Origin of the sequence: Streptomyces sp. NPDC049541 (assembly GCF_044465725.1) — a bacterium.
GTDB lineage: Bacteria > Actinomycetota > Actinomycetes > Streptomycetales > Streptomycetaceae > Streptomyces.
In genome coordinates this window covers 99439-157109 of record NZ_JBITLY010000015.1, presented here as the reverse complement: position 1 = coordinate 157109, position 57671 = coordinate 99439, and the positions used below count along the sequence as shown (strand labels likewise).

Annotated in this window: 46 protein-coding genes and 1 pseudogene (2 of these 47 only partly in view); 25 read left to right on the top strand and 22 right to left on the bottom strand. The window is 70.5% G+C overall.

Features of this window, described 5'->3' with window-relative positions; translation table 11 throughout:
• The 4 genes from ACIBW9_RS38210 to ACIBW9_RS38195 form a co-directional block, all read right to left on the bottom strand.
• On the bottom strand, positions 1-208 hold the 5' portion of the coding sequence (locus ACIBW9_RS38210; RefSeq protein WP_398962100.1) for a hypothetical protein. The gene continues 998 nt to the left of window position 1, outside the view; the window shows 208 of its 1206 coding nt (coding positions 1-208); its start codon is at positions 206-208; its stop codon lies off the left edge, out of view.
• Between the two features lie 238 nt (positions 209-446).
• Positions 447-1295, bottom strand: coding sequence for a dTDP-4-dehydrorhamnose reductase (gene rfbD, locus ACIBW9_RS38205; RefSeq protein ID WP_398962169.1), 849 nt, complete (start codon positions 1293-1295; stop codon positions 447-449).
• Between the two features lie 32 nt (positions 1296-1327).
• Positions 1328-2314: a dTDP-glucose 4,6-dehydratase gene (rfbB, locus tag ACIBW9_RS38200; RefSeq protein ID WP_398962097.1), complete on the bottom strand. Its 987-nt coding sequence runs from the start codon at positions 2312-2314 to the stop codon at positions 1328-1330.
• Entirely contained in the window at positions 2311-3378 is a 1068-nt protein-coding gene (locus tag ACIBW9_RS38195) for a glucose-1-phosphate thymidylyltransferase (protein ID WP_398962095.1), read from the bottom strand. Before ACIBW9_RS38195 ends, rfbB begins: the two co-directional genes overlap by 4 nt.
• Before the next feature lie 222 nt (positions 3379-3600).
• On the opposite strand from ACIBW9_RS38195, the gene ACIBW9_RS38190 reads away from it, so the two are divergent.
• The 6 genes from ACIBW9_RS38190 (at position 3601) to ACIBW9_RS38165 (ending at position 11005) form a co-directional block, all read left to right on the top strand.
• Positions 3601-5610: a glycosyltransferase family 2 protein gene (locus ACIBW9_RS38190; RefSeq protein ID WP_398962093.1), complete on the top strand. Its 2010-nt coding sequence runs from the start codon at positions 3601-3603 to the stop codon at positions 5608-5610.
• 27 nt (positions 5611-5637) lie between these two features.
• Positions 5638-6243: a dTDP-4-dehydrorhamnose 3,5-epimerase gene (rfbC, locus tag ACIBW9_RS38185; RefSeq protein WP_398962090.1), complete on the top strand. Its 606-nt coding sequence runs from the start codon at positions 5638-5640 to the stop codon at positions 6241-6243.
• A gap of 144 nt (positions 6244-6387) precedes the next feature.
• Positions 6388-7656 carry an alpha/beta hydrolase gene (locus tag ACIBW9_RS38180; protein WP_398962087.1) on the top strand — a complete coding sequence of 423 codons (1269 nt, stop codon included), beginning with the start codon at positions 6388-6390 and terminating at the stop codon, positions 7654-7656.
• Between the two features lie 192 nt (positions 7657-7848).
• Entirely contained in the window at positions 7849-9561 is a 1713-nt protein-coding gene (locus ACIBW9_RS38175; protein WP_398962085.1) for a hypothetical protein, read from the top strand.
• Between the two features lie 157 nt (positions 9562-9718).
• Positions 9719-10564, top strand: coding sequence for an RNA polymerase sigma factor SigF (locus ACIBW9_RS38170; RefSeq protein ID WP_398962167.1), 846 nt, complete (start codon positions 9719-9721; stop codon positions 10562-10564).
• Positions 10565-10834: 270 nt separating this feature from the next.
• Complete coding sequence (locus ACIBW9_RS38165) at positions 10835-11005, top strand: hydrophobic protein (protein ID WP_398962082.1); 171 nt, start codon at positions 10835-10837, stop codon at positions 11003-11005.
• A 112-nt stretch (positions 11006-11117) separates the two neighbouring features.
• On the opposite strand, the gene ACIBW9_RS38160 is transcribed toward ACIBW9_RS38165, so the two are convergent.
• The 4 genes from ACIBW9_RS38160 to ACIBW9_RS38145 form a co-directional block, all read right to left on the bottom strand.
• Complete coding sequence (locus tag ACIBW9_RS38160; RefSeq protein WP_398962079.1) at positions 11118-13520, bottom strand: SpoIIE family protein phosphatase; 2403 nt, start codon at positions 13518-13520, stop codon at positions 11118-11120.
• A 91-nt stretch (positions 13521-13611) separates the two neighbouring features.
• Complete coding sequence (locus ACIBW9_RS38155; protein ID WP_398962076.1) at positions 13612-17898, bottom strand: HAMP domain-containing protein; 4287 nt, start codon at positions 17896-17898, stop codon at positions 13612-13614.
• A 397-nt stretch (positions 17899-18295) separates the two neighbouring features.
• Positions 18296-19231 (bottom strand): anti-sigma factor RsbA family regulatory protein, encoded by a 936-nt coding sequence (locus ACIBW9_RS38150; protein ID WP_398962073.1) that lies wholly within the window; start codon positions 19229-19231, stop codon positions 18296-18298.
• Positions 19228-19587: an STAS domain-containing protein gene (locus tag ACIBW9_RS38145; protein ID WP_398962070.1), complete on the bottom strand. Its 360-nt coding sequence runs from the start codon at positions 19585-19587 to the stop codon at positions 19228-19230. Before ACIBW9_RS38145 ends, ACIBW9_RS38150 begins: the two co-directional genes overlap by 4 nt.
• Positions 19588-19860: 273 nt before the next feature.
• Between ACIBW9_RS38145 and pcaC the strand changes: the two genes are divergently transcribed.
• The 3 genes from pcaC (at position 19861) to ACIBW9_RS38130 (ending at position 22720) form a co-directional block, all read left to right on the top strand.
• Positions 19861-21171 (top strand): 4-carboxymuconolactone decarboxylase, encoded by a 1311-nt coding sequence (gene pcaC / locus ACIBW9_RS38140; RefSeq protein WP_398962066.1) that lies wholly within the window; start codon positions 19861-19863, stop codon positions 21169-21171.
• Between the two features lie 71 nt (positions 21172-21242).
• On the top strand, positions 21243-21878 hold the full coding sequence (locus ACIBW9_RS38135; RefSeq protein ID WP_398962064.1) for an MBL fold metallo-hydrolase: 636 nt from the start codon (positions 21243-21245) through the stop codon (positions 21876-21878).
• 62 nt (positions 21879-21940) lie between these two features.
• Positions 21941-22720, top strand: a complete 780-nt coding sequence (locus tag ACIBW9_RS38130; protein WP_398962061.1) for an exodeoxyribonuclease III — start codon at positions 21941-21943, stop codon at positions 22718-22720.
• A 301-nt stretch (positions 22721-23021) separates the two neighbouring features.
• Here the strand turns inward: ACIBW9_RS38130 and ACIBW9_RS38125 are convergent, their stop codons facing one another.
• Positions 23022-24788 (bottom strand): SGNH/GDSL hydrolase family protein, encoded by a 1767-nt coding sequence (locus tag ACIBW9_RS38125; RefSeq protein WP_398962058.1) that lies wholly within the window; start codon positions 24786-24788, stop codon positions 23022-23024.
• A gap of 166 nt (positions 24789-24954) precedes the next feature.
• Between ACIBW9_RS38125 and ACIBW9_RS38120 the strand changes: the two genes are divergently transcribed.
• The gene (locus tag ACIBW9_RS38120) at positions 24955-25362 is read left to right on the top strand and encodes a DUF6278 family protein (RefSeq protein ID WP_398962055.1); all 408 of its coding nucleotides are present in this window, start codon (positions 24955-24957) and stop codon (positions 25360-25362) included.
• Positions 25363-25492: 130 nt separating this feature from the next.
• Positions 25493-25970: pseudogene (locus ACIBW9_RS38115) on the top strand (hypothetical protein).
• Between the two features lie 36 nt (positions 25971-26006).
• Here ACIBW9_RS38115 and ACIBW9_RS38110 read toward each other — a convergent pair.
• On the bottom strand, positions 26007-27572 hold the full coding sequence (locus tag ACIBW9_RS38110) for an alpha/beta fold hydrolase (protein ID WP_398962052.1): 1566 nt from the start codon (positions 27570-27572) through the stop codon (positions 26007-26009).
• Between the two features lie 116 nt (positions 27573-27688).
• Positions 27689-28447 carry a hypothetical protein gene (locus ACIBW9_RS38105; RefSeq protein WP_398962049.1) on the bottom strand — a complete coding sequence of 253 codons (759 nt, stop codon included), beginning with the start codon at positions 28445-28447 and terminating at the stop codon, positions 27689-27691.
• Positions 28448-28590: 143 nt separating this feature from the next.
• Between ACIBW9_RS38105 and ggt the strand changes: the two genes are divergently transcribed.
• A complete protein-coding gene (ggt, locus tag ACIBW9_RS38100; protein ID WP_398962047.1) occupies positions 28591-30399 on the top strand; it encodes a gamma-glutamyltransferase in 1809 nt (602 codons plus the stop codon).
• Positions 30400-30460: 61 nt separating this feature from the next.
• On the opposite strand, the gene ACIBW9_RS38095 is transcribed toward ggt, so the two are convergent.
• Together ACIBW9_RS38095 and map are read right to left on the bottom strand one after the other, a co-directional pair.
• On the bottom strand, positions 30461-32998 hold the full coding sequence (locus tag ACIBW9_RS38095; protein WP_398962044.1) for an ATP-dependent Clp protease ATP-binding subunit: 2538 nt from the start codon (positions 32996-32998) through the stop codon (positions 30461-30463).
• Between the two features lie 415 nt (positions 32999-33413).
• Positions 33414-34193, bottom strand: a complete 780-nt coding sequence (gene map, locus ACIBW9_RS38090; RefSeq protein WP_398962041.1) for a type I methionyl aminopeptidase — start codon at positions 34191-34193, stop codon at positions 33414-33416.
• Between the two features lie 32 nt (positions 34194-34225).
• On the opposite strand from map, the gene ACIBW9_RS38085 reads away from it, so the two are divergent.
• From ACIBW9_RS38085 to ACIBW9_RS38045, 9 genes are all read left to right on the top strand, one after another.
• Positions 34226-34477: a helix-turn-helix domain-containing protein gene (locus ACIBW9_RS38085; RefSeq protein ID WP_030947047.1), complete on the top strand. Its 252-nt coding sequence runs from the start codon at positions 34226-34228 to the stop codon at positions 34475-34477.
• Positions 34478-34624: 147 nt separating this feature from the next.
• Positions 34625-36409, top strand: coding sequence for a hypothetical protein (locus ACIBW9_RS38080; RefSeq protein ID WP_398962037.1), 1785 nt, complete (start codon positions 34625-34627; stop codon positions 36407-36409).
• A gap of 179 nt (positions 36410-36588) precedes the next feature.
• On the top strand, positions 36589-37431 hold the full coding sequence (locus tag ACIBW9_RS38075; protein ID WP_115910095.1) for a nitrilase-related carbon-nitrogen hydrolase: 843 nt from the start codon (positions 36589-36591) through the stop codon (positions 37429-37431).
• The gene (locus tag ACIBW9_RS38070) at positions 37428-38714 is read left to right on the top strand and encodes an aspartate aminotransferase family protein (protein ID WP_398962034.1); all 1287 of its coding nucleotides are present in this window, start codon (positions 37428-37430) and stop codon (positions 38712-38714) included. Before ACIBW9_RS38075 ends, ACIBW9_RS38070 begins: the two co-directional genes overlap by 4 nt.
• 24 nt (positions 38715-38738) lie before the next feature.
• Complete coding sequence (locus ACIBW9_RS38065; protein ID WP_398962031.1) at positions 38739-40301, top strand: PucR family transcriptional regulator; 1563 nt, start codon at positions 38739-38741, stop codon at positions 40299-40301.
• 155 nt (positions 40302-40456) lie between these two features.
• On the top strand, positions 40457-41299 hold the full coding sequence (locus ACIBW9_RS38060; protein WP_344397978.1) for a nitrilase-related carbon-nitrogen hydrolase: 843 nt from the start codon (positions 40457-40459) through the stop codon (positions 41297-41299).
• Positions 41300-41393: 94 nt separating this feature from the next.
• Positions 41394-42797 (top strand): dihydropyrimidinase, encoded by a 1404-nt coding sequence (gene hydA, locus ACIBW9_RS38055; protein WP_398962028.1) that lies wholly within the window; start codon positions 41394-41396, stop codon positions 42795-42797.
• A gap of 11 nt (positions 42798-42808) precedes the next feature.
• Positions 42809-43828, top strand: a complete 1020-nt coding sequence (locus ACIBW9_RS38050) for a TIGR03842 family LLM class F420-dependent oxidoreductase (RefSeq protein ID WP_398962025.1) — start codon at positions 42809-42811, stop codon at positions 43826-43828.
• A gap of 124 nt (positions 43829-43952) precedes the next feature.
• Positions 43953-45479 carry an NCS1 family nucleobase:cation symporter-1 gene (locus ACIBW9_RS38045; RefSeq protein ID WP_398962023.1) on the top strand — a complete coding sequence of 509 codons (1527 nt, stop codon included), beginning with the start codon at positions 43953-43955 and terminating at the stop codon, positions 45477-45479.
• A gap of 38 nt (positions 45480-45517) precedes the next feature.
• Here ACIBW9_RS38045 and ACIBW9_RS38040 read toward each other — a convergent pair whose 3' ends face one another.
• From ACIBW9_RS38040 to ACIBW9_RS38020, 5 genes are all read right to left on the bottom strand, one after another.
• Positions 45518-46177, bottom strand: a complete 660-nt coding sequence (locus ACIBW9_RS38040; RefSeq protein ID WP_398962021.1) for a hypothetical protein — start codon at positions 46175-46177, stop codon at positions 45518-45520.
• A 115-nt stretch (positions 46178-46292) separates the two neighbouring features.
• Positions 46293-46949, bottom strand: a complete 657-nt coding sequence (locus ACIBW9_RS38035) for an FTR1 family protein (RefSeq protein ID WP_398962018.1) — start codon at positions 46947-46949, stop codon at positions 46293-46295.
• 134 nt (positions 46950-47083) lie between these two features.
• Complete coding sequence (locus ACIBW9_RS38030) at positions 47084-49084, bottom strand: DUF6114 domain-containing protein (protein WP_398962016.1); 2001 nt, start codon at positions 49082-49084, stop codon at positions 47084-47086.
• Entirely contained in the window at positions 49077-49946 is an 870-nt protein-coding gene (locus ACIBW9_RS38025; RefSeq protein ID WP_398962013.1) for a DUF6230 family protein, read from the bottom strand. The genes ACIBW9_RS38030 and ACIBW9_RS38025 overlap by 8 nt, the downstream gene beginning before the upstream one ends.
• A 185-nt stretch (positions 49947-50131) precedes the next feature.
• Positions 50132-50767, bottom strand: coding sequence for a DUF6230 family protein (locus ACIBW9_RS38020; RefSeq protein ID WP_398962010.1), 636 nt, complete (start codon positions 50765-50767; stop codon positions 50132-50134).
• A 237-nt stretch (positions 50768-51004) separates the two neighbouring features.
• On the opposite strand from ACIBW9_RS38020, the gene ACIBW9_RS38015 reads away from it, so the two are divergent.
• The 4 genes from ACIBW9_RS38015 (at position 51005) to ACIBW9_RS38000 (ending at position 55824) form a co-directional block, all read left to right on the top strand.
• On the top strand, positions 51005-52855 hold the full coding sequence (locus ACIBW9_RS38015; RefSeq protein WP_398962007.1) for a gamma-glutamyltransferase family protein: 1851 nt from the start codon (positions 51005-51007) through the stop codon (positions 52853-52855).
• A gap of 104 nt (positions 52856-52959) precedes the next feature.
• Complete coding sequence (locus ACIBW9_RS38010) at positions 52960-53808, top strand: inositol monophosphatase family protein (protein WP_398962004.1); 849 nt, start codon at positions 52960-52962, stop codon at positions 53806-53808.
• A gap of 97 nt (positions 53809-53905) precedes the next feature.
• Positions 53906-55315: a phytoene desaturase family protein gene (locus tag ACIBW9_RS38005; RefSeq protein ID WP_398962001.1), complete on the top strand. Its 1410-nt coding sequence runs from the start codon at positions 53906-53908 to the stop codon at positions 55313-55315.
• A complete protein-coding gene (locus tag ACIBW9_RS38000) occupies positions 55312-55824 on the top strand; it encodes an O-acetyl-ADP-ribose deacetylase (RefSeq protein ID WP_398961999.1) in 513 nt (170 codons plus the stop codon). Before ACIBW9_RS38005 ends, ACIBW9_RS38000 begins: the two co-directional genes overlap by 4 nt.
• A gap of 43 nt (positions 55825-55867) precedes the next feature.
• On the opposite strand, the gene ACIBW9_RS37995 is transcribed toward ACIBW9_RS38000, so the two are convergent.
• From ACIBW9_RS37995 to ACIBW9_RS37980, 4 genes are all read right to left on the bottom strand, one after another.
• A complete protein-coding gene (locus ACIBW9_RS37995; protein WP_398961996.1) occupies positions 55868-56473 on the bottom strand; it encodes a dihydrofolate reductase family protein in 606 nt (201 codons plus the stop codon).
• Between the two features lie 160 nt (positions 56474-56633).
• Complete coding sequence (locus tag ACIBW9_RS37990; RefSeq protein WP_398961994.1) at positions 56634-57176, bottom strand: hypothetical protein; 543 nt, start codon at positions 57174-57176, stop codon at positions 56634-56636.
• A gap of 16 nt (positions 57177-57192) precedes the next feature.
• Positions 57193-57477, bottom strand: a complete 285-nt coding sequence (locus ACIBW9_RS37985; RefSeq protein ID WP_398961991.1) for a hypothetical protein — start codon at positions 57475-57477, stop codon at positions 57193-57195.
• 46 nt (positions 57478-57523) lie between these two features.
• On the bottom strand, positions 57524-57671 hold the 3' end of the coding sequence (locus tag ACIBW9_RS37980) for a hypothetical protein (RefSeq protein WP_398961988.1). It continues 620 nt past the right edge of the window; the window shows 148 of its 768 coding nt (coding positions 621-768); its start codon lies beyond the right edge, outside the window; its stop codon occupies positions 57524-57526.

Genomic DNA, 57671 nt, shown 5'->3' with positions numbered 1-57671 from the left:
CGGCCACGGTCCGCGGGTGTCTGCCGAGGTGGATCGACCACAGGGTCGCCATGATCACCCCGGTCAGCCGCACGGAGACGAACAACGTCAGTGCCGGCAGGGCCTTTCCCAGCTCGATGCGCCACCGCGGCTGCTGAGGCGGTGGATCGAGTCTCGGCGCGAACCGGCGCATGAGCGTGTTGCTCGTCTGAGTGGGGCTGTCGCCCATTTCGACCTCCTTCGCTGCCCTGCATGAGGGAGCGGCGGGACGCCTGGTTCCATCGCCGAGAAATCTCTTACTTCGTGAGAATCGGTGAAATTCACGGTGAGAACGGGCGGTGACCTGGAGGGGGCCCGCGTATCACCTGCGCATGAATTCCAGGTGGGCCCGCATGGACGAGCGGGGTGGCCGGAACCAGTAAGGTTCCGGCCACCCCGCTCGTTTCAAGGGCGAGTTGTGCGTCGGCTTACGGCCGTTCCGCCGCCAGCAGCGCCGGAAACGCCTCGTGCAGGGCCTCGCGCCAGTCGCGGATCGGCTCGATCCCGGCGGCCGCCCAGCGGTCGTGCCCGAGGACGCTGTACGCCGGCCGGGGGGCCGGGCGGACGAAGGCGGCGCTGGTGGTGGGGCGGACCCGCTCCGGGTCCGCGCCGAGCAGCCGGAAGATCTCCCGGGTGAGGCCGAACCAGGTGGTCTCGCCGCCGCTGGTGCCGTGGTAGATCCCCGCCGGGGCGGTACCCGCGAGCGCGGACTGCCCGAGGCGGACCAGCCGGTCGGCGAGGTCGACGGTCCAGGTGGGCTGGCCGCGCTGGTCGTCGACCACGTCGAGGGTGTCCTTGACGCCCTCCAGCTTGATCATCGTGCGGACGAAATTGCCGCCGCCCGCCCCGTACAGCCACGCCGTGCGCACCACGTAGCCCGCGTCCGGGAGCGCGGTCAGCACCGCCTGCTCGCCGGCCAGCTTGGTGCGGCCGTAGGCACTGCGGGGAGCCGTCGGGTCGTCCTCCGCGTACGGAGAGGCGCCGTCGCCCGCGAAGACGTAGTCCGTGGAGACCTGCAGCAGCCTGGCGCCGGTCTTGGCGCAGGCCGCGGCCAGGTTCCGGGGACCGTCGCCGTTGATCCGCAGCGCCTCGGCCTCCTGGGTCTCCGCGTCGTCGACGGCGGTCCAGGCGGCACAGTTGACCACCACGTCCGGCTGGTGTTCCGCGACGGCCCCGTGCACCGCCTCCGGGTCCGTGATGTCCAGGTCCCCCCGGGTCAGGCCGACGCTCGGCACTCCGTCGGCCGCCAGCCGGGCCAGGAAGTCCTTGCCGAGCATCCCGCCGGCACCGGTGATCAGCCAGGTGGAGGTCACAGCGCGGCCCGCTCCTTCAGGGGCTCCCACCAGGCGCGGTTCTCGCGGTACCAGGCGACGGTCTCCGCGAGACCGGTGGCGAAGTCCTTGTGGGGTTCGTAGCCGAGCTCCTCGCGGATCTTCGTGCAGTCCACGGAGTAGCGGCGGTCGTGGCCCTTGCGGTCGGCGACGTACTCGACGCTGGTGTCCCAGTCGGCGCCGCAGGCCTCCAGCAGCAGCCCGGTGAGCTCCTTGTTGGAGAGCTCGGTGCCGCCGCCGATGTTGTAGACCTCGCCCGGGCGGCCCTTGGTGCGCACCAGCTCGATGCCCTGGATGTGGTCGTCGATGTGCAGCCAGTCGCGGACGTTGCCGCCGTCGCCGTACAGCGGGACCTTCTTGCCGTCGAGCAGGTTGGTGATGAAGAGGGGGATGACCTTCTCGGGGAAGTGGTGGTGCCCGTAGTTGTTGGAGCAGCGGGTCACCCGCACGTCGAGGCCGTGGGTGCGGTGGTACGACAGCGCGATCAGGTCGCTGGACGCCTTCGCCGAGGAATACGGGGAGTTGGGCTGCAGCGGGTGCGTCTCGGGCCAGGAGCCCTCGTCGATGGAGCCGTAGACCTCGTCGGTGGAGATGTGCACGAAGGTCTTGATGCCGGCCCGGTGCGCGGCGTCGATCAGGGTGTGCGTGCCGACGACGTTGGTGCGGACGAACTCCGCGCCGCCGTCGATGGAGCGGTCCACGTGCGACTCGGCGGCGAAGTGCACCACCTCGTCGTGCTCGGCCATCAGCTTGCCGACCAGTTCGGGGTCGCAGATGTCGCCCTGCACGAAGGCGAAGCCGGGGTGGGCGCGCACCTCGTCGAGGTTGGCCGGGTTGCCCGCGTAGGTGAGCTTGTCCAGGACGGTTATCGCCACGTCCCCGGGCCCCTCGGGGCCGAGCAGCGTACGGACGTAGTGGGAGCCGATGAAACCGGCACCGCCGGTCACCAGGATTCGCGTGGTCATGAAGAGATCTGCACCTTGCTGTGGTCGCCGAGGACGAGTCGGTGGGCTGCGGGATTGCGGGGCGCGGGGGTGACCTGGACGTCGCGGCCGATGAGCGAGGTCTCGATCCGCCGTACGCCGGTGATGGAGGAGTCGCGCAGGACGATGGAGTACTCGATCTCGCTGTCGTCGATACGGACGCCCTCGGAGATGGAGGTGAAGGGGCCGACGTACGAGTCGCTGATCACCGAACCGGGGCCGATGATCGCGGGGCCGACGATGCGCGAGCCGCGGACCTCGGCACCGGCCTCGACGCGCACGCGACCGATGATCTCGCTGGACTCGTCGACCGTGCCCTGGACGCTCGGCTCGACGGTCTCCAGGACGGAGCGGTTGACCTCCAGCATGTCGGCGACGTTCCCGGTGTCCTTCCAGTAGCCGGAGATCGTCGTCGAGCGGACGTCCTTGTGCTGGTCGATCAGCCACTGGATGGCGTGGGTGATCTCCAGCTCGCCGCGCCAGGAGGGCTCGATGCTGCGGACGGCCTCATGGATCGCGGGGGTGAACAGGTACACGCCGACCAGCGCGAGATCGCTCTTGGGCTGCTTGGGCTTCTCCTCCAGGCCCTTGACCCGGCCGTTCTCGTCGAGCTCGGCGACACCGAACGACGTCGGGTTGGGCACCTGGGTCAGCAGGATCTGGGCGTCGGGGTGCTCCGTACGGAACTCGTCGACGAGGCCCGTGATGCCGCCGACGATGAAGTTGTCGCCGAGGTACATGACGAAGTCGTCGTCGCCCAGGAACTCGCGCGCGATGAGCACCGCGTGCGCGAGGCCGAGCGGCTTGTCCTGGGGGATGTACGTGACGTCGATGCCGAGCTTCGAGCCGTCACCGACGGCCTCCCGGATCTCCTCGGCGGTGTCGCCGACGATGATTCCGACATCCGTGATGCCGGCGTCGGCGATCGCCTCCAGCCCGTAGAACAGGACGGGCTTGTTGGCGACGGGCACCAGCTGCTTGGCCGATGTGTGGGTTATCGGACGCAGGCGAGTGCCCGAGCCACCTGAGAGAACGAGAGCCTTCATGCGGCGCATCCTAACCGGGCTCCGGGGCAAGCACCGCTCCGTGCGTTTCATCACAGTTGGCCAAACCATCGTGTGGACTTTGTGATCTGTTTGTGGCCGCAGCCGCCGCTTGACGTGACCACGGTGTGACCGCCAACGCGTTAGCCTTGTCCGTCAGCCAGCGGCGGTGTACGCCGTGTCATGACGTCATGACTCCCCAGTGACTTAAGCGGAAGAAGAGACATGCCCATCAAGGTGAGCGTGGTGATCCCGGTCTACAACCCGGGCAAGTACATCGAGGACTGCATAGCCTCTCTTCTGCGCCAGAGCCTGCCGGACGACGAGTACGAAGCGATCTTCGTCGACGACGGCTCCACCGACGAGACGCCCGAGCGCCTGGACCGGCTCGCCGCCGAGTACCCCCACATGCACGTCATCCACCAGGAGGGCTCCGGCTGGTCCGGCAAGCCGCGCAACGTCGGCATCGCCGCCGCCAAGGGTGAGTTCATCCAGTTCGTGGACAACGACGACTGGCTGGGCGACGAAGCCCTCGAACGCATGTACAACTACGGCGTGGAGAACGGCGCCGATGTGATCGTCGGCAAGATGGCCGGAAAGGGCCGCCCGGTCCCGCTGGAGCTGTTCCGCAAGAACCGCCCGCACGCGAACGTCGAGAACGCCCCGCTGATCGACAGCCTTACCCCGCACAAGATGTTCCGCAAGGCGTTCCTGGACAAGTACGACCTCCGCTTCATGGAGGGGCGCCGGCGCCTGGAGGACCACGTCTTCGTCGCCGAGGCCTATCTGCGGGCCGAGAACGTCTCCGTGCTCAGCGACTACCTGTGCTACTACCACGTCAAGCGCGAGGACGCGTCCAACGCGGGCTTCCAGCGCTTCGACCCGGTCGGCTACTTCAAGAACCTGCGCGAGGCCCTCGACGTCGTCGAGAAGCTCACCGAGCCCGGCCCGCTGCGTGACCGGCTGTTCCGCCGCTGGCTGCGCAACGAGATGGTCGAGCGCATGCGCGGGCAGCGTCTGCTGAAGCTGCCGGAGGACTACCGCAAGGAGCTGTTCGACGAGATCCACAAGGTGGTCGTCGAGCGCTTCGGGCCCGGCGTCGCGGCCGGTCTGCAGCCCACGCAGCAGATCGTCGCCGGCCTGATCGCGGCGAACCGGCTCGCCGACGTCGAGGAGTTCGCCCAGTGGGAGTCGGGGATCAAGCCCTCCGGCACCCTGGAGAACCTCGGCTGGGAGGACGGCAAGCTGTCGATCGGCTTCACCGCCGAGTACAAGTCGGCCGGCGAGCCCATCACCTTCCGTGCCGACGGCGACAAGGACCTGCTCGTCCCGCCGCTGCCGCAGACCAGCCTGGACGCCATCGCCCTGCTCGGCGCGGACACCTCCGCCCCGCTCGGCAAGTCCAAGGTGGACCTCGTCGTGCGTGAGCGCGCGACGGCCGCGGAGTTCTTCCAGCCCGTGGACTTCACCCGGGAGAAGGTCGCCGTGGCGGGCCGGGACGGGTACTTCCGGCAGGTGCTGCACGCCACCTCGCGCATCGACCCGCTGGCGGCGGCGAACGGCGGCGGACTGGACGCGGGCATCTGGGACGTCCTCATCCGTATCCACTCCTGCGGGTGGACCAAGGAGACCCGCCTCGGTTCCGTACGCAGTGAGGCGGCCGGGCACGGACGGCGCGCTGCCGTGGTGGGCTCCCCGGCGCACGTGGTCCTGCCGTACTGGACCGACCCGCACGGCAACCTCTCGCTCGACGTCGACCGGAAGACCAACCGGATCTCGTACGAGTTCGCCGGTCACACCGCCGCCGACGTCACCGTGACAACGGACCCCGACCGCCTCACCGTTGCGCTGCCCTTCCACGTCCAGGGCGAGAGTGAGGCAGCCGTGAAGCTGACGCACGTCGCGACCAGCCGTTCGGTCGAGCTTCCCGCCACCGTGGCCGCCCGCACGACCGGCGATGCCGAGTTGAGCGCTGGCCTCACGCCTGGTGAACTGGAGGGCGGCCCGTGGCGGCTGGAGATGATCCTGCCGTCGGCCGGCGCCGGCAAGCCGGTGGCCCTGCCGCTGGTCCTCGATGTCTCCGCGAGCGGTGGTGCCGAGGTCAAGCCGCTCGCGGCCGCGGCCGCCGACCTGGTGGCCAAGGCCCCCGGACGGCCCAAGCCGGCCGCTCGCCCGGCAAAGCGGACATTCCTGCGCCGTGCGGCGGGCAGGCTCCGTCGGGCTCTGAAGAAGTAACCGAACCACGCGAACTAGGATCGATACGTGCGACCACTGGGCATTGACGGCGCTTGGGTACTGGAGCCCAAGGTCTTCCCCGACGACCGCGGCAGCTTTCACGAGTGGTTCCGCGGCGCCGAATTCCGCGAGGCGACCGGCCAGGACCTCAACCTGGCCCAGGCCAACTGCTCCGTCTCCAAGCGGGGCACCCTGCGCGGCATCCACTTCGCCGACGTCCCGCCGAGCCAGGCCAAGTACGTCAAGTGCGTGCGCGGCGCGGTCATCGACGTCATCGTCGACATCCGGGTCGGCTCACCGACGTACAAGCAGTGGGAAGCCGTCCGGCTCGACGACCAGACCCATCACGCCGTCTATTTGTCAGAGGGCCTCGGCCACGCCTTCTTCGCCCTGACGGACGACGCGACGGTGATCTACCTCTGCTCCGAGGGTTACGCCCCCGAGCGTGAGCACGGCGTCCATCCGCTCGACCCTGACCTCGCCATCCAGTGGCCGGACGGCATCGAGCCGCTGCTGTCCCCGAAGGACGAGCAGGCGCCGACGCTCGCCGAGGCGGAGGCCCGGGGACTGCTGCCGCGGTATGAGGACTGCGTCACATACCGCCGGTCCCTCCGGACCGTTGACGGCTCCTGACCTCTGGTGACGGCCCTTCCGTGAAATCAAGAAAGAGGTATGGGCTTTGTCCCATTAGCGTTTCTTAGGGAACGCGGAAGGGTCCGCAACCCTCCTCCTGGGTGACGGAAAAACCACGGGCAAGGAAACCGGGGACTGAGTGGCATGGGTTTGACCAGCGAGACGACTGTGTACGTGATGGCGGCCGTGGCCGCCATTTGTGTGGCGCTGTTGGTCTGGCTGTGGCCACGGCTGGCCAAGCAGGGCGTCTGGCAGGTGCTGGGACGGCTGGTGGCGGTCGGAGTGGCCCAGGTGACGATCATCGCCGCCTTCGCGTGCTGGCTGAACTCGTCCTACCAGTTCTTCGGATCGTGGGGTGAGCTCTTCGGCAACGTCGACACCGCTCCCGTCGGTGTCACCCAGGCGGGTGGAAACAACGACGGCGGGGCCATTTCCGGCATCTCCGCGAAGGGCTCCCTCATACAGCCCAACGGTGACGAGCAATTGAACCGGGTCAGCGGACTGCCCACCGGTCCCGCGGCGGTGAACGGGCGGGTCGAGTCCGTGAAGGTCATCGGCCGCCGCACCGGCGTCGTCGACCCGGCCTTCGTGTACCTGCCGCCGCAGTACTTCCAGAAGGCGTACCACCGGCAGCGCTTCCCGGTGATCGTGGCGCTCAGCGGCTACCCCGGCTCCATCTTCAACCTCGCGCAGTACCTGCGGGTGTCACAGACCGCCGGTGAGCTGCAGAAGAGCGGCCAGATGCAGCCGACCATCATGGTGATGATCCGGCCGACGATCGCTCCGCCGCGCGACACCGAGTGCGTGAACGTGCCGGGCGGACCGCAGACCGAGACGTTCCTGGCGAAGGACCTGCCGGACGCTCTGAAGGCCACGTACCGGGTGGGCCACGACGCCACCGCCTGGGGCGTCATGGGTTACTCCTCCGGCGGCACCTGCGCCCTGCAGCTGACGATGCGCAACCCGCACGTGTACACGACGGCCGGTGCCCTGTCGCCCGACTACAAGATCAAGGACGACGCCACGACCGGCAACCTCTTCGGCAGTGGGCTGGGCCGCGTCAACCGGATCAACGGGCACGACCTGATGTGGCGGCTCAAGCACCTTCCCGCACCCCAGGTCTCCGTCCTGGTCGCCGACAGCAAGCACGGTGAGAAGGGTTACCCCGAGACGCTGGCCTTCATCAAGGCGGTCAAGGCACCCATGCGCGTCGTGTCGATCCTGCCCGAGAACGGCAGCCACAACTTCCCGACCTGGGTACGGGAGATGCCGGCCACCCTGAAGTGGATGAACCAGCAGCTGACCTTCCCCCAGGACGTCGTGCCCCGGCACGTCCCGAAGCCGAAGCCGGGCCACACCACGGTGCGTGCCTCGGGCCAGGAGCCCTCGGAGGCCCCCACCAGGCGCAGGTGACGCAAGGTCCTTCCTCTCACCCTACGAACCGTAGGGTGAGAGGTCGGTGAGAAGAAGCCTGCCCCTCCAGCGCTTACCTACATGTTGTAGTAGTCAGACCCGAGTGGCTGAACACGCGTGGGTGCTGCCCCATTGCGGCGAGGCAGAGGGGGTCGGGTGATGGAGCTTCCCGGGAGTGCCGGGACGGACCTGATGACGCCGCCTCCCACCCGGGCCGCAGTGCCCGGGGTCCAGGAGGCCGGCCCCCAGCGGTGGCATCGTGGGATGACGCTGGTGGCCACGATCAGCCTGTTCATCGGGACACGGGACGCCTGGACCGCCGCGATCGCATCCCGCCCGGCCGTCGCCGCGACGATCTCCGCCTGCTACGCCTCGATCCTGATCTGTGCCGTGTGCGCCCTCTGCGTGCGCACCCGGAGGGCGCTCGTCCGGGTGGACGCGGCGGTGCTGTTGACCGCTGTGGCGCTGGTGACCTGCGGCTACCTGCTCGACCACGCGGGCAGCGACGAAGGCGTGCTGACCGCCCAGGCCGCGAACCAGATCCTGCACGGCCGTCCGGTCTACGGCCAGTCCTGGCCGTGGCTCTTCGACAGCGCACGCGTCGGGCTCACCAAGACCATGTCCGGCGGCGCCGACTACACCTACGGCTATCCGCCGCTGACGGCCCTGCTCGCCGCCCCGGTGCACGCCGTCGTCCATTCGGCGGCGACCGCCACGCTGGTGACCACCGGCGCACTCCTGGCCTCCTCGGTCCTGCTGTGGCTCCTGCTGCCGGCACCCTGGCGGTCGGCGGCCACCGCGGTCTGCCTCGGCTTCGGCTTCCTGCCCCAGTACGCCTACGCCGGCTACCCGGCGATCACGGCCCTCGCCCTCCTCGTCCCCGTGGTGGTGCGCTGGCCCGCCACCGGCGCGGGAGGCCAACTGGGAGGCAGGGGAGTGTTGCGGGCGGCCTGTCTGGGCGCGGCCTGCGCCACCCAGCAACTCGCCTGGTTCCTCACGCCGTTCCTCCTGATCGGCCTGTACGCCGTCAGACGCGGCGAACTCGGCCCGCGGCGGGCACTCGCCGTCACCGCCCGGTACGCAGGCACGGCCGCACTCGCCTGGGCCGCCGTCAACGCCTACTTCGCCGTCCAGCAGTTCTCCGCCTGGCTGCACGGTCTGCTGCTGCCGCTGGACCAGAAGGCGATCCTGCACGGCCAGGGCCTGATGGGCATCTCCTACTACTTCACCGCGGGCAGCAGCCGCCTCGACTACTACTCCTACGGCAGCCTGCTGCTCCTGCTCGGCCTGCTGGCCGCCACACTGCTGTTCGTCCGGCGCCTCGGCCCCGCCATCACAGTGCTGCCCTGGTGCGCGTTCTATCTGGCCACGCGCTCCCAGGACGGCTACTTCCTGATGATGACCCCGCTGTGGCTCGCGGCCGTCGCCACCGTCCCGGCCACCGCGTTCGCCACCGCCTGGCAGCCGCGTCTGCCGGGTGCCTTCGGCCACCGCGAGAAGGGCGCCGTGGTCGCGGGCCTGCTGCTGCCCGCCCTCGCCTGTGTGACGGTCGCCGCCGCAAGCCCACCGCCCCTGCGCATGAGCCTCGCCCCCCGCTACGCCACCCACCACTCGGCCGCGGGCGTCACCGCCGTCGACGTACGGGCCGTCAACACCACGGGCACGGCCCTCGCCCCGCACTTCGCCAGCCGCACCGGGCAGGGCGCCTCCAACTGGTGGACCATCACCTCAGGCCCGGCCACCCTGGCGCCGCATGCCTCCGCCGCATACGTCGTCGAACCTCCGGGAGGCTTCCGCGCCCTCCCGAACGGCACGCATGCACGCACCTACCTCATCGCCGTCACCGGCACCCCGATGACGATCACCACGGCTTCCATCCCGCCCGCACCGCCGTCGAAGCGGTGACCGGAAGACGCCGCGGCCCTCATCCTCGATGCGCCACCGCCCCGAGCCTGAGCGGAACTTGAAGACGTTGGAAGAATGCCGGTGGTCAACCGGGGTACGTGCGTGCTTGCCGGACAACGGACCGGCACTGGCACAGCAGACCGACCGGGAGGGGCGCATGATGGCGACGACGACCGTGCAGACCGCGGAGCGTACGGTTGATCTTCCGGAGGTGGCGGACCCGTCCAAGGTCGCGCCGAAGGACGCACGGGAACTGTCGAAGCTGTTCTTCGACCAACTGGCGGTGCTGGAGGAGGGGACGCCCGAGTTCCAGTACGCGCGCAACACGCTGATCGAGATGAACATGTCCCTGGTCCGCTACGCAGCCGCACGGTTCCGCAGTCGGGGTCCGGAGGAGATGGAGGACATCGTCCAGGTCGGCATGATCGGACTGATCAAGGCCATCGACCGGTTCGAGCTCTCCCGCGAGGTGGAGTTCACCTCCTTCGCCGTCCCTTACATCGTCGGCGAGATCAAGCGGTTCTTCCGCGACACCTCCTGGGCTGTCCACGTCCCCCGGCGGTTGCAGGAGGCCCGCGTCCAACTGGCCCGCGCCAACGAGGAACTGCGCAGCCGACTGGGACGGACGCCGACCACCAAAGAACTGTCCGAGCTGATGAGCCTGTCCGAGGAGGAGGTCGTCGAGGCCCAACTGGCCTCCAACGGCTACAACTCGGCCTCTCTCGACGCGGCGATCAGCGGCAGTGAGGACGGCGAGGCCGCGCTGGCCGACTTCATCGGCGACGAGGACGCCGCCCTCGAACTGGTCGAGGACTTCCACGCCCTCGTCCCGATGATCGCCGAACTCGACGAACGCGACCGCAAGATCATCCACTGGCGCTTCGTCGAGGAACTCACCCAGGCCCAGATCGGCGAACGCCTCGGCATCTCCCAGATGCACGTCTCGCGCCTGATCACGCGTCTCCTGGGGCGCCTGCGCGAAGGCATGCTGAGCACCGCCTGAGGGGGAGACGTCTGGCGCTGGGGTGCCTGCGGGTGGCGCCGATTCGCGGAGCGCTGCGCAGCAGAAAAGGGCCTTTCCGGGTGACGCCCGGAAAGGCCCTTCCGTATTCACAGTGCACCCAGCGAATTCAACGCGTCCCTCGGCGGTCAAGCGGTCGTTGCCGCTGTCGCGACAATCGGCTCGTGCCCCGGTTTTACCCTCATAAACAAGGCAGCGTTGGGGCATGACGGCCACATTGCAGGGAATTCGGGTGCCAGGAGGTTGATAAACATGGTTCCCTTGCTGCTCGTTCTTCTTCTCGCGCTGATCCTTTTCGGCGCCGGCTTCGCCATCAAGGTCCTCTGGTGGGTCGCCGTCGCCGTCCTGGTGCTGTGGCTTCTCGGCTTCGTCATGCGCTCCACCACTTCCGGGGGTGGTCGCGGCCGTTGGTACCGATGGTGATCTGACCCTTGGATGCGCCTGTTCGCAGGGCCCGGCCGATATGACGGCCGGGCCCTGCCCGCATGCTGAAAAGGGGGCGGGGGCGACTGGTCGCCCGTGACCCGAGTCGCGGCTATGTCACGCAGATGCCGACGATGCAGGTGTCGTCGTCCGTGTCCGACCTGCTGTAGGTCAGCAGCCGGTCGAGCTGTTGGTCCAGGGTCTTCGGCGCGGTACGGGCCGTCGTCAGCAGATGGGTCAGGGACTCCTCCACGGACCGGTCCCGACGCTCGATGAGCCCGTCGGTGTACATCAGCAGCACGTCCTCCGGCGCGAACTGCAGCTCGGCCTCGTCGTAGACGGCTTCGGGCAGTGCGCCCAGCAGCAGGCCTTTGACCAACGGCAGCGGGGTCGCTTCCCGCCCGCGGACCAGCACGGGCGGGAGATGGCCCGCCCGTGCCCAGCGCAGGCTGCGCTGTTCGGGGTCGTACAGGGCGCACACCGCGGTGGCGGTGACCCCTCCGGTCAAGTGGTGCGCCACGATGTTCAGCCAGGACAGCAGCTGCCCCGGCCCGGCCCCCGTCACGGCGAGGCCACGCAACGCGTTGCGCAGAACGACCATGCTGGTGGCGGCCTCGATACCGTGGCCCGCGACATCGCCCACGCACAGCAGCACCAGCCCGGACGGCAGCACCACGGCGTCGTACCAGTCGCCGCCCACCAGATGCTCGGTCTCCGCCGGCCGGTAGCGCACCGCGACCTCCAGGCCCGGCACCGTCAGGGGGGCCTGCGCGGGCGGCATGATGGCGTGCTGCAACTGCAGGGTCAGACGGTTGCGTTCGGTCGCCTGCCGCTCGGTGTGGACGAGCTGGTCCCGGGTGGCGGCGAGCGCCACCTCCGTCCAGTGCTGGGCGGAGATGTCCTGGTACGCGCCCCGCACGACGAAGAGCCGGCCGTCGGCGTCGAGGGCCGGTTCGGCGACCACCCGGATGTGCCGGGTCACACCGTCGGGGCGTTGCAGCCGAAAGGCCGCGGAGGCCGGCCGGCGGTGGTGCAGCAGCGTCCGCAGGAATCGGCCGAGGGCCACCGCGTCGTCCGGGTGCGCGTGCGCGGGCAGCTCCTCCAGGGGTACGGGCGTGCTCGTCGGGGACCGGCCGTAGAGGTGGAACAGCTGGTCGTTCCAGGTGATCTCACCGGTGAGCAGATTCTCCTCGAAGCCGCCGACACGGCCCAGACGTTGGGCGTGCTGGAGCAGGCTCGCCAGCCGCGCCGTCTCGTCCTCGATGCGCCAGATCAGCAGCACGCTGCTGCCGTGCCGGCTGATGCTGATGTCCGCGACTGCCGACAGCGGCACCTGGTCGACGAGCGGTGTAAGCCGCATCCGGCGGCTGCGGAACGGCTCGCCGGTGGCGTAGACCCGCTCGACCCGCTGGTACAGCTCGCTCTCGCCGGCGGCCATGGGGTACGCCTCGAGCAACAGCGCTCCGCTGACCACCGCGCGCGGCCGGCCGGCCGGGTCCAGGAAGCGGCTGTTGACGTGCTGGATGCGGAAGTCCACCAGCTGGCCGGAGTCGTCGAGGTGCGGCACCAGCACCAGGGCGGGGTCGTGCAGTCCATCGGCCAGGTCCATCAGCTCGGCGGCGTCCGGGAGGATCCGCGGGTGCTGGCCGGGGTACTGGCTGAGCGTGGACGTCTCCAGGGTGTGCGCGCACAGCTCGGCCAGGGCTTGGACCTGTCGGACGATCTGCGGCGGCTGCGGCTCCAGCGGCCCGGGCCAGGCGATCTCCAGGACGCCGTGGATGCGGCCCCCCGTGCCGGCGGGCACCGCGACCCGGCCGCCGGCCGGATGCAGGTGCCGGCCGATGGTGGGCAGCCCGGTGTCGGCGAGCGACTCGAACCACTGATCGGTGCGCTCGGTCAGTCCTCGGCGCGCCACGGTCGCCACGTCCGGGGGGACGTAACGCCACCGGACGGCCTCGGCGGGGGAGAAGCCGGCGCTTCCGCTGAGGGTGAGCGAGCCGTCCCCGCCCGCGCTCCACACGGCCACGGCGACAGCGCCGAGCGGGCGCAGGGCATGCTCCAGCAGGGCGTCGGCGACCTCCTGGGTGTCGTTCGCGGCCAGCGCGCCGCTCTCCGCTGCCCGCAGTCGCAGGGCGGTGTCCTGGCGCGCGGGCGTCTCGACGGCGGTGCTCAGGAAGGCGTCCGCGATCTCCGACACCCCGTCGCGGGCGGCCTGGTTGATGACGTCCACCGCGAACTCCAGTGGCGTCACGTTCGCCTGCGCGGTCAGCTCCGCGAGCTGCCGGGCGGCTTGCGCCGGACCGCAGCCCAGCCGCTCGACCAGGATGCCCTTGGCCAGCTCGATCAGCGCCCGGCCCTCCGCCTCCGCATGCGCGGTACGGACCTCGCGGCGCAGCCGTTCCACCGTGGCGGCCAGCCTGCCGACGGGGGAGGTGGGGGAGACGCCCGCGAGATCCAGGGGGGCGGTGCCCGGCTCCGCGCCGTCCCGTTCACGTGGCTGCTCGGGCGTCTTCACGATCTGCACGCTCCTCGGCTGGACGACGCGGGGACGCGGGTCGCGCCGCGCCGGGCTGCACCCGCCCCGTCGGCGGGCGGCACCGGCGCGCTCACGCGGACAGCCAGCGTCGGACGCAGGCGATGAGGTCGCCGGTGTCGACAGGCTTGGTGACGTAGTCACTGGCGCCGGAGGACAGGGACTTCTCCCGGTCGCCGGGCATCGCCTTGGCGGTGACGGCGATGATCGGCAGCTCGGCGTACTGCGGCAGCTTGCGGATCTCGGCGGTGGCTGTGTAGCCGTCCATCTCCGGCATCATCACGTCCATCAGCACCAGTGCGATGTCGGGGTTGGCGAGCAGTGTGTCGATGCCCTTGCGTCCGTTCTCCGCCTGCAGCACTCGGAAGCCGTACAACTCCAGGATCCCGCTGAGCGCGAACAGGTTGCGTGCGTCGTCGTCGACGACCAGGACCGTACGGCCCCGGAAGCTGTCGTCCACCGACGGTGCGAGGTCCTGCGGGTCCTCGACCAGGACAAGGGAGAGCACGTCCCCGGGTGCCTCGGCGGCCAGGTGCAGGGCGATGCGCTCGCGCAGTTCGTCCAGGCTGGACAGGAACTCCAGGGACCCGTCGTCGCGGTGGGAGCGCAGCGCTTCGGCCCGTGCCACCTCCGGCCGGTGACTGCTGTGAATGAGCACCGGGACGCTCGCCAGCCCCGAGTCGCCCTCGAGCGCCCGCAGAAACCGGGCCGCCTCCCCGTCGGGCATGTCCAGGTCCAGTACGACGCAGTGGCAGGCCTCGGTGGCCAGCGCGCCCGCTGCCTCCTGCGCTCCGACGGCGGTGATGACGTCCACCGCCGGCAGCGGGGAACCGTCGTCCGGGCTGTGCCGGGCCACGTCCGCGACCACGCTCTCGGCGACCAGGGTCAGCAGCCCGCGCGGCCGTTCCTCCACCACCAGGAGCCGGCGCGGCCGCTGTTCGGGAACGGTCGGCTGCGGCGAAGCGGTGATCCGGCCCGCGGCGGCGGCCGATGCGAGCTCGGCCGGTTCCTTCGGGCTGATCCGGGTGGGCCGACCGGCGTCGAGCAGCTCTTCGAAGTCCTTCCGGGCCACCGGCAGGTACAGCGTGAAGGTGCTGCCCCGACCGGGCGTGCTGTCCACCGCCACGGCGCCGCCGAGCAGATGCGCGATCTCCCGGCTGATGGACAGTCCGAGGCCGGTTCCGCCGTACTTCCGGCTCGTCGTGCCGTCCGCCTGCTGGAACGCCCCGAAGATCGACTCCAGGTGCTGCTTCGGAATGCCGATTCCGGTGTCCCGCACCCGGAACGCCACGACGGCACCGCCACGCACGACCTCCTGCGGCACCTCTTCGTCCGTGGCGGGCTCGATGGCCAGCTCGACGCCGCCCTGCTCGGTGAACTTCACCGCGTTGGACAGCAGATTGCGCAACACCTGCCGCAGCCGGGAGTCATCGGTGAGCAGGTCGGCGGGCGCGCCTGCCGTGGTGGTGACCGCGAACTCCAGCCCCTTGTGGGTCGTCATGGGCCGGAAGGTGGCCTCGACGTACTCGATGAGCCGGCGCAGCGGCACCCGCTCCGGGGTGACGTCCATCTTGCCCGCCTCGACCTTCGACAGGTCGAGGATGTCGTTGATCAGCTGGAGCAGGTCGCTGCCCGCGGAGTGGATGATCCCCGCGTACTCGACCTGCTTCGGGGTGAGGTTGCGCGAGGGGTTCTGGGCGAGCAGCTGGGCGAGGATGAGCAGGCTGTTGAGCGGGGTGCGCAGCTCGTGGCTCATGTTGGCCAGGAACTCCGACTTGTACTTCGAGGCCAGCGACAACTGCTGGGCGCGGGTCTCGAGTTCCTGCCGGGTCTGCTCGATCTGCAGGTTCTTCGCCTCGATGTCGTGGTTCTGCGTGGCGAGCAGTGAGGCCTTCTCCTCCAGTTCGGCGTTGGAGCGCTGCAGCTCGTCCTGCTGGGCCTGCAACTCCGCCGAACGGGCCTGCAGTTCGACGGTGAGCCGCTGCGACTCCTCCAGCAGCTCGTCGGTGCGGGCGTTGGCCACGATCGTGTTGACGTTGACGCCGAGCGTCTCGCGCAGCTGTTCCAGGAAGTCCCGGTGGACGGGCGTGAAGGCGGTGACCGAGGCCAGCTCGATGACGCCGAGGACCTGGTCCTCGAAGAGGATCGGCAGCAGGATCAGCGCGGTCGGCACCGCCTGGCCGAGCCCGGACGAGATGGTGACGTAGCCCGACGGCAGCTCGTCGACGGTGATGGTACGACGGCTGCGCGCGGCCTGGCCGACCAGCGAGCGGCCGAAGGGGAAACGCGTGGGGAGCTCGTCGTCGTCGGGCCTGCCGTAGGAGCCGACAAGCCGCAGCTCCGGGCCGCGCTCACCGTCCTCGGCGAGGTAGAAGGCGCCGTACTGGGCCGACACCAGCGGCGTCAGCTCCTCCATGATCAGCTCGGCCACCACCGGCAGGTCCCGGTGGCCCTGCATCAGGCCGGCGATGCGTGCCAGGTTGGTCTTGAGCCAGTCCTGCTGCTGGTTGGCCCGGGTGGTCTCGCGCAGCGACTCCACCATCGAGTTGATGTTGTCCTTGAGTTCGGCGACCTCGCCGGAGGCCTCCACCGTGATCGAGCGGGTCAGGTCGCCCTCGGCCACGGCGCTGGCCACGGCTCCGATGGCCCGTACCTGACGGGTCAGGTTGCCGGCCAGCTCGTTGACGTTCTCCGTGAGCCGCTTCCAGGTGCCCGAGACGCCCTCCACCTCGGCCTGGCCGCCCAGGCGTCCTTCGGTGCCGACCTCGCGGGCGACGCGGGTGACCTCGTCGGCGAAGGCGGAGAGCTGGTCCACCATCGTGTTGATGGTCGTCTTCAGCTCGAGGATCTCGCCGCGTGCGTCCACGTCGATCTTCTTCGACAGGTCGCCCCTGGCCACGGCGGTCGTCACCAGAGCGATGTTGCGCACCTGACCGGTCAGGTTGTTCGCCATGGAGTTGACGTTGTCGGTGAGGTCCTTCCAGGTGCCGGCCACGTTCGGCACGTGGGCCTGGCCGCCGAGGCGTCCCTCGGTGCCGACGTCACGGGCGACCCGGGTGACTTCGTCGGCGAACGCGGACAGGGTGTCGACCATCGTGTTGATCACATCGGCCAGTGCGGCGACCTCGCCCTCGGCCTGGACCGTGATCTTGCGGGACAGGTCGCCCCGTGCGACGGCGGTGGCGACCTGGGCGATGGAGCGCACCTGGTCGGTCAGGTTCGACGCCATCACGTTCACGTTGTCGGTGAGGGCCTTCCAGGTGCCCGAGACGCCCTTGACGTCGGCCTGGCCGCCGAGGCGTCCTTCGGTGCCGACTTCGCGGGCGACGCGGGTGACTTCGTCGGCGAAGGCGGAGAGCTGGTCGACCATCGTGTTGATGGTGTTCTTGAGTTCGAGGATCTCGCCGCGGGCGTCGACGGTGATCTTCTGGGACAGGTCGCCCTTGGCCACCGCCGTCGCCACCTGGGCCACGTTGCGGACCTGGGCGGTGAGGTTGCCCGCCATGAAGTTGACCGAGTCGGTCAGGTCCCGCCAGGTGCCCTTGACGCCCTTGACGTCGGCCTGGCCGCCGAGGCGTCCTTCGGTGCCGACTTCGCGGGCGACGCGGGTGACTTCGTCGGCGAAGGCGGAGAGCTGGTCGACCATCGTGTTGATGGTGTTCTTGAGTTCGAGGATCTCGCCGCGGGCGTCGACGGTGATCTTCTGGGACAGGTCGCCCTTGGCCACCGCGGTGGTCACCTGGGCGACGTTGCGGACCTGGGCGGTGAGGTTGCCCGCCATGAAGTTGACCGAGTCGGTGAGGTCCCGCCACACCCCCGCGACACCGGGCACCTTGGCCTGGCCGCCGAGGCGTCCTTCGGTGCCGACCTCGCGGGCGACGCGGGTGACCTCGTCGGCGAAGGCGGAGAGCTGGTCCACCATCGTGTTGACGGTTTCCTTCAGCTGCAGGATCTCGCCGCGCGCGGGCACGTCGATCTTCTGCGACAGGTCGCCCTTGGCCACGGCAGTGGCCACCTGGGCGATGTCCCGGACCTGGGTGGTCAGGTTCCCGGCCATCGCGTTGACCGAGTCGGTCAGGTCGGCCCAGGTTCCGGAGACCCCCGGCACCTCCGCCTGCCCGCCGAGCGTGCCCTCGGTGCCGACTTCCCGGGCCACCCGGGTGACTTCGGAGGTGAACACGGACAGTTGGTCGACCATGCCGTTGAACACGCTCGCGATATCGCCCATGAGACCGTCGGCGTCCTCCGGCAGACGTGTCCCGAAGTCGCCGTCCCGCACGGCCGTCAGCCCCGCGAGGAGCTGTCCGAGCTCCCCGTCGCTCGGTCCGGCGTCGATGAGCTCGGTCCTGTCGCTGGTCATGCGCACCCTCGTCCCGCTCCCCTGGAGCCCTCGGCAGTGAAGACTCAAACACCCCGGCGGGCCGCGATGGGCCCGTAAACGCTCTGCATTCCCTCACCTCACGGCGTTGGGCGAGGAGAAAATACGCCGCAGGCTAACCCACGCGGTACCCGCCGAACAAAGCCTCCGGCCGCTGCTCACCCGGGAAGAAATCCGCCGCGAAAAGCCATGCATGACACCGGAACCATGGGGTACTCGCAGTGGTTTTGGTGACGGCCCGCCGACGGGTCGGCGGGCCCTTGGCGAGTGGTGTTCTCGGCCTGGAGTGCCTTGAACAGCTCGCCACCGTGACGGCCGGACCGAGTGCGGACGACACCCGTGTCTTGCTGCGCACCGGCGACCCGACGCCGAGCTGTGATCAGCGGCCGATGTAGAAGCGGATCGTGGTACCCGCCTCACTGGTGTGGACGCGCACGAGGTCGGCGACATGGTTGACGAAGAGCAGGCCCCGTCCGCCGGGCCGTTCGGGTGGCGGGGGGCGCCGGCCGGCCAGTGGATCGGTGAGCCGGCCCCCGTCCTGCACCTCGCAGACGACCTGCTCGCCCTCCACCCAGATCCGCAGCGTGCCACCACCGGCCCCATGAACGACGCTGTTGGTGGTCAGCTCAGCCACCGCCAGCTGGAGATCCTCCAGCCGTGCCCCTTCCAACCCGAGCCGCTCGCCCTGCCGTACGGCAAACTCACGTACCGTCGGCAACTGGCCACTGCCCTCGAAGCTCGTCTCCTGGGCGGCGGGCGGCACGGGCAGAGCCTGGTTGTACCGGGCGACGACCGCCTCGGGGCTGTACGCAACCGAAGCCGTCTCGCTCCCCTCGGCGACCACCACCGGGTGGGTGGCCCAAGCGTCCTTCAGCACCGTCTCGTCGAGCCCGTCGACGTCGTACGGGCACAGAATCGTGACCGCACGCCCGGTGAACGCCTCGTTGATCAGCGCCTCGTGCTGCACGCACGCGGGGTACTCCACTGCGCTGCGGCCGGGCCAGATCGGCTCACCGATGATGCGCACCCGGCCACTGGTATGGGCATCGGCGAACCGGCGCAGCACTCCGGGAATGATCCGCCCCGGGTTCCGGCCGGCCTGCGTCATGTCCTCGAAGTGAACCCGACGGGCCTGGTCACCGAGCTGGTCCTGGATCAGCTGGAGTCGGTCCGGCGGTGCGGCGACCGCAACGGGTTCCTCCCTGGCCAGCCCCTCGAGAACGAAGGGCACTGTACCTGTCACGTACTGCTGGTCCCCGCTGTAGAACAGCGCCGGATGCACAAACTTCTGAGGATCGGGGGCGGTGCCGGTCATGCGGCCACCTCGATCCCGCCCAGGCTGGGCCAGAACAAGTCCAGAATGCGCGGTACCTGGGGCGGTGGTTGCTCAAGGACGAGCAGACGATCCCCACTCAGTGACCGCGCGGCCATCGCCAGATCCGTCACCCCGGCCACGTCGATGAACGTCAGCTGGGACATCTCGACGTACAGGCAGCTCTCGCTCCGCCGTGACAGCTGGCCGAGGGCTTCCTGCCACATCGGCCGCGTACTCACGCCGACCTCGCCTTTCGCATACACGCCCGGGCGCTCCAGCAGCGGACGTACTTCCAACCGAGCCCCGCCGTGTGACGGCGCGGCGCGGTGTCCCTCCGGATCGAGTGGGACATCCACGCTCTTCCCCTCACCATGCCCGAATCGCCCCTCGACGGCGTGCACCCGCACGAGTACAGCCGCTGTCCATCTATACCAGGCGTATGACGACGATATCGCGCAGAGGTTGCGGGGGTCGGAGGTCGCTCCGGGCCGCAACGTGGCCACCGCCGAGCGGTGGTATGTGAAGCCCGATGTAAAGGATCTTCGCGAGGCAGCCACAACGTGGGACGGCTTGCACGGGGATGCCACCCAGGTACGTGAGAAATCGTGAGATGTGGGAGCGTGAGTCGGGTGAGTGAGAGTACGTCCAACACCCTGCAATACCGCTTTGACGGGCCAGAAGACGCCCCGGTCCTCATCCTCGGGCCCTCGCTCGGTACCACCTGGCACATGTGGGACCGCCAGGTGCCCGAGCTGGCGAAGCAGTGGCGCGTCTTCCGCTTCGACCTGCCGGGGCACGGCGGCGCGCCCGCGTACCCGGTGGGCTCGGTGGGCGAACTCGCCTCGCGGCTGCTGGCCACGCTCGACGGGCTCGGCGTGCAGCGCTTCGGCTACACGGGCTGTGCGCTCGGCGGCGCGATCGGTCTCGAGCTGGCCCTGCGCCGCCCCGAGCGGCTCGCCTCGCTCGTGGTGATCGCCGCCTCGCCCCGCTTCGGCACGGCCGACGAGTTCCGCCAGCGCGGGGTGATAGTGCGGACGAACGGGCTCGACCCCATCGCCCGTACCTCCCCCGACCGCTGGTTCACCGGCGGGTTCGCCGCCGCGCAGCCCGCGATCACCGACTGGGCCGTGCAGATGGTCCGCACCACGGACCCCGGCTGCTACATCGCCGCCTGTGAGGCCCTTGCCGCGTTCGACGTACGGCCCGAACTCGGCCGCGTCGGCGTGCCCACCCTCGTGCTCGTCGGCTCGGAGGACAAGGTCACCGGTCCCGCCGAGGCCCGCACCCTGGTCGCCGGCATACCCGACGCGCGCCTCGCGGTCGTCCCCGGCGCCTCCCACCTGGTGCCGGTCGAGCAGCCCGCCGCCGTCACCGACCTGCTGGTCCGGCACTTCTCCACCGCCTGGCAGCCCGGCTACGTCGAGTCGTCCACGGGGCAGATCGCCATCCCGGCGACCCCCGCCAAGCCCGTACTCGCCCCGCCCCCGCAGCCCCACCAGCCCGCACCGATCGCCGAGATAGCCCCCGCCGCCGTCGAGCCCCCGCCGGTGAACGGACGTCCCGACCCCTACGACACCGGCATCAAGGTGCGCCGTGAGGTGCTCGGCGACGCACACGTCGACCGGGTGCTGGCGCAGGCGGACGAGTTCTCCGGGGACTTCCAGGAGTTCGTCACCCGCTATGGGTGGGGTGAGATCTGGGACCGCCCCGGTCTCGACCGGCGTGCCCGCAGCTGCGTGACCCTGGCCAGCCTGGTCGCGGGCGGCCACCTGGAGGAGCTCGCCGTCCACACCCGAGCCGCCCTGCGCAACGGCCTCACCCCGAACGAGATAAAGGAAGTGCTGATGCAGTCGGCCGTCTACTGCGGCCTGCCGGCGGCGAACAGCGCGTTCAAGGTGGCCCAGCAGGTCATAAGAGAGGAAACGACCCCCACCGAGTGATCGTCAGCCGGGCAGCGAGAGCACCCGTCCCAGCCGCCCGAGCAGCCCGCGAACGGGGCAGGATGGGAGCCATGAAGCTCACGAAGAAGTCGCACGCCTGCGTACGTCTCGAGAAGGACGGGCGCACGCTCGTCCTCGACCCCGGCGTGTTCAGCGAGCAGGACGCCGCACTCGGCGCGGAGGCGATCCTCGTCACGCACGAGCATCCCGACCACTTCGACGAGGGCCGGCTGCGAGCGGCTCTGGAGGCCGATCCGGCGGCCGAGATCTGGACCCTCGCCTCGGTCGCGGAGCAGATCTCGGCCGCCTTCCCGGGCCGTGTGCACACCGTCGGCCACGGCGACACGTTCACCGCCGCGGGCTTCGACATCCAGGTCCACGGCGAGCTGCACGCCGTCATCCACCCGGACATCCCGCGCATCACGAACGTCGGCTACCTCGTCGACGGCGGCAAGGTCTTCCACCCCGGCGACGCCCTCACCGTCCCCGACCACCCGGTCGAGACGCTGATGCTCCCGGTCATGGCCCCCTGGAACAAGATCTCCGAGGTCATCGAGTACGTCCGCGAGGTCAAACCGCAGCGTGCCTACGACATCCACGACGCCCTGCTCACGGACCTCGCCCGCCCGATCTACGACCGCCAGATCGGTGCCCTCGGCGGCGCGGAGCACCTGCGGCTGACGCCCGGAGAGTCGGCGGAGGTCTGAGGACGGGATGCACAGCGGGCGGGCCGGCCGCGTTGTCAGACCGGCCCGGTAGGTTGTGAGGCATGCGCATTGCGACCTGGAACGTGAACTCGATCACCGCCCGCCTGCCGAGGCTCCTGGCCTGGCTGGAGAGCAGCGGCACGGACGTGCTCTGCCTCCAGGAGGCCAAGCTGGCCGAGGAGCAGTTCCCGTTCGACGAACTGCGCGACCTCGGCTACGAGGCGGCGGTGAACGCGACCGGCCGTTGGAACGGCGTGGCGGTGCTCTCCCGCGTCGGCCTCAAGGAAGTGGTCAAGGGCCTGCCCGGCGACCCCGGCTACGACGGCGCCCCGGAGCCCCGGGCCATCTCGGCGACCTGCGGCCCGGTCCGCGTCTGGTCGGTGTACGTGCCGAACGGCCGCGAGGTGGACCACCCCCACTACGCCTACAAGCTCCAGTGGTTCGAGGCCCTCAAGGCCGCCGTCGCCGGCGACGCGGCCGGCAGCCGCCCCTTCGCCGTGCTCGGCGACTACAACGTGGCCCCGACGGACGACGACGTCTACGACGTGGCCGCCTTCGAGGGCCTCACCCATGTCACCCCCGCCGAGCGCGCCGCCCTGGCGTCCCTCCGCGAGGCCGGCCTCTCGGACGTGGTCCCCCGCCCCCTGAAGTACGAGCACCCCTTCACGTACTGGGACTACCGCCAACTCTGCTTCCCCAAGAACCGCGGCATGCGCATCGACCTGGTCTACGGCAACGCCCCCTTCGCCAAGTCAGTCAAGGACGCCTACGTCGACCGCGAGGAACGCAAGGGCAAGGGCGCCTCGGACCACGCGCCGGTGGTGGTGGACCTGGACGTGTAGCCACCGGGCTGCGAAATCAGCCCGTCGGGCGTGCACGGACAAGGCCGGGCTCGCCCACATCAGCCCGTCCGGCGTGCATGGAAAGGTCAGCTCAGCCACATCAGCCCGTCGGGCGTGCATGGAAAGGTCAGCTCAGCCACATCAGCCCGTCGGGCGTGCATGGACAAGGTCAGCTCAGCCACATCAGCCCGTCGGGCGTGCACGGACAAGGCCGGGCTCAGCCACATCAGCCCGTCCGGCGTTTGAGGACGAGGCCGTTCAGGCCGAAGCGGGGGGCTGGGGGCGGCAGCCCCCAGGGCGGTCACGGCACCAGAGCGCGCAGATCCACGGATCGGGCCATCGCGGCGAGCCCTGCATCCCCCGGATGCAGATGATCCCCACTGTCATACGCAGCCAGCATCCGCCCCGGACGCCCCGGATCCCGCACCACCGCATCGAAGTCGAGCACCGCATCGAACACCCCGGCCCCCCGGATCCACGCGTTCACCGCGGAGCGCTCCGCATCGACGGCAGCCGTGCACCGCACCTCCCCCTCGCAGGGCAGGATCGTGCCGACCAGCATCCGCAGGCCCCGCGCATGCCCCCGGTCCGCGATCTCCCGCAACCCGGCGACGACCTGCTGCGCCGTCGCCTGCCCCCGCAGGTCGTTCACGCCCTCGAAGACGACCGCCGTACGCACCGAGGTCTGGGCGAGGACATCGCGGTCGAACCGGCTCAGAGCGCTGACCCCGGCCATGTCCGTGGAGACCCCGTCACCGGGATACCGGTCGGTGACCACACGGTTCCCGGAGATCCCCTGGTTGAGCACCCCATAGTGCGGGACCCCACGCTGCTTCAGCAGCCGTGCCGCCAGCACATCGGGCCACCGCCGGTTCGCGCCCGTCGTGGACCTGTCCCCGTCGGTGATCGAGTCCCCGAGCAGCACCACCGACCCCGGCCCTCCGCCCACGTCCACTCCGGTCAGCAACGGCCACCTGGACAGGGTCGTGGTGTACGCCGCCCCAGAGCCCTCCGCCGTATGGTCGCCCGCCGTGCTCACATACGAACGCTGCACCGCCAGCTGGTGCACGGGCGCCGCGGCGACCGGCCCGGGCAGATGGAAACTCACCAGCAGATTGGCGTCCGCGGGCACCACGAAGCCGAGCGGATCGCTGAACGCCTGGGCCCCGGCCGGGATCTCGACCCCCGCCCCGCCCCGGAACGACAGCGGCACCGGCACTCCCCGCGCCGTGGCCCCCTCCTTCTGCACGGCCACCGTCGCGCCACCGATCCGTACCGGCGCCGCCGCGAACGTGTTGTCGAACCGCAGCCGCACCCGCGAGCCGCCCACCGACGTGTGCACGACCAGCCGTACCGTCCGGTCGCTCCACGGCCCCACGGCCCGGACACCGGAGGTGGCGGCCGCCCAACTGCCGGTCCAGCCCGTGCCCGAGGACCGCACGGCCACGGCGAAGACATGCAGACCCGCAGCACGCGGCAACTGCACCGAAGCCACCTGGCGCCCCCGGACCAGCGGCACGGTCACCACGTACAGCCGTGCCTGCTCGGCGAGTTGACCGACGGGTGTGTTGATGTGCGGCAGCGCCACCGCCTTCGTGGCGAGCGGGCCGGCGCGCCAGTCGGAAGCGGTCAGTGCGTACGAGGAGCGGGTGCCGTCCCGGTACGAGACCGAGCCCGTGCCGCTCGCGCCGGCCCCGCCCGTGCCCGCCACCAGGAAGGCGAGGGCGTCGCCGCGCCCGCCGACCCGCACGGACTGTCCCGCGGCGAGCACGTTGTCCGGCTCGCCCGGCAGCCGCCGAGGCCAGGTCAGCCGGGCACCCTGCACGGTGAGGGCACGGTCGGGCGTCCAGCCCGCGGCCGTCAGGTCCTGTGCCGACAGGGAACCGCCGTAGCCGTCGAGGTTCGCCTGCCCCGGACGGGCATCGTCGCTGACGGCAACGTTGTCGAAGAGCCGCTCCAGCGGCTGTGGTTGTGCCCCGTCGCCGGCAGCGGCTCCTGCCGGCACGACAGGCGCCAGGAAGGCGAACGAGACGATGGCAACCGCGAATCCCCGCACACGTCGACGCACGGCCGACTCCTCCCGCTCACCGGTGGGACGAAAGACGCATCGCGAAGCTAGAGAGACGTGAGGGGCCCGTCAACGAGCCATGCACGGAGTCGGAGCGAAATAGCCCCGAAGTGACGGCCCGCGCGCCTGTGGTGCGCATGCCGGTGCGAATGACACGCTGGGAGGTATGAAGATCCCTTTTCTGGGCCACCGGCATGAAAAGCACGGCATCCCCGACCCGGAGGGCATCGCCGAACTCCTCTCCGAGTGCGAACTGCTCCGCTCGCAGGCGTCCCAGGAGGGCGTCCAACTCGATGACTCCGCAGCCTCGTTGGAGGCACTCGACCAGCTGCTGCCGCGCTGGCGGGACGACCCCGAGGTGCTGCACTGGCTCGGCAACGACGCCGGGCTCTATCTGGGCACGGTCATCGTGCGCACCGTGCCCGGCGCCGCCTGGAAGCTCTGGCCGGACGGCCAGCCCGTCGTGCGGCTCGCCTCGGGCCGCGAGTTCGACGTCGTGACCTCCGGGCACGAGTGGGCGGCCGGCGGGGTGCCCGAGCTCTCGCAGCTGTACGCCGAGGTCGCGGAGACATGAGCGGAGCGGCCGACCTAAGATCGACGTAAATACGGCTTATGCCCGAAAAGTGCGTGTCGTGACGTAAGTCAACTCGTGTCCGGATAGTTTGCGGCAACCACGACACAGCTGAGAGTGAGTAGGGCTGCGAATGGCCGTCGATCCGCTGATCGAGCTGCATGACGTCAACGAGTACTACGGGGAGTTGCATGTCCTGCACCAGTCGTTCGACCTGTTCGCTCCCAGGACCGTCCTGCAGAACGTCTCGACCGGGCAGACCAGGGTCCGCCGGCGCAAGGCGGAGGAAGCCGACAGGCACTCCCGCCGGCTCCTCGGCCATCGCCCGCGCCCTCGCCATGGCGCCCAAGGCGCTCCTGTTCGGCGAGCCCACCTCCACCCTCGACCCCGAGATGATCAACGAGGTCCTCGAGGTCATGCGGCAGCCGGCCCGCGACGGCGTGACGACGGTCGTCGTCACCCACGAGACGGGCTTCGCCCGCTCTGCCGCCAACCGTGTCCTCCTCATGTCCGACGGCCGCGTCGTCGAGGGCCGCGCCCCGGAGGAGTTCTTCACCGGCCCGCACGGCGAGCGCGCCGAAGACTTCCTGTCCAAGATCCTCAAGCACTGAGCGACAGAGCCATGCCCGGCCGGCGGCAGCCGGAGATCACTGCTTGCGCAGGGGAATCGACACGTACGACGGGTCGTTCGCCGGCGAGGAGAAGGTCAGCTGAGCGCCGGACGGGTTGTGCTCGATGTAGAGCGGGTCGACCGTGTCGACGACCAGGGCCAGCCGGTGCCCTGCCGGGACGTCGTAGGCCGTGGAGAACAGATCCAGGTCGAGACCGAACGGCTTTCCGGGCGTGCGCCCGTGGAAGGTGTACGGCGCGTTGCTGACCAGCTTGCCGAGGCCGAGCGGCCCCACGTCGTAGAGATAGGCGACGAGGGTGCCGCTCTCCTTGGTCGGGGTGACCGTGGTGTGCAGCCGGGCCGTACCGCGGATCTGCTGGATGTCGGCGTACCTCTCCGACTGCCAGACGGCGGCCCAGCGGCGGGGGAGCAGGGGGATCGAGGCCATCGGGGGCAGTTGGGCGAACTGGTCGAGGATGCTCGACAGGAAGACGATTCCGCCGTCGGCCCCGGAGTCGACGTTCGTGTGGATCGTGGTAGTGCCGGCGAGCGCGATCTTCCGGTCCGTGGCGGCGACGGACTTCCAGTCCGGGTAGCCCTCGTAGCCGCCCGTGGTGCGGGGCTTGAGCTGGACCGGCTCCTCGCGGTTGATGCCGTTGTCCACGCCCTTGAGGTAGTGGCCGAACCAGCGCTCGGTGTCCGTCCACACATCGTTGGGCAGTCCGAACAGGCCGGTCAGCTCGGCGGTGGCGTGGTCGCCGGGGCGGAGCTCCAGTCTCTTCGGGCCGGTCAGCTTCTCGTAGAAGTCCGCGCACTGGTTGGGCGCGAAGACCGTGTCGCCCCACGCGTTGGCCAGCATGACCGCTGCGCCGTTCTTGTTCAGCTGATCCACATATGTTGCGGCCGAACGTTTCTTCCCCCAATTGATCATGTCCTGTTCCTTGGACAGGTTGGAGGCGTAGAAGTTGTCGAAGATCTGCCGGAGTTCGGGGCTCTGCCGGCCGGTGACCAGGCTCGCGCCGTCCAGCACGGCGCCGGCCTGGACGTGCTGGGTGCGGCCGGAGTAGATCGAGTCGATCAGATCGGCCCAGCCGCTGAGGGCGGCGACCGCCCTGATCCGCTTGTCGTGCGCGGCGGCGATCAGACTGATGCCGGCGCCGTACGAGACCCCCGCCATGCCGATGTGGGCCGAGTCGGCCGGGGTGTTGGCGAGCGCCCAGTCGATGACCTTGGAGGCGTCGGCTATGTCCGGTGGCCCGGCCACTTCTATCTCCCCGCCGGACTGCCAGAAGCCCCGCACGTTGTAACTGACCACGACGTAGCCGGAGTCGGCGAGCTTCTGGGCCTGGGCGAGGTACTCGACCTGGGGCAGGCCCCAGCTCGTGGGGAGCACCAGCAGCGGGTAGCGGTGCGTGCCGTCGGCGCCCGCGGGCATGAGGACGTTCGCCTTGAGGACGGTGCCGCCGTCGCCGGCGATGTCGACGAAGCGGACGGCGTCCGCGGCCTGTGCGGCGGGGGCGAGCCCGAGGGCGCTACCGGCGATCAGCGTCGCGGAGACGGCGCCGACGGCGGTCGTGCGCAGGGCCTTGCGATGGGTTCCCACGGGTCACTCCTCACTCGTGTCAGTGCAAAGTGACCAGACGGTAACCTCGCACCTTTACCAGAGGTAACCCGTCGGTAAGTTACGTGCCAGTAACGATTGTTGTCATGTGAATGAATTCAGGAGGCGCGGTGGGAGTTGCGGGGAGCGGGGGGTGCCGGCAGGGGTGCCTGTGCCGCGCGGGTCACGTCCGCGACGAGCTCGGCGACGTCCGGGCCGTACGCCTGTGAGTTGACCACCTTCAGCAGCAGGACGAACGTGTTGTTGCCGTACTTGCGGGCCAGTCGCTCGTGGTTGCGGGCGAGGTAGCGGGTCGCGGCCTGGTTGGTGATCGCGGTCTGCCCGCTGAACAGGAAGACGGGGCGGGTCAGGCCGGGCTGACCGGCCGTCAGCCGTGCCAGCAGCACATATTCGGACAGGCCCTTCTCCATGCGGTAGCGCTCGCTGCCGATCTGGAACGCCAGCCGGTCCGGGCCCGGCTCCGGGTCCGTGTTGACCCGCACCCCGGGCAGCATGGCGTGCAGGTGGGCGGCCATGCGCCGGTTCGAGCCCGGCCCTCCGACGCAGAACTCGGTCCGCTCGCCGAAGCCCTGCCGGGCCGCGTCCTGGGTGATCACCTCGGCATGTGCGCCGCAGTCCTTGATGAGCGCGGCCAGTTCCAGCAGCGCGAACACGTCGTAGCGGTGCACCGCGAGATCGGGACTGCCGGCATCGCGGTTGACGACGAGCAGCGACTCGGAGTGGTCGGGGAGCCCGAAGAACGCCTGCTTGCGGCGGAGTTTCCGCTTCCACAGACAGGTACGGGCCAGCCAGCCGAGCGCGGCACTGATGCCGGCCGCCACCACGCCCAGGACGATGTTGCGCACGTCGTCGTTCATGGGCGCGCATGCTAGCGGGCCGACATGACTGGTACGTACCGGTGTTCGATCCGTGGCATTCGTATGACAGCAGCGGGAAAGGGGCTGTTGGGGCCCCGGATGATGCGGTTACGCTGCGCGGACGCCCCTGACTGGAGGTACGGATGCGTCGCCCTGTCGCGCGGAAACTCTCGGTCCTGGCGGTCTCGGCCGCCGTGGTGTCGGTGGGGGCGGCAGCACCGCCGGCCACCGCGACGACACCGCAGAAGGTGCCCGTCGCCGTCGGCTACGGCGGCGCCGTCGCAAGCGTCGACGCGGACGCCTCCGCCGCCGGCATCGAGGTCCTGAAGAAGGGCGGCAACGCGGTCGACGCGGCCGTCGCCACCGCGGCCGCGCTCGGCGTCACCGAGCCCTACTCCTCCGGGATCGGCGGCGGCGGCTACTTCGTCTACTACGACGCCAAGACCCGCACGGTGCACACGATCGACGGCCGCGAGACCGCGCCGCTGACCGCCGACTCCCACCTCTTCGTGGAGAACGGCAAACCCCTCGCCTTCGCCGACGCCGTCAGCAGCGGCCTGAGCGTCGGCACCCCGGGCACGCCCGCCACCTGGCAGACCGCGCTCGACCACTGGGGCAGCAGAAGACTCGGCACGGTGCTGGGGCCCGCCGAGCGGATCGCCCGCGACGGCTTCACCGTCGACGACACCTTCCGCTCGCAGACCGCCGCCAACGAGACCCGGTTCCGCTACTTCCCCGACACGGCCAAGCTGTTCCTGCCGGGCGGACAGCTCCCGGTGGTCGGCTCCACCTTCAAGAACCCCGAACTTGCCAAGACCTACGAGGAGCTGGGCAGCAAGGGCGTCGGCGCGATCTACCACGGCGACCTCGGTGACGACATCGTCCGCACGGTGAACCACCCGCCCGTGGACCCGGCCTCGGGCTGGAACGCCCGCCCCGGCAAGCTGGCCGACAAGGACCTCGCGGCCTACCGCGCCAGACTCCAGGCGCCCACGAAGACCTCGTACCGCGGACTCGGCGTCTACTCCATCGCACCCTCGTCCTCCGGCGGCACGACCGTCGGAGAAGCCCTCAACATCCTGGAGAACACGGACCTCTCGAAGGCGAGTGAGGTCCAGTACCTGCACCACTACATCGAGGCCAGCCGGATCGCCTTCGCGGACCGCGGGCGCTGGGTCGGCGACCCCGCCTTCGAGGACGTACCGACGAAGGAACTGCTCTCGCAGAAGTACGCCGACTCGCGGGCGTGCCTCATCAAGGACAACGCGGTGCTGACCAGCCCGGTGGCGCCCGGGGATCCGCGCCGTCCGGCCGCGTGCGCCTCCGGCGGTACGGCGGCCCCCACGACGTACGAGGGTGAGAACACCACGCACCTCACCGTGGCCGACAAGTGGGGCAACGTCGTGTCCTACACGCTGACCATCGAGCAGACCGGCGGCAGTGCGATCACCGTGCCCGGGCGTGGGTTCATCCTCAACAACGAGCTGACGGACTTCTCCTTCGCCCCGGCGAACCCGGCCGTGCACGACCCGAACCTGCCGGGGCCGGGCAAGCGGCCGCGGTCGTCGATCTCGCCGACGATCGTGCTCGACAAGCACAACAAGCCGGTGGTGGCGCTCGGTTCGCCCGGTGGGGCGACGATCATCACCACCGTGCTCCAGGTGCTGACCGAGTTCCTCGACCGTCATCTGCCGCTGGTCGACGCGATCGCGGCGCCGCGCGCCAGTCAGCGGAATGCCGCGCAGACGGAGCTGGAGCCGGCGCTCTACAACGACACCGGTGCCGGGAGTTTGCGGGCGCAGCTTGAGGCCATTGGGCACTCGTTCAAGTTGAACCCGGAGATCGGGGCGGCTACGGGTGTTCAGCGGTTGCCTGGCGGGAAGTGGTTGGCGGCGGCTGAGACGGTCCGTAGGGGCGGTGGGTCGGCGCAGGTGGTTGACCCGGCGCCGTAGTCGTCTGCGGGTGCGTGGGGGCTGGTCGCGCAGTTCCCCGCGCCCCTCAGAACCAGGCCCGTCACAGCTCCGGGGCGATCGGCAGGTCCTCCGTCTGGAAGGCCAGCCGGCCCTCCTCCACATTCACCGTCACATGGCCGCCCTCTGCCACCCGGCCGTCCAGCAGCAGTCGCGACAGCTGGTTGTCGACCTCGCGCTGGATGGTGCGGCGCAGGGGGCGGGCGCCGTATTCGGGCTGGTAGCCGTGTTCGGCGAGCCAGTCGACGGCCGGGGCCGTGAACTCGACCGTGACGCCCTGCGCCTGCAGCAGGCGGCGGGTCCGCTCCAGCAACAGGGCGGTGATCTGCCGCAGTTGGTCGCCGGTGAGCTGGCGGAAGACGACGATCTCGTCGATGCGGTTGAGGAACTCGGGGCGGAAGTGCTCGCGCAGCGGACGCAGGATCTGTTCGCGGCGGGCCTCCTCGTCGGCGTCGGCACCGCCCGCCCCGAAGCCGATGCCGGCGCCGCGCCGGGTGATCGCCTCGGAGCCCAGGTTGCTCGTCATCACGATGACCGTGTTGGTGAAGTCGACGGTCCGGCCCTGGGAGTCGGTGAGACGGCCGTCGTCGAGGACCTGGAGCAGGATGTTGAAGACGTCCGGGTGGGCCTTCTCCACCTCGTCGAGGAGCAGGAGCGAGTACGGGTGGCGGCGCACGACCTCGGTGAGCTGGCCCGCCTCCTCGTGGCCCACGTAGCCGGGCGGGGCGCCGACCAGGCGGCTGACGGTGTGGCGTTCCTGGTACTCGCTCATGTCCAGGCGCACCATGCGCTCCTCGCTGCCGAAGAGGGCCTCCGCGAGGGCGCGTGCCAGTTCCGTCTTGCCGACGCCGGTCGGGCCGAGGAAGAGGAAGCTGCCGATCGGCCGGTCGGGGCTGGCGAGTCCGGCGCGGGAGCGCATGACGGCCTCGGCGACCACGGCGACGGCCTCGTCCTGCCCGACGACCCGCTCATGGAGGTGCTGCTCCAGGCCGAGCAGCTTCTCCTTCTCCTCCTGGGTGAGGCTGGCGACCGGGATGCCCGTCTGCCGGGACACCACCTCGGCGATCGCCTCGGCGGTCACCTCCAGCTGCCCCTCGTCGGCCTCGTCGCCGCCCGTGGTGTCCGCGATGCGCTTCCTCAACTCGACGATGCGGTCGCGCAGCTGGGTTGCCCGCTCGTACTGCTCGTCGGCGACCGCCTGGTCCTTGTCGCAGGTCAGCTGCTCGACCTCGCGCTCCAGGGCCCGTACGTCGGTGCCTTTCGTGCGGGCCCGCAGCCGTACCCGCGCGCCGGCCTGGTCGATGAGGTCGATGGCCTTGTCGGGCAGCCTGCGGTCGGTGAGATAGCGGTCGGACAGCTCGACGGCGGCCACCAGGGCCTCGTCGGTGTAGCGGACCTGGTGGTGGGCCTCGTAGCGGTCGCGCAGACCCCGCAGGATCTCGATCGTGTCCGGTACGGAGGGTTCGGGCACCAGGATCGGCTGGAAGCGGCGGGCCAGTGCCGCGTCCTTCTCGATCCGGCGGAACTCCTCCAGGGTGGTGGCGCCGACGATGTGGAGCTCGCCGCGGGCGAGCGCCGGCTTGAGGATGTTGCCGGCGTCCATCGCCCCGCCCTCGCCGCCTCCACCCGCGCCGACGACCGTGTGCAGCTCGTCGATGAAGACGATCAACTGGTCGGAATGCGTGCGGATTTCGCCGACGATGTTGTTGAGGCGTTCCTCGAAGTCACCGCGGTAGCGGGTGCCCGCGACCACACCGGTGAGGTCCAGGGCGACCACCCGCCGCCCGATCAGTACGTCGGGCACGTCACCGTCGGCGATGCGCTGGGCGAGACCCTCCACGATGGCGGTCTTGCCGACGCCCGCGTCACCGATCAGCACCGGGTTGTTCTTGCCGCGCCGCGACAGCACCTCGATGGTCTGCTCGATCTCGTCCTCCCGGCCGATCACCGGGTCGATACGGCCCTCGCGGGCCAGCTCGGTGAGGTCGCGGCCGTACTTGTCAAGGGTGGGCGTGCCGGTGGCGCGCGTGTGCTCGGTACGGGTCTGCGTGGCGTCCGGCGCCTCGGGCGGCAGCCCGGTGGGCGCGAATCGGGCCGAGTTGAGGATGTGCCCGGCCGCCGAGTCGGGGTTCGCCGCCAGGGCGCTGAGCACGTGCTCGGGGCCGATGTAACCGGCGCCGCTGGCCCGTGCCAGGTCGTGGGCGTCGAGCAGGGCCCGCTTGACGGCGGGGGTGAGGGAGAGCGAGGTGGGGGGCGGCGCCTCCTCCGCCGTGTGCTGGACCGGGCCGGAGCGTTCGTCGATCTCGGACGCCAGCGAGTCGGGATCCGCGCCGGCCCGGCTGAGCAGACTCCGGGTCGGCTCGCTGGCCAGCGCGGCCCGCAGCAGATGCTGGGTGTCCAGGTCCCGGCTGCCGTGCTCGGCCGCGTACTGGGCGGCGCCGCGGACCAGTTCCCGGGCGGGCTGACTGAGCAGCCTCCCTATGTCGATCTGCCGGGGGCCCGGGCGCGGGCCGCCGAAGAAGCGGGCGAGGAATTCTCCGAAGGGGTCGTAGCCCTCAGGACCACTGAAGCCGCTGGTCATGGCCTTCCGTTCCGGCGTCCCGGCGGGCGGACCGGGACGCGCTCGCTGATCGACGTGCCGGCCCGTGCGGGTGCCCCAACAGGGCCCGGTCACACCACCTTCGCACGACCGCCGGAAGGGGGCATGTCCAGAAGCGCGGGGAGCCGACCCCCGGGCAGTACGACTTCGGCCCGGCGTGCGTGATGAGGAGCGGGGCGCGGGACGCCATGAGGCGGCGCAACCGCTCCGTCACCCGCAGGGCCGAGTCGCCCCACCGGGTCTTGGTCATGGGCCGGTCGGCGGGCGAAGCCGTGGATCCTCCGGGTCGGCGGCCACCGTCCCGCGGAGAACCCTGTGCCCGTCGGCGCCGGGACGGCCGCGGGTGAGGTTCCCGCGAGCGTGCCGTCCGGCAGCAGGGGGCCTTGCGAGGCCGGAGTCAGTTCTCCGACTTCCGCTCGGTGAGGATCCGCGGCCCGGAGTCCGTGATCGCCACCGTGTGCTCCACATGGGCCGCGCGGGAGCCGTCGTTCGTGCGCAGGGTCCAGCCGTCCGCCGCCGCGTGGTAGCCGTCCCGGCCGCCCGCGATGAGCATCGGTTCGATGGCGAGGGCCATGCCGTGGCGCAGGGGCAGGCCACGCCCCGGGCGGCCCTCGTTGGGGACCCCGGGGTCCTCGTGCATACGGCGCCCGATGCCATGGCCGCCGAAGCCGTCGGGGATGCCGTAGCCCGCCGTGCGGCACACCGTGCCGATCGCATGGGCGATGTCGCCGATGCGGTTGCCGACCACCGCCGCCTCGATGGCCGCCGCCAGGGCCCGCTCCGCCGTCTCGATCAGCCGGACGTCCGCCGGGCGCGGCTCGCCCACCACGAAACTGGTCGCCGAGTCGCCGACCCAGCCGCCCAGTTCGGCACCGCAGTCGATGGAGACCAGGTCGCCGTCGCGCAGCCGGTAGCCGGTCGGGATGCCGTGCACGATCGCGTCGTTCACCGAGGCGCAGATGACGGCTGGAAAGGGGACGGGGGCGAAGGAGGGACGGTATCCGAGGAAGGGCGAGGACGCCCCTGCCCCGCGCAGCACCCCGCGGGCCACCTCGTCCAGCTCCAGCAGGGAAACGCCCACGTCGGCGGCGTTCCGTACGGCCGTCAGGGCGCGCCCGACCACCTGCCCCGCCTCGTACATGGCGTCGATCGATGTGTCTGTCTTCAGCTCCACCATGCCAATTACTATACCGGTATTAGAATGACGGCATGGTGCGCACCCCTCTCACCCCCGAAGAACGCGAACGCGGCGAGCGGCTCGGACGGCTGCTCCGCGAGGCCCGCGGCGGGCGGAGCATGACCGATGTCGCGGCGGACGCCGGGATCTCCGCGGAGACCCTGCGGAAGATCGAGACGGGCCGGGCCCCGACGCCGGCCTTCTTCACGGTCGCCGCGCTGGCCCGCGCGCTCGGGCTGTCCATGGACGAACTCGCAGGGGCCTGCGCGCCGGTCGCGGTGTGAGTCCGGCAAGAGTCGCCCCCGCGCACGTCACGTTCCGGTGCCCGGGGCGTACTCTGCGTCCCGTCGGAAAACTTCTCGTAGCGCTCCCGTAACACGGCTCGTGTTGTCTAACGGACCGGAGTGCTCCGGTCTGGCGGGAGTTGGGCGATGGCTGTGGATCAACTCCCGGGCCGGGTGCGGGAGTTCGTGAACTACCTGAACGGCCTGCTGGCGCGCCTCGACCAGGGCGGCGGCTGGTGCGCCGTCTTCTGGCAGCGGGACCCCGACGGGATGCGGGCCTGCCTCGCAGGGCGTGAAGTGCCGCCCTGGGACGTGGTGGAAGCGCTGCTGCAGGACCTCGCCGCGCAGTACGGTCCGGCTGCCGCCGCCCAGGAGCAGGAGCGGGTCCGCGGGCTGCACACCGCCGCGCTGGCGGCGCACGACGCCCGGCCCGGCGGCCGGGAGGCGCTCGGTGACCGGCTCGACGTCATGCTCCGCGAGCAGCGCTACGCCGCCGAACGCCAGGCGGAACTGGGCCGCCGGCTCGCCTCCGCCACCACCCGGCAGGAGTCCGACGCCCTCCGCCTCGACCTGGCCTGGGCCCGCGACGACCACGAACGGGCCACCGCCCGCTGCGCCGAACTCCGGGCCCGGATGGCCGACTTGGACAGCCGCACGGCAGACAGCAGGGCGGCGGCCATCCGCCGGGCCCGCACCGCGGAAGGCGCGTTCTACCGCATCGACAGGGAGTTCCCCCCGGACGAGCCACCACCCACGGACGGTGACGAGGCCCACGGCCAGGCCTTCCCGCACCAGCGCGGCCCCTATGACGCCGGTCCCGCAGACGGACCACGGGACCGGTTCGCTGCGGGCACCTCGGGCGGAGGCGCCCCTGCGTGGGCCCGGAGCGGTCCGTACGACCGCGTCGCCGCGGAGGGGCAGCAGGGCGGCCCGCATGAGGCGGCCGCTGCCCCCGGTGCGGGTGCGGCGGGGTCGTACCGGCGCGCCCTCGCACAGGGGCAGCCGAGCGACCCCTACGAGGTGGCTGCCTCCGGTGCGGCGCCGGCGTACGACTCGTACCGCCCCGCGGGGGCGGCACGGCCCCGTGGCCCGTTCGAGGCGGCGCGTCCTGTCTCGTACGACGGCGGCTCGCCCGAGCAGCACCACGCGCACGCCACCCCCTCCGACGCGGCACAGCCCGCCCCTGAACCCCCCGCTCCCAAGCAGCGCAAGCGCCGTCGAGGCAGCGCCCGGTTCGCCGGGATGGTCGAGGCGGAGGCCGCCCCCGTCGCCGTACCGCAGACCGTCGAGCCGGTCCTGCCCGCTCCGAAGGCCACCGGTCGTACCCCGCGCGGCGCGCGGTTCGCGGGGGCCGCCGAGGTGGCGGAGCGGCCGCAGCAGCCGCAGCCCGAGCCCCTGGACACGGCGGGGCCGCAGGAAGTCGCCGGTGCCGTCGAGCGGCTCGTGCGGTTGCGTCAGGAGGGGCGTAGTGGCGAGGCGCACGCCCTGCTCGTCGACGCCGCCCACTGGCCCGCCGCCCGCTTCCCGCTGCTCGCCGCGGAACTTCAGCGCGCCGGGCTCGGCGCCGACTGGGCGACCCTGCTGTGGGAGGCCGCCTCGCTGCCCGCCGAGCGGCTCGTGGCCGCAGCGGACGCCCTGGTCGCGGCCGGGCGCGGCGACGACGGCGAGCAGATCCTGCGGCAGGGCGTCGCCCGGCCCGCCACCGAGATCGGGCAGGCCGTACTGGCACTGTCCGGCGGGGGACGCGATCGCGAGGTGCGTGCGCTGCTCGACGCATACGTCCGTGTCCGCACCCCCGAGGAGGCGGCCCGCAGCGCCGAGCCCGACCCGCGGACCCTCGTACCGCTCCTGCTGGAGGCCGCGCGGGGCGTCTCCGAAGAGCGACACTGGGATCTGGTGCACGCCCTCCGGGTCGCCGGCTTCACCGCCTGACACACCTCCGCCACCCCTCCCACCGGCCCCTTCGCTCCTCCACAGGAGTGCGAAACGTGATCGACTCCGCGGGTTAACGGCGATGGTCTTGGCAAGGCTCTCCCGGAGGCTTACGTTCATCCCTCTACGGCCTGTTCTACGGGCGTAGAGGCTCTGACGACCCGCCGAAGGAGCAGCTCATGGCCAACGTCGTTCGTGCCGCTCTGGTCCAGGCCACCTGGACCGGCGACACCGAGTCCATGGTGGCGAAACACGAGGAGCACGCCCGCGAGGCGGCCCGACAGGGTGCGAAGATCATCGGGTTCCAGGAGGTCTTCAACGCTCCCTACTTCTGCCAGGTCCAGGAACCCGAGCACTACCGCTGGGCCGAGCCGGTGCCCGAGGGGCCGACCGTACGTCGTATGCAGGACCTCGCCCGGGAAACCGGCATGGTGATCGTCGTGCCGGTCTTCGAGGTCGAGCAGTCCGGCTTCTACTACAACACCGCCGCCGTGATCGACGCCGACGGCACCTTCCTCGGCAAGTACCGCAAGCACCACATCCCGCAGGTCAAGGGCTTCTGGGAGAAGTACTACTTCAAGCCCGGCAATGTGGGGTGGCCGGTCTTCGACACCGCCGTCGGGAAGGTGGGCGTCTACATCTGCTACGACCGCCACTTCCCCGAAGGCTGGCGCCAACTCGGGCTCAACGGCGCCCAGTTGGTCTACAACCCCTCCGCCACCCACCGCGGTCTCTCCTCCTACCTCTGGCGGCTCGAGCAGCCCGCCGCGGCCGTCGCCAACGAGTACTTCGTCGCCGCGATCAACCGGGTCGGCGTCGAGGAGTACGGCGACAACGACTTCTACGGGACCTCGTACTTCGTCGACCCGCGCGGCCAGTTCGTCGGTGACACCGCGAGCGACAAGACCGAGGAGCTCCTCGTCCGCGACCTCGACTTCGACCTGATCGAGGAAGTGCGGCAGCAATGGGCGTTCTACCGTGACCGACGACCCGACGCCTACGAAGGACTGGTACAGCCGTGACCGACCTCTACGCCCGCCACAAGTCGGTACTGCCCGACTGGCTCGCCCTCTACTACGAGGACCCGCTGGAGATCACGCACGGCGAGGGCCGGCACGTCTGGGACTCCGACGGCAACAAGTACCTCGACTTCTTCGGCGGCATCCTCACCACGATGACCGCGCACGCGCTGCCCGAGGTCACCAAGGCGGTCAGCGAGCAGGCCGGGCGGATCCTGCACTCCTCCACGCTCTACCTGAACCGCCCGATGGTCGAACTCGCCGAGCGCATCGCCCAGTTGAGCGGCATCCCGGACGCCCGCGTCTTCTTCACCACCTCCGGGACGGAGGCCAACGACACCGCCCTGCTGCTCGCCACCACCTACCGGCAGAGCAACACCGTCCTGGCGATGCGCAACAGCTACCACGGCCGCTCCTTCAGCGCGGTCGGCATCACCGGCAACCGCGGCTGGTCGCCCACCTCGCTGTCACCTCTCCAGACGCTGTACGTCCACGGGGGTGTGCGGACCCGCGGTCCCTACGCCGGGCTGAGCGACGACGACTTCATCGCGGCCTGCGTGGACGACCTCAAGGACCTGCTCGGCCACACCCGCCCGCCCGCCGCGCTGATCGCCGAGCCCATCCAGGGCGTCGGCGGCTTCACCTCCGGCCCTGACGGCCTCTACGCGGCCTTCCGCGAGGTCCTCGCCGAGCGCGGCATCCTGTGGATCGCCGACGAGGTGCAGACCGGCTGGGGCCGCACCGGCGACCACTTCTGGGGCTGGCAAGCGCACGGGCAGAGCGGCCCGCCGGACATCCTCACCTTCGCCAAGGGCATCGGCAACGGCAGCTCCATCGGCGGTGTCGTCGCCCGCGCCGAGATCATGAACTGCCTGGACGCCAACAGCATCTCCACCTTCGGTGGCACCCAGATCACCATGGCCGCGGGCCTCGCCAACCTCACCTATCTGCTGGAACACGACCTCCAGGGCAACGCCCGGCGAGTCGGCGGGCTGCTCATCGAGCGGCTGCGGGCCGTCGCCGCCCAGGTCCCGCACGTACGGGAGGTGCGCGGCCGCGGCCTGATGCTCGGTATCGAGCTGGTGAAGCCGGGCACCGACGAGGCCGACCCGGACGCCGCGTCCGCCGTCCTCGAGGCGACCCGCGCGGACGGGCTGCTCATCGGCAAGGGGGGCGGCCACAACACCAGCGCCCTGCGCATCGCCCCGCCCCTGTCCCTGACGGTCGCGGAGGCCGAGGAGGGCGCCGCGATCCTCGAACGCGCTCTGAGGAGCCTCACGCAGTAGTGGACTGAGCAAGGGAAGACCGCCATGACCACCTTCGGGATCCCCGAACCCGCCCTGTCGGTGCGCCAGGTGCTGACCCTGGAACGGGTCCTCGCAGGGGAGCCCGAGGTGGTGGCCGGTGCGGCCCAGCTCGACCGTCCGGTGCGCTGGGTGCATGTCGCCGAGGCACCCGACGTGGGCGTCATGCTCAGCGGCGGCGAGATGGTGCTCACCACCGGGGTGCTGCTCGCCGGCGACGAGGAGAAACAGGCCGAGTACATCCAGTCCCTGCACCGCGCGGAGGCCGCGGCCGTCGTGCTCGGCCTCGGGCGGGCGTTCCCCTCCCCGCCGGACGTGATGCGCCGGGCCGCCGAGCGGTGCGGGCTGCCGATGGTCGTCCTGCACCGCCCCTTCCCCTTCGCGGAGCTGACGGAGGAGGTGCAGGCCCGGCTGGTCCGGCGGAAGTTCGCCGCCGTGAGCCTCTCGGAGTCCGTCCGCACGGCGCTCACCGGGCTCATCACCGCGGGCGCCCCGCTGCAACGGCTCCTCGACGAGATCGCCCAGCACAGCGCCTGCCCGGTCGTCGTCACCAACCTCGCGCACCGCGTCCTCGCCACCGCGGGGGAGCGGCCCGCGGTGGACGACGTGCTGCGCGACTGGGAGCGCATCGCCCGGCAGGCCGGCGGCAGCGAGGGCGACGGCTGGATCCGCGCCGAACTCGGCGGGCGCGGCGAACGCTGGGGACAGATCATGCTGTGCGGCTACCGAGGCGACACCGCCACCGGACGCCTGCTCGCCGACCGGGCCGCCGAGTCCCTCGTCCTGCACCGCATGCTCGGCGGCAACTCGGCCCACACCTGGGAAGAGCAGTCCGCGCAGAGCCTGCTCACCGACCTGGTCAGCGGGGTCGTACCGGCGAGGCAACTGTTGCCACGCGCGCGTGCCGCAGGACTCCCGGTCAACCGCCGCACCTTCGTGCCGCTGGTCGTGCGGGACGGTGAACCGGCCCAACTCGACCGCGTGCTACGGATGCTGGGGCTGCCCGGTCTCGTCGCCGAGCTGGCCGACACGGCCACCGCGGTCCTGCTCAGCCTCGCCCGCGATCAGGACGCCGAGGCGCTCGCCACCCACTTCGCGGCAAGGCTGCGTACGGAATCGGGGTCGACGAAGGCGGTGGTGGCCGCCGCCGACCCGCGCACCGCCTGGGACGACGTGCCCGCCGGACTGCGCGAGGCCCAGCACGTCGCCGACGCCGTCGCCGACTCCGCGGCCGGCCTCGACCTCCCGGCCGTCGTACGCCTCAGGGACGTACATCTGCGGGGTCTGATCCGGCTGCTGCGGGACGATCCGCATGTGCAGTCGTTCGCGGAACGGGAGCTGGACGGGCTGCTGTGCGCGGCCGACGAGGACCTGCTGTCCGTGCTGCGCACCTATCTCGCCACGGGCCGCAACAAGTCCCGCACCGCCCAGCTCCACCACGTCTCCCGGCCCGCCCTGTACCGCCGCCTTGAAGCCATACAGGGCCGCCTCGGTGTGGACCTCGACGACTTCGAGCAGGCCGCCTCGGTGCACATCGCGCTCCTCGCGCACGACGCGCAACAGGGCTGAAACATGCCACGACCTGGGAAAACGGCGGTGAAACATGGGCTCGGAAAAGGGTGACACCGTGGCACGCGCAAGGCCCGCAGACGTGACAGCGTGCAACTCAAAGCCGGTTTTCGGACTTCCTAGTCTTCTCGCACACCGAGCGACCGGAGGTCCCGATGAGCAGAGTGATTCGTGCCGCCCTCTTCCAGACCGCGTGGACGGGCGACAAGGAGTCGATGATCCAGGTACACGAGCAGGCGGCCCGGGACGCGGCCGCGCAGGGTGCTCAGGTCCTGTGCTTCCAGGAGCTGTTCTACGGGCCCTACTTCTGCCAGGTCCAGGACAAGGCGTTCTACGAGTACGCGGAGGCGATCCCGGACGGCCCGATCGTCAAGCGCTTCCAGGCCCTCGCCAAGGAACTGGGCATCGTCCTGATCCTGCCCATGTACGAGGAGGAGCAGCCCGGCGTCCTCTACAACACGGCCGCGGTGATCGACGCGGACGGCTCGTACCTCGGCAAGTACCGCAAGCACCACATCCCCCAGGTCCCGGGCTTCTGGGAGAAGTTCTACTTCCGCCCCGGCAACCTCGGCTGGCCGGTCTTCGACACCAAGGTCGGGAAGATCGGCGTCTACATCTGCTACGACCGCCACTTCCCGGAGGGCTGGCGGGCCTTGGGCCTTGCGGGTGCCGAGATCGTCTTCAACCCGTCGGCCACCTCCCGCGGACTGTCCGCCTACCTCTGGCAGCTGGAGCAGCCGGCGGCGGCCGTCGCCAACGAGTACTTCGTCGGCGCGATCAACCGGGTCGGCGTCGAGGAGCTGGGCGACAACGACTTCTACGGGACGACGTACTTCGTCGACCCGGAGGCCCAGTTCGTGGGCGAGGTGGCGAGCGACAAGGAGACCGAACTGGTCGTGCGCGACCTGGACCTGGCCAAGCTCCGCGAGGTCCGCGACCGCTGGCAGTTCTTCCGGGACCGCCGTCCCGACGCGTACGCACCGCTGACCGCTCCCTGACCGACGCCGTGAGCCTCCGTGGGCCCGGTGTACGGGGACCGGGCCTGCGGGGCACAAGGGGCTTTCAGCACCGTCCGTCATAAGGAGAGGGAGAATGAGCAGCCGTACCGTCATCCGTGGTGGCCTCGTCATCACGGCGTCCGACGAACTCCATGCCGACGTCCTGATCGAGGACGGCCGCATCGCCGCCCTCGCCGCGTCCGGCACCCCCGCCGCCGAGGCCTGGACCGCCGAGCGGACCATAGACGCCACCGGGAAGTACGTCATCCCGGGCGGCGTCGACGCCCACACCCACATGGAGCTGCCGTTCGGCGGCACCTTCGCCTCCGACACCTTCGAGACCGGCACCCGGGCGGCCGCCTGGGGCGGTACGACCACGATCGTCGACTTCGCGGTGCAGAGCGTCGGCCACTCCCTGCGTGAGGGCCTCGACGCCTGGCACGCCAAGGCGGAGGGTAACTGCGCGATCGACTACGCCTTCCACATGATCGTCTCCGATGTGAACCAGGAGACGCTCAAGGAGATGGACCTCCTCGTCGAGGAAGGCGTCACCTCCTTCAAGCAGTTCATGGCCTACCCCGGCGTCTTCTACTCCGACGACGGCCAGATCCTGCGCGCCATGCAGCGCTCCGCCGAGAACGGCGGCCTGATCATGATGCACGCCGAGAACGGCATCGCGATCGACGTGCTGGTCGAGCAGGCGCTGGCCCGCGGCGAGACCGACCCCCGCTACCACGGCGAGGTCCGCAAGGCGCTGCTGGAGGCCGAGGCCACCCACCGCGCCATCAAACTCGCCCAGGTCGCGGGCGCCCCGCTCTACGTCGTGCACGTCTCGGCCATGGAGGCAGTGGCCGAGCTGGCACGCGCGCGTGACGAGGGGCTCCCCGTCTTCGGCGAGACCTGCCCGCAGTACCTGTTCCTGTCCACCGACAACCTCGCCGAGCCGGACTTCGAGGGTTCGAAGTACGTGTGCAGCACCCCGCTCCGCCCCAAGGAGCACCAGGCCAAGCTGTGGCAGGGGCTCAGGACCAATGACCTCCAGGTGGTCTCCACCGATCACTGCCCCTTCTGCTTCGTGGGCCAGAAGGAGCTCGGCCGGGGCGACTTCTCCAAGATCCCCAACGGTCTCCCCGGCGTCGAGAACCGCATGGACCTGCTCCACCAGGCCGTCGTCGAGGGCCACATCTCCCGCCGCCGCTGGATCGAGATCGCCTGCGCCACCCCGGCCCGGATGTTCGGCATGTACCCGAAGAAGGGCACGATCGCGCCCGGCGCGGACGCGGACGTCGTCATCTACGACCCGAACGCCGAGCAGGTCATGTCCGTCGAGACGCACCACATGAACGTCGACTACTCGGCCTACGAGGGCAAGCGCACCACCGGCCGGGTCGAGACGGTCCTCTCGCGCGGCGAAGTCGTCATCAACGAGCGGGAGTACACCGGACACGCCGGGCACGGCGTCTACACCCCGCGCTCCACCTGTCAGTACCTCAACTAGGAGTGGCGCCCATGGACTTCGGACTCGTCCTGCAGACCGACCCGCCGGCCTCGAAGGTCGTCAGCCTGATGAAGCGGGCGGAGCGCAACGGCTTCACCTACGGCTGGACCTTCGACTCCGCCGTGCTGTGGCAGGAACCGTTCGTGATCTACAGTCAGATCCTGTCGAACACCACCAAGTTGACGGTCGGCCCGATGGTCACCAACCCGGGCACCCGCACCTGGGAGGTCACCGCCTCCACCTTCGCCACCCTCAACGACATGTTCGGCAACCGCACCGTGTGCGGCATCGGCCGCGGCGACTCCGCGATGCGCGTGGCGGGCCGCAAGCCCAACACCCTGGCCCGGATCAGCGAGGCCATGAAGGTCATCCGGGCGCTGGGCCGCGGCGAGGAGGCCGACCTCGGCGGCACGGTGATCAAGTTCCCGTGGATCAAGCCGGGCGCAGAACTCCCCGTATGGATGGCGGCGTACGGTCCCAAGGCCCTGAAGATGACCGGCGAGGAGGCCGACGGTTTCATCCTGCAGCTCGCCGACCTCTACCTCACCGAGTACATGGTGAAGGCGGTCAAGGACGCGGCGGTCGCGGCCGGCCGGGACCCCTCCGACGTCAAGATCTGCGTGGCCGCCCCCGCCTATGTCACCGAGGACGACTCGCCCGAGGCGCTCGCCCACGCACTCGACCAGTGCCGCTGGTTCGGCGGGATGGTCGGCAACCACGTCGCCGACCTGGTCTCCAAGTACGGCGAGCACTCCGCCCAGGTCCCCGAGGAGCTCACCGACTACATCAAGGCCCGTGAGGGGTACGACTACTCCCACCACGGGCGCGCCGACAACCCGGACACCCAGTTCGTACCCGACGAGATCGTCGACCGGTTCTGCATCGTCGGCCCGGTCGAGAAGCACATCGAGAAGCTGAACGCGCTGCGCGAGCTGGGCGTCGACCAGTTCGCCGTCTACGACATGCACGACGCGCAGGAGACCGTGATCGACGCGTACGGCGCGAAGGTCATCCCGGCCGTCAACTCCTGACCCCTACCGCTCGGTTCACCCTCCCCATCCCCCCACTCCAGTTCTCCCCTCCCCACCTCCCCGGGGAGGGGACCGGAGACCCGCACGGCCTTTCCGGACCCACCCTTCATTGATTGGCCTGCCCATGACCGACACCGCTCCCACGGCCATACCGCCGACAGCCCAAGTCACCCTCGCCGACGGGCGGGTGGAGATCGCCCCCGGGTCCCCGCTGCCCAGCGGCCCGTACGCCAACGAGGACCTGCTCCCGGTTCCGGTCGAGAAGCGCACCTGGACCACGTACAACTTCTCCGCCCTGTGGGTCGGCATGGCCCACAACACGGCCTCCTGGACCCTCGCCTCCGGTCTGATCGCCGTCGGCATGGACTGGAAGCAGGCGGTGCTCACCATCGCCCTGGCCAATGTGATCGTGCTGATCCCGATGCTGCTCACCGGGCACGCGGGACCGAAGTACGGCATCCCCTTCCCGGTCTTCGCCCGCGCCTCCTTCGGTATCCGGGGCGCCAACCTCCCGGCCGTCGTCCGGGCGCTGGTGGCGTGCGGCTGGTTCGGCATCCAGACCTGGATCGGCGGTGAGGCGATCTACTTCCTCGCCGGGAAGCTGATCGGCAACGGCTGGTCCGACGCCGGGAAGGTCGGCGGGTACGCCTGGACGATGTGGCTGTCGTTCGCGATCTTCTGGGTGATCCAGGTCGCCATCATCTACCGGGGCATGGAGACGATCCGCCGCTTCGAGAACTGGGCGGCGCCCTTCGTCATCGTCGGCGCGCTGGTGATGCTGATCTGGATGAGCAACAAGGCCGGCGGTTTCGGCCCGCTGCTCGACCAGCCCTCCAAGCTCGGCTGGGGCGGCGGCTTCTGGAAGCTGTTCTGGCCGTCCCTCATGGGCATGATCGGCTTCTGGTCCACGCTGTCGCTGAACATCCCGGACTTCACCCGCTACGGGAAGTCGCAGAAGGCGCAGACCTGGGGACAGGCGCTCGGTCTGCCCACCACCATGACGCTCTTCGCGCTGCTGTCCGTGCTGGTCACCTCCGGTTCGCAGGCCGTGTACGGGCAGACGGTCTGGGACCCGGTCCAGCTCGCCGCCAAGACGGACAACGTCTTCGGCCTGCTGTACGCGCTGGTGACCGTGCTGGTGGCGACCCTGTCCGTGAACATCGCGGCCAACCTGGTCTCGCCGGCCTTCGACTTCTCCAACATCGCGCCACGCAAGGTCAGTTTCCGCGCCGGTGCGCTCGCCACCTGTGTCATCGGCGTGCTGATCTTCCCGTGGAAGCTGTACTCCGACCCGCAGGGCTACATCTTCACCTGGCTCGGCCTGGTCGGCGGACTGCTCGGCACGGTCGCCGGCATCCTCATCGCCGACTACTGGATCCTGCGCCGCGGCAAGCTGGACCTGGTCGACCTGTACCGCGCGGGCGGCCGCTACTGGTACGAGGGCGGCTGGAACTGGCGGGCCGTCGTCGCCTTCGTGGCTGGCGGTGTCCTCGCGATCGGCGGCGCCAGCTTCAAGCCGCTGATCGACGGGCGGCCCATCCCGGCGCTTGAACCGCTCGCCGACTACGGCTGGGCGGTCGGCCTCGGCACCTCGATGGTGGTGTACGTGGTGCTGATGCTGCTGCGCGGGAAGGACCGCCTGGAGGCCTGAGCCTGCGCCCCTGCTTCGCCCTCGAAGGGCAGCCGGTCCTACTGGCTGCCCTTCAGCGCGGTCACGGCGTCCCGCGCCGCCTCGATCGCACCCTTGTTGATCTCGTCCGTGCCGGGCGCCTTCTTCGTCTCGAAGTCGCTGCCGTTGTACGTGACGACCACCAGCACGTTGGAGACCTGGGCGAACACCATGCCCTCGCGGGTCTGCTGCTTGTCCTCGGTGGTGAGGTTGACGACGGAGTAGGCCTGGTCACCCAGCCCGGGAACGGCCCCTCCGCCGCTCTTGTCCGTGATTCGCTGCTTATAGGTGCTCTGTGCCGCTTCGTCGGAGTTCATGACTTCGAAGGAGACGTCGAGCCACCGGTAGTCGTAGCCCTTGAGTGCGTTCCAGGAGCAGGTGCGGCGCAGTTTCGCGTCCGTCGACTGGATTTCCTTGCCCGCCGTCTTCGCGCCCGGGACGAGCGCCTTGAGCGTCTTCTCGGCCATGCTGCCGCACGGTGCCGGGGAGGCGGCGTACGTCTTGGTCTGCGCGGTCGAGGAAGGGGCCGAGGCCGACTGGCTGCCGGTCTGCGGTGCCTCCTTGTGCTCGGCGGTCGTCGTCGCCGCGGGGCCGGACGTCAGTGCCCAGCCCGCCGCGGCCAGCACGACGACCGGGGACAGACGAGCGGTCAGAGCGAGCGGCAGAGGAAAATCGCGCACGGCACACTTTTCGGTGGGGGACGGTGTGCGGAGGGGGTCCGCACTGCGGACGGGGCGCCAGTCTCACATGAGTACCTGTGAGACGGAAGTGTCAACTCGCTCCGTGGCCGCACGGTTACTGTTCGGTCAGCATCGCCGGGCATCCGTCACGGCCGGCCGACGGTGACGAGGGATCAGGAATGCGCTCGACGCCGAGCGCACCAGCAGCCCCACGGTGTGGCTGCGCGTGGTCTGGCGCGGCAAGCTCGCCACGCTCTACCCGCTCCGCGAGACCACCGCCCTGCTCCTCCTGGGCGGCGCGATCGCCGTGGTCCTGCAGCGCGCCGGGTCCCGGCTCGGCGGTGCCGACATGGAGACGGAACAGCGCGGTCTCCAGGCCCTCGCGGCCCACGGCGAGGAAGGACGTGACGACCAGGACCCCCGCGCCCATGCCGAGCGCGCTGGTGACCTTCTCCTTGATCTCGCCGGAGAGGCTGCGGGCCGAGCGGCGCATCGAGAACACCATCGCGGTGACGAACGCGACCGCGATCAGGCTGAGCGTGCCGCCGAAGGCCTCCTGGGCGGTCGCGGACAGGGACGCGGCGGTGAAGGTGAGGACCGCCCCGAAGCTCATGGCGAGCGCGACCGCCGCGAGGACGCCCGTCCACACCTGGAGCAACCGGGAGCGGGCGCCGGCCCGCACGAGGGTCGCGACGAGGATGGAGACGATGAGCCCGGCTTCGAGTCCTTCCCGCAGCCCGATCAGGAAGCTCGGAAACGCGTCATCCCCCATGCGGTCCTCTTAGCATAGGCATGCCTAACCAAACGCGGACCATCATGGCCTGGGGTATGCAATCAGTCAGTCGCGGGAGGGTAATTCCGAGGCCAAAATCCTGCTCTGCCCCGATGACGTCGGTGACGACGGGGTCAGCGGGACGCCGTCTGGTGGATACCGGGGACGTCCAGTTCGTCGGCGCTGAGGAACTGGTTGTACGCGGTGACGTTCGTGAAGAAGATCGGGATGGGAAGGGTGAGCCCCGGCGGCAGCGGCGGCGGCATGCTCGGGGTGAACGTGACGGGGAGCAGGCCGAGGAGGTTCCCGCTGAGGACCTTGGTCAGCAGGACCACGGGCCGCCCGGTGGCCACCGTGGTGCTGGAGGGGGCGTCCGTCTCCAGCGTGCCCTGGCAGGGATACCAGGGGCCGGGGGCGGACGGGTCCACGCGGCCGATTCCGGGGATGCCCATGTCGAGCAGGGGCAGCCGGAGACCGGGCAGGCCGTGGAAGGGTGGAGCGGGCGGCGGGGGCTGGTTGCGGCCGCATCCGGGGGCGAGGAGAGGGGCCGTCTGGCGCAGGCTCGCGATGTCGACCCGGTACGCGGTGAAGACCAGGACCTCCTGCGGGCCGTACACCGTCGGCACCTCGGTGATGCCGTGGTAGGTCAGGCCGGTGAGCACCAGCAGAGGGGTGACGACCCGGAAGGGCTGGGCGGCGGTGCGCACGCGGTACGCGGCGGCATCGACACCCAGCCTGAGGGAGATCAAGGGCTGCGGAAGGCACCAGCGTGAGTGCTCACCCCCGTCGGAGCCGGCGCCCAGATCGATGTGCAGCGGCAGCAGGGACAGCGGCCCGTCCATCCGTCCGTCGGCGGGCAGGGGCGGGATGTCCAGACGCAGCACGGACGGCGGGACCCTGCCGTCGGACCCGCTCGGCTTCTTGTCCGACGGGCCCGGCCCAGGGGCGTGGTGGGGCTTACCGCCCTGCGGCCGGTCGGTGGGGCGGGCCGGCCCCGACGTCTCACCGCCGTGCCGGGCGGCCGAGTCCTTGTCGTGTCCGTCGCCTTCGTCGTGTGCACCGTGCAGGCCGAGCAGGTCGGAGACCGAGCCGAGAAGGCCCGCTCCGGATGAAGGAGCGGGGGCGGGCTTGACGGAGGCGTGCCCGCGTCCCGGCCTGTGTTCGCCGTGCGTCTCGGTACGCGGCTTCGGCACAAGAGGGACGAGGGGTCGGTGCGGGCCGCCGTCCCCCGCGGAGCCCGAGCCCGGGACACGGCCGCCGGTGCCTCGGGCGGGAGGCACCGCCCCGCCCAGCAGCCCGTCGAGCAGAGAGCAGACGGTCAGCTGCGGCGCAGTCCTGTCGTCGACGGTGCTCCCGAGCACGCTGGGCGGATCGGCGCGGCTCGGCACCACCCGCGGGAGGTGCGCAGGGGCGGGTTGCAGCCCGCCGGTCAGCAGCGCCCCGATCGGCAGTACACCGAGCGCCCGCATACGGCTGGTGCGCCAGGTCAGACCGTTCGGGCGCGGGGTGCCGCCGGCCTGTCCGCCGCCGACCGCATGACCTCCGCCGCCTCCCCAGCCGTCCGGTTCACCGGAGCCACCGGCTCCACCGCCGCCCGAACCGCCGGAATCATCAGGGCCGCCCGGACCGCCCGGACCGTCCGGGTCCGCCGGGCCGTCCGGACCTCCGGAGCGGTCCGAGCCGTTCCCGCGACGCCAGTCGGGCCAGATCGGCGGCCGGACCGGAGGCCTCGCGTACGGCACCCAGCTCACCGCCATCGCGCCGCCGGTGATGCCCAGCAGAAAACCGATCAGGAAGCCGCCGAAATTGGAGAGCACCAGCGAGGCGACCGCGAGCACCAGCGTCGCGATGCCCGCGAAGACCCGGTGCCCGGGGGACAGCCACAGGCTGAGCGCGAGGACCACCAGGAAGATCCCCATGAGCGACCCCGCCACCCCGGCGACGCCTTCATGCATCATGATCGGCAACGGCGCGAACGGGATGGAGAGGATCTCGACCCCGGACAGCAGCGTCCACAGCCCGGCCCAGAACGGACGGCTGCGCCGCCAGTCACGGAAGGCGCTCCACCATCCGCGCCGCTCCCCGTCAGCCTCTCCCTTCCTCCTGCCTCCGAGATGCAGCCACGCACTACTCACTTCGATCCCCCGGAGTGTGGTGGTGCCCGTGATCCGCGTCGTCCTCATCAGAGGAGTGGTGACCGGCGTCGTCCCCATCAGAGGAGTGGTGACCCGCATGATCCTCGTCCGAGGAGTGGTGACCTCCGTGACCGGCACCGGAGGAGCCGTGACCGTCGTGCTCCGCACCGGAAGAGTCGTCGTCCCCCTGATCCGCATCAGCGTCGAAGCACGGGTTCGAGCCGACCTGCACGCTCAGGTGGAGCCCCGGCAACCGGAACGTCGCCGCACTCACCGAACGGGTCTGCTGCCGCAGGTTGTCGATGCGTACCGTGTCGGCCTGCTCGCCGAAGCCGCCGGGCGCGCCGTGCACGCCGGGCACACCCTGAACGGTCGCGGCGTCCTGACCGATGTTGATGTTGTGGAAGAGCGCGTCGCCCTTCAGGTCGTGGCTGTCGGCGACGAGCCGGTCCGCGTGCGCGGGGTTCCCGCCGCTGCCCGAGGTCAGCCGCAGGGTGACGGGCCCGAACAGGGGCACGTCCTGTACGACGGACTGGCACAGGTCGTACAGGTCCGCGGACCGGATGCCGGAAAGCGCTTCCGGGTACGAGGCGTGAGCGCCGCGGTCCAGCACACCGAACTGGACGAACCCCTGCCCGTCGAGCGTGCTGGCCGAGATCTGGAAGCTCTCGCCGGAAACCGTGAACGAGTTGGGCGACACCCCGAAGGACGCGGCCAGGGCGCCACGCGCCACCGCCGTGCACAGCCCTGCGGACGCCAGCAAAGTGGGCACCATGGCCACGGCCAGGCGCCTCCATCGGGTGTGGCCCGTGAGACGTGTGCTCACGGTGGTCTGGGTGGCACTGTCGGCGTTGCTCGTCATCCCTCTCCCCGTCAGACAATCCGGGCGGGCCCATCAACGGGCCGAGAAGCCCCAAATTCCCGAGTCTCGGGCGGTACGCATCGCCAACTGCGGGGGGACCCGCGGGTGACTCCGAGAATCAGTGGGGGGACCCCAATGGACGGACGCATTCACCCGCGTGGCTCAGGAGGGGAGGGGGAGGCTGTTCAGTAGCAGGGCTTGTCTCCGGCCTTCACGCTCAGGCGCAGGCCCGTGAGCCGGAAGGTCGCCGCGGTCACCTCTCGGGTCGACTGCCGCAGATGGTCGATGCGGACGCTGTCGGCCGACTGCCCGAACAGTCCCGCCAGGTCACCGGAGCCGCCCTTGAAGGTCGAGGCATCCTGGCCGATGACGATGTTGTGGAACTCCGCGTCGCCACCCAGCTCGTCGGTATGGACGACGAGATGGTCCGCGTGCGCGGGCCTGCCGCCCCCGCCGGCGCCGATCCGCAGGGTGGTCTCGCCGACGACGGGGAGCTTGACGACCATCGACTGGCACAGGTTGTACAGGTCGGCCGAGTCGATCCCGGCGATGGCTTCCGGATACGTCGTGGACTTCGACCGGTCCGTCGAGACGTACTGGGTGAAGCCCGTGCCCACCAGCCGGTCGGCGGAGATCTTGAGGTTCTGTCCGGAGATCGTCATGGACTGTGCCGTGACCGCGAGCGAGACGGGGAGGATGCCGCTGCCGATCCCCACCAGGAGCAGCGCGGACACCACCAGCGTCGGCACCATCACCCAGGCGAGCCGAGTCCACCGGGTGTGCCCGTCGGGGCGGGCACCGGGCTCAGGGAACGACGTCATCACTGCCTCCCCGGCTCGAGCGGGGCCGAGCGGGGGCGGGAACCACCTGCGCCGCCGGCTGCGGCCGTCGGGCCGCAGCCTCATTGCAACCTGTGGTGTGCAGGTCGGCAACCGGAACCGGCTCGCGGTGCTCGACCCGGGGTGGGCAGGGGCAGTGCGTCCCACGTGCTCTTTCTCCTCAGGTTTCAGCTGAGGTTGGATGGGGTCGGCCCAGGCCCGCAGACAACGAGGTCAGACATGCATTTCACCACTCGTCCCACCCTCCAGGGCACCTTCGGGATGGTGTCCTCCACCCACTGGCTGGCCTCGCAGTCGGCGATGGCCGTCCTGGAGGACGGCGGCAACGCGTACGACGCCGCCGTGGCCGGGGCGTTCGTGCTGCACGTCGTCGAGCCGCACCTCAACGGGCCGGCCGGCGAGGTGCCGATCCTGCTCGCCCCGGCGGGCGGCGAGGTGCGGGTGCTGTGCGGCCAGGGCGTCGCACCCGCCGGAGCGACGGTCGCGCACTACCGCGGACTCGGGCTGGAACTCGTCCCGGGCACCGGACCGCTCGCGGCCGCCGTGCCCGGCGCGTTCGACGCCTGGATGCTCCTGCTGCGCGACCACGGCACCAAACCCCTCGCCGACGTCCTCAAGTACGCCATCGGGTACGCCGAACACGGCCACGCGCCCGTGGAGAACGTCGGCGCGACCGTCGAGTCGGTACGGCAGCTGTTCGAGACGGAATGGACCTCCTCGGCGGAGGTCTACCTGCCGGGCGGCAGGGCCCCGCGCCCCGGTGAGCTGCTGCGCAACCCCGCCCTCGCCGCCACCTGGAAGCGACTGCTCGCCGAGGTCGCCGGTGCGGGGGACCGGGTCGCGCAGATCGAGGCGGCGCGGGAGGTCTGGCGTTCCGGGTTCATCGCCAAGGCCCTGATACGGCAGGCGCAACGCCCCACCATGGACACCAGCGGCGCACGCCACACCGGCACCCTCACGGCCGCCGACCTCGCCGGCTGGTCCGCGACCTACGAGACCCCGGCGACGTACGACTGGAACGGCTGGACCCTGTGCAAGGCCGGCCCGTGGAGCCAGGGCCCGGCCTTCCTCCAGCAGCTCGCCCTGCTCCCGCCCGAGCTGCCCGAGTACGGGTCCGCCGACTACGTCCACCTGCTGATCGAGGGCTCCAAGCTCGCCATGGCGGACCGGGAGGCCTGGTACGGGGACGCCGCCGAGGTCCCGCTCGACGAGCTGCTGTCGGCGGACTACAACGCGGCCCGGCGCGACCTCGTCGGCGACAAGGCCTCGTACGAGCTGCGTCCCGGCAGCCCCGGCGGGCGGACCCCGCGGCTGAGCGGGCACGCGTGCGTGGTCGTCACCGACGACCCCGGGTTCAACCCGATGGGCGCAGGGGAGCCGACGGTCGCCAAGCCGACCACGTCCCCGGTGCCGGGCGAGCCGCGCGCGCGTGCCGGTGAACCCGAGGTGCGCGCCGACGGCGCGACCCGTGGGGACACCTGCCACCTCGACGTCGTCGACCGCTGGGGCAACCTGGTCGCGGCCACGCCCAGCGGTGGCTGGCTGCAGTCCAACCCCGTCGTGCCCGAGCTGGGGTTCCCGCTCGGCACCCGGCTGCAGATGACCTGGCTGGAGGAGGGCCTGCCGAACTCGCTGACCCCCGGTCGTCGCCCCCGCACCACCCTCACACCCTCCATCGCCCTGCGCGACGGGGTGCCGGTCATGGCGTTCGGCACGCCCGGGGGCGACCAGCAGGACCAGTGGCAGCTGCACTTCTTCCTGGCCGTCGCCCTGCGCGCCCAGGTCCGCGGCGGTCTCGACCTGCAGGGTGCCATCGACGCCCCGAACTGGCACAACGACAGCTTCCCTGGGTCGTTCTACCCGCGCGGCATGCGGCCGGGAAGCGTGACGGTCGAGTCCCGCACGGACCCCGGCGTCGTCGAGGAGCTGCGGCGCCGCGGGCACGACGTGACCATCGGTGACCCCTGGTCGGAGGGCCGGCTGTGCGCGGTCGCCCGGGACCCGGAGACCGGCATCCTGTCCGCGGCCGCGAACCCGCGGGGCATGCAGGGGTATGCGGTGGGTCGCTGACCGCGCACACCGGGCGCTGACCGCGCGCGCCGAGTTCACGCCGATTCCACCGCGGGTCCACCGGCACGGTGGGGATTGTCAGTGGCGCGTGCTCTCATGGAGCCATGATCGAAGACAAGGAAACCATCGACGAGTTTCTCGCCCGCCACTCGGCCGACGTGGAGGAGGCGGTCCGCAAGGCCGCCGCGGCCGAGATCATGCCCCGCTTCCGCCGGCTCGCCGCCCACGAGATCGACCAGAAGGCCGGACCGCACGACCTGGTGACCGACGCCGACCGCCTCGCCGAGCAGTACCTCACGGACGCCCTCGGCGCGCTGCTGCCCGGATCGGTCGTGGTCGGCGAGGAGGCGGTGCACGCCGTCCCGGTGACGTACGAGGCGCTGCAGGGCGACGCCCCGGTCTGGATCGTCGACCCGGTCGACGGGACACGGCAGTTCGTGCGCGGCGAAGCCGGCTTCTGCACGCTGGTCGCCCTGGCGCACCGCGGGGTTCTGCTCGCCTCCTGGACCTACGCACCGGCTCGCGACCAAATGGCCACCGCCATCAGGGGCCAGGGCGCCTTCCTCGACGGCGAGCGGCTGTCCGCAGGCTCGCCCATACCCGGCCGCGACCTCCAAGTGGCCACCTCCCACCCGGACTACACGACCGACGAGCAGAAGCGCGCCCTGCTCGGCCTGCGGACCGACGGCATCGAGTTCCGCTCCTGCGGCTCGGCGGGACTGGAGTATCTCGCCATAGCCCGCGGCCGGTTGGACGCCGTCGCCTTCTCCTGGGAGGCGGCGTGGGACCACGCGGCGGGCATCCTGCTGGTCGAGGAGGCGGGCGGCGCCCACCGCACGCTCACAGGGGAACCGTTCCGCATAACCGGCGGCAACGCCCTCCCCTTCACGACGGCCCGCGACGCCGAGACCGCGGAGAGGGTGGTGGCACTCCTGCGACAAGGATCGGCCTGACCCCCAGGGGCGGTCCTCGTTCCCTGCCCCCAGCGCTGTCAGGCCCCCGGCATATCCTGATCCTCAATGGCCGTCGGCTGACGAAGGGGTGCCGTCGATGCTCGATGCTGTCGTGGTGGGTGCGGGGCCGAACGGACTGACGGCCGCCGTGGAACTGGCCCGCCGCGGTTTCTCCGTGGCGGTGTTCGAGGCCCGTGACACCGTCGGCGGAGGAGCCCGCACCGAAGAGCTGACCCTGCCCGGCTTCCGGCACGATCCGTGCTCCGCGGCCCACCCCCTCGCCATCAACTCCCCGGTGTTCCGCACCATGCCCCTGGAGCGGTACGGCCTGGAGTGGCTGCACGCCGAGTTGCCCATGGCGCACCCCTTCACCGACGGCACCGCGGCCGTGCTGTCCCGCTCGGTCGCCGAGACGGCCGCGTCCTTCGGCCCGCGGGACGCGGGCGCCTACCGCAGGCTGGTCGCGCCCTTCCTCCCCAGGTGGGACACCCTGGCCCGCGACTTCATGTCCCTGCCGCTCACCGCCCTCCCGCGCGACCCGGTGACCCTCGCCCGCTTCGGCCTGGTCGGCCTGCCCCCGTCCACCTGGCTGACCCGCCGTTTCCGGGACGAGCAGGCCAAGACCCTGTTCGCGGGCCTCGTCGCCCACGTCATGGCCCCGCTCAACGGCTTCGCCACGGGCGCCATCGGCCTGGTCTTCGCCCTGGCCGCACACGCCCGCGGCTGGCCCGTGGCGCGCGGCGGCTCCCAGTCCATCTCCGACGCGCTCACCGCGTACCTCAAGGACCTGGGTGGCCTGGTCCACACGGACTACGAGGTCAAGCGCCTCGACGACCTGCCGCCCGCCCGCGCCTACGTCTTCGACACCTCACCCACCGCCCTGGCCCGTATCGCGGGCTTCGGCCGCTACTACGAGGGCTACAAGTACGGCCCCGGGGTCTTCAAGGTGGACTACGCGCTGGACGGCCCGGTGCCGTGGACCGCCGAGGAGGCCCGCGCCGCCGGCACCGTGCAGATCGGCGCGGACAGCGCGGAGATCGGCGCCGCCCTGACCGCGGCCTCCCGGGAGGGCAGAGCCCCCGACAGACCCTTCATGATCACGGTCCAGCCCGGCGTCGTCGACCCCACCCGCGCCCCCGAGGGCAAACAGGTCTTCTGGGCCTACGGCCACGTCCCCAGCGGCTGGACGGGAGACCTCACGGACGCCATGGAACGCCAACTGGAGCGCTTCGCACCCGGTTTCCGCGACCGCGTCCTCGCCCGCGCCACCGCAGGGCCGCCCGAAATCGCCGCCCGCAACGCCAACTACATCGGCGGCGACATCGCCTCCGGCGCGGTCTCCGGACTCCAGATCCTGCTGCGCCCCAAGCTCTCCCTGTCCCCATACAGCACACCCCACCCGGCCGTCTTCATCTGCTCCTCGGCCACCCCACCGGGCCCGGGGGTACACGGCATGTCGGGGCACAACGCGGCGAAGGCGGTCTGGAGGAGGCTGAGACAGACATGACGCCGACCATCACGCTCGCCAAGGGCGACATCACCCGCGAGAGCGCCGACGCGATCGTCAACGCCGCGAACTCCTCCCTGCTCGGCGGCGGAGGAGTCGACGGCGCCATCCACCGCCGCGGCGGCCCCGCGATCCTCGAGGAGTGCCGCACACTCCGCGCCTCGCGGTACGGCAAAGGCCTGCCCACCGGCCAGGCGGTCGCCACCACCGCGGGTGACCTGGACGCACGCTGGGTGATCCACACGGTGGGCCCGGTCTGGCAGGTCGGCGGCGGCGATGCCTCGCTTCTTGCCTCCTGTTACCGGGAGTCCCTGCGCGTGGCGGACGAGCTGGGTGCACGAACGGTCGCGTTCCCGGCGATCTCCACCGGCGTCTATCGGTGGCCGATGGAGGATGCGGCTCGTATCGCCGTGGAGACGGTACGGAACACACCGACAGGTGTCGAGGAAGTGCGGTTCGTCCTCTTCGACGACCGGGCGTACGAGGCGTTCGCCAAGCAGCTCGGCTGAGGAGGCGTGGGCGGGCGGTTCTGTACCGGCGGACGGGGCGTTGTCACGCGGGGGCGCCGAGCGGCGGGCGCTCGAGCACACGGGGCCTGTACTCGACCAGCTGGATGCGGCCGTCGAAGGTGCGGTGCTCGATCATCTCCAGGGCGACGTCCGGATAGCCGTCGTAAATGCGTTCTTCGCCCGTGGTCCCGGTGATCACCGGGAACATCACGACCCGGAAGCGGTCGACGAGTCCGGCGCGCAGCAGGGACCGGCACAGGCTGAGGCTGCCGATCGTGCTGAGGAGCCCCGAGCCACTCGACTTCATGGCGCGGACCGCCTCGACGGCGTCGTCGCGGACGAGCGTGGAGTTGGCCCATGTCAGTGGCTCCTCGAGCGAGGAGGAGAACACCACCTTGGACGCTTGCGTGAGCTCGTCGACGGATGCCTCTTCCTCGGGCCTGAACTCGTCCTGGCCCTTCGGCACCTCGCCCGCGGCGAAGCCGGACATCAGGCGGTAGGTGTTCGCTCCCATCAGATAGGTGGCCTCCGGCTGCTCGCCGAGCCATGCGAGGTACTCCGGGCCCTCCAGGCCCCAGAACCCGGGCCAGCCCTCTCCCGATGCGTAGCCGTCGAGGGAGGTGATGAAGTCGACGAGAAGTTCCGACATGGCAGTGTCCTTTCCTGGGGTGTCAGGAGCTTGGACCGGCCGGGAGCCGCAAACTCATCGGCCGCAGCCGTGGAGCAACAAGAGAACCCACGGCTGCGGCTGGGCCACGACCAGGATGAGCCCTGGAAGCTCTGCTGCTTCCGCGTCTCCTGGAAGACTCCTAGAAGAACAGGATGCGGAAGCGGCCGCCGCGGAAGATGTAGCGGGCGTAGAAGCCGCTCGCCGTGGCGACGAGGACGCTGAGCAGGAAGCCGCCGAAGTCGCCGTCCGCCAGTCCCTTCACCGCGGCGACGGCCCCGCCCACCGTCACCAGGCACCAGAAGCCGCCGAAGATCGCCCGGGAGGCGGTCTCCCGCGCGCCCAGCCGCTGTGCGGGCGGCCGTACCGGCATCGCCGGAGGCCCGAAGGCTCCCGCCGGTGCCGTCGGCGCGGGTCCCGCCGACACGAACGGCGATGCCGTCGGCCTCGGCGGCGCGGAGGGCGCCGGCGGCGCGCCTGCCGGCATCGGCGGCACCGGCGCGGGCCGGTTGTGGTAGCCCAGCGTCTGGAACAGGTCCGGCCGGGGCTGGATCGACGTACGGTGGCCGCAGCCCCGGCAGCGGGGGCCGAGCTCCAGCTTGTTGTGCTGTCGGCAGTCGGGGCGCAGACAGGTCGGCTGTCCGGGCCGGGCGTCGGTGGGTCCGTATGCGGTGTCGTCGGTCATGGCCGTGCCCCTCTTCCTACTCACCGTCGTCCGGGGTGCCGCCGGCCCCGGACCGCGTCGCGCCGAACGCGGCGGCGAGCAGGTAGAGCACCGCTCCCGCCGGGATGATGAAGACGGCGACCGGGAAGTAGTACGTGCCCGAGGTCTGCTTGGCGACGTAGACGCCGTAGACCAGCAGGAACGCGCCGCCGAGGACCGACCAGGACCGGTCCTTCACGGTGATGTCGGGCAGCATCAGCCCGCAGACGAGAAGTACGATCCCCGAGATCACGGAGAAGACTTCGTGGACACCCCAATGCATGGTTGGTCCCCCCTTGTCAGACGTTGGTAACTGCACTGCACGGACGTCAGAACTGGCCCTTGTACTTCTCGATCACCGAGCCCAGTGAGTCGTCCGGACGAAAGCTGCACTCGTAGCGGATGGCGGGCAGCGCGAGCGGGCTGCCGAAGCCGCCGAGTCCCTTGGACGTGGCGATGTCGACCAGAGCCTGTGAC

Coding starts and splice junctions, on each gene's coding strand:
- rfbD (WP_398962169.1), bottom strand. CDS start 1,295: ATGCTCGGCAAGGACTTCCTGGCCCGGCTGGCGGCCGACGGAGTGCCG.
- rfbB (WP_398962097.1), bottom strand. CDS start 2,314: ATGACCACGCGAATCCTGGTGACCGGCGGTGCCGGTTTCATCGGCTCC.
- ACIBW9_RS38195 (WP_398962095.1), bottom strand. CDS start 3,378: ATGAAGGCTCTCGTTCTCTCAGGTGGCTCGGGCACTCGCCTGCGTCCG.
- ACIBW9_RS38190 (WP_398962093.1), top strand. CDS start 3,601: ATGCCCATCAAGGTGAGCGTGGTGATCCCGGTCTACAACCCGGGCAAG.
- ACIBW9_RS38180 (WP_398962087.1), top strand. CDS start 6,388: ATGGGTTTGACCAGCGAGACGACTGTGTACGTGATGGCGGCCGTGGCC.
- ACIBW9_RS38175 (WP_398962085.1), top strand. CDS start 7,849: ATGACGCCGCCTCCCACCCGGGCCGCAGTGCCCGGGGTCCAGGAGGCC.
- ACIBW9_RS38170 (WP_398962167.1), top strand. CDS start 9,719: ATGATGGCGACGACGACCGTGCAGACCGCGGAGCGTACGGTTGATCTT.
- ACIBW9_RS38165 (WP_398962082.1), top strand. CDS start 10,835: ATGGTTCCCTTGCTGCTCGTTCTTCTTCTCGCGCTGATCCTTTTCGGC.
- ACIBW9_RS38155 (WP_398962076.1), bottom strand. CDS start 17,898: ATGACCAGCGACAGGACCGAGCTCATCGACGCCGGACCGAGCGACGGG.
- ACIBW9_RS38150 (WP_398962073.1), bottom strand. CDS start 19,231: ATGACCGGCACCGCCCCCGATCCTCAGAAGTTTGTGCATCCGGCGCTG.
- ACIBW9_RS38135 (WP_398962064.1), top strand. CDS start 21,243: ATGAAGCTCACGAAGAAGTCGCACGCCTGCGTACGTCTCGAGAAGGAC.
- ACIBW9_RS38130 (WP_398962061.1), top strand. CDS start 21,941: ATGCGCATTGCGACCTGGAACGTGAACTCGATCACCGCCCGCCTGCCG.
- ACIBW9_RS38120 (WP_398962055.1), top strand. CDS start 24,955: ATGAAGATCCCTTTTCTGGGCCACCGGCATGAAAAGCACGGCATCCCC.
- ACIBW9_RS38105 (WP_398962049.1), bottom strand. CDS start 28,447: ATGAACGACGACGTGCGCAACATCGTCCTGGGCGTGGTGGCGGCCGGC.
- ggt (WP_398962047.1), top strand. CDS start 28,591: ATGCGTCGCCCTGTCGCGCGGAAACTCTCGGTCCTGGCGGTCTCGGCC.
- ACIBW9_RS38095 (WP_398962044.1), bottom strand. CDS start 32,998: ATGACCAGCGGCTTCAGTGGTCCTGAGGGCTACGACCCCTTCGGAGAA.
- map (WP_398962041.1), bottom strand. CDS start 34,193: ATGGTGGAGCTGAAGACAGACACATCGATCGACGCCATGTACGAGGCG.
- ACIBW9_RS38085 (WP_030947047.1), top strand. CDS start 34,226: ATGGTGCGCACCCCTCTCACCCCCGAAGAACGCGAACGCGGCGAGCGG.
- ACIBW9_RS38080 (WP_398962037.1), top strand. CDS start 34,625: ATGGCTGTGGATCAACTCCCGGGCCGGGTGCGGGAGTTCGTGAACTAC.
- ACIBW9_RS38075 (WP_115910095.1), top strand. CDS start 36,589: ATGGCCAACGTCGTTCGTGCCGCTCTGGTCCAGGCCACCTGGACCGGC.
- ACIBW9_RS38065 (WP_398962031.1), top strand. CDS start 38,739: ATGACCACCTTCGGGATCCCCGAACCCGCCCTGTCGGTGCGCCAGGTG.
- ACIBW9_RS38060 (WP_344397978.1), top strand. CDS start 40,457: ATGAGCAGAGTGATTCGTGCCGCCCTCTTCCAGACCGCGTGGACGGGC.
- hydA (WP_398962028.1), top strand. CDS start 41,394: ATGAGCAGCCGTACCGTCATCCGTGGTGGCCTCGTCATCACGGCGTCC.
- ACIBW9_RS38050 (WP_398962025.1), top strand. CDS start 42,809: ATGGACTTCGGACTCGTCCTGCAGACCGACCCGCCGGCCTCGAAGGTC.
- ACIBW9_RS38045 (WP_398962023.1), top strand. CDS start 43,953: ATGACCGACACCGCTCCCACGGCCATACCGCCGACAGCCCAAGTCACC.
- ACIBW9_RS38035 (WP_398962018.1), bottom strand. CDS start 46,949: ATGGGGGATGACGCGTTTCCGAGCTTCCTGATCGGGCTGCGGGAAGGA.
- ACIBW9_RS38025 (WP_398962013.1), bottom strand. CDS start 49,946: ATGACGAGCAACGCCGACAGTGCCACCCAGACCACCGTGAGCACACGT.
- ACIBW9_RS38020 (WP_398962010.1), bottom strand. CDS start 50,767: ATGACGTCGTTCCCTGAGCCCGGTGCCCGCCCCGACGGGCACACCCGG.
- ACIBW9_RS38015 (WP_398962007.1), top strand. CDS start 51,005: ATGCATTTCACCACTCGTCCCACCCTCCAGGGCACCTTCGGGATGGTG.
- ACIBW9_RS38010 (WP_398962004.1), top strand. CDS start 52,960: ATGATCGAAGACAAGGAAACCATCGACGAGTTTCTCGCCCGCCACTCG.
- ACIBW9_RS38005 (WP_398962001.1), top strand. CDS start 53,906: ATGCTCGATGCTGTCGTGGTGGGTGCGGGGCCGAACGGACTGACGGCC.
- ACIBW9_RS38000 (WP_398961999.1), top strand. CDS start 55,312: ATGACGCCGACCATCACGCTCGCCAAGGGCGACATCACCCGCGAGAGC.
- ACIBW9_RS37995 (WP_398961996.1), bottom strand. CDS start 56,473: ATGTCGGAACTTCTCGTCGACTTCATCACCTCCCTCGACGGCTACGCA.
- ACIBW9_RS37990 (WP_398961994.1), bottom strand. CDS start 57,176: ATGACCGACGACACCGCATACGGACCCACCGACGCCCGGCCCGGACAG.
- ACIBW9_RS37985 (WP_398961991.1), bottom strand. CDS start 57,477: ATGCATTGGGGTGTCCACGAAGTCTTCTCCGTGATCTCGGGGATCGTA.